Origin of the sequence: Mucilaginibacter aurantiaciroseus, assembly GCF_024055595.1 — a bacterium.
GTDB classification, from domain to species: domain Bacteria; phylum Bacteroidota; class Bacteroidia; order Sphingobacteriales; family Sphingobacteriaceae; genus Mucilaginibacter; species Mucilaginibacter aurantiaciroseus.
The window spans coordinates 57,672-115,342 of record NZ_JAMXOF010000005.1 but is presented as its reverse complement, the minus strand read 5'-3'; the positions used below and the strand labels follow the sequence as shown (position 1 = coordinate 115,342).

At 42.4% G+C, this 57,671-nt stretch carries 54 protein-coding genes (2 of these 54 cut by a window edge); 29 read left to right on the top strand and 25 right to left on the bottom strand.

All coding sequences use genetic code 11. The features are described from left to right. Positions 1 to 1,764 carry the 5' portion of a cellulose biosynthesis cyclic di-GMP-binding regulatory protein BcsB gene (locus tag NAF17_RS17880; protein WP_252759394.1) on the bottom strand. 324 nt of this gene lie to the left of the window's left edge, so the window shows 1,764 of its 2,088 coding nt (coding positions 1-1,764); its start codon is at positions 1,762 to 1,764; its stop codon lies off the left edge, out of view. A 13-nt stretch (positions 1,765 to 1,777) separates the two neighbouring features. After that, entirely contained in the window at positions 1,778 to 3,124 is a 1,347-nt protein-coding gene (locus NAF17_RS17875; RefSeq protein ID WP_252759393.1) for a sensor histidine kinase, read from the bottom strand. Between the two features lie 110 nt (positions 3,125 to 3,234). Here NAF17_RS17875 and NAF17_RS17870 point away from each other — a divergent pair, with 110 nt between their 5' ends. Continuing rightward, complete coding sequence (locus NAF17_RS17870; protein ID WP_252759392.1) at positions 3,235 to 4,323, top strand: glycoside hydrolase family 5 protein; 1,089 nt, start codon at positions 3,235 to 3,237, stop codon at positions 4,321 to 4,323. A 45-nt stretch (positions 4,324 to 4,368) separates the two neighbouring features. After that, the gene (locus tag NAF17_RS17865; protein ID WP_252759391.1) at positions 4,369 to 5,349 is read left to right on the top strand and encodes an acyl-ACP desaturase; all 981 of its coding nucleotides are present in this window, start codon (positions 4,369 to 4,371) and stop codon (positions 5,347 to 5,349) included. A gap of 123 nt (positions 5,350 to 5,472) precedes the next feature. Here the strand turns inward: NAF17_RS17865 and NAF17_RS17860 are convergent, their stop codons facing one another. After that, positions 5,473 to 5,832 (bottom strand): hypothetical protein, encoded by a 360-nt coding sequence (locus NAF17_RS17860; RefSeq protein ID WP_252759390.1) that lies wholly within the window; start codon positions 5,830 to 5,832, stop codon positions 5,473 to 5,475. Between the two features lie 84 nt (positions 5,833 to 5,916). On the opposite strand from NAF17_RS17860, the gene NAF17_RS17855 reads away from it, so the two are divergent. From NAF17_RS17855 to pyrH, 7 genes are all read left to right on the top strand, one after another. Further along, the gene (locus NAF17_RS17855; RefSeq protein WP_252759389.1) at positions 5,917 to 6,936 is read left to right on the top strand and encodes an aldo/keto reductase; all 1,020 of its coding nucleotides are present in this window, start codon (positions 5,917 to 5,919) and stop codon (positions 6,934 to 6,936) included. A gap of 517 nt (positions 6,937 to 7,453) precedes the next feature. Further along, positions 7,454 to 7,891, top strand: a complete 438-nt coding sequence (gene rplM / locus NAF17_RS17850; RefSeq protein ID WP_252759388.1) for a 50S ribosomal protein L13 — start codon at positions 7,454 to 7,456, stop codon at positions 7,889 to 7,891. A gap of 25 nt (positions 7,892 to 7,916) precedes the next feature. After that, on the top strand, positions 7,917 to 8,303 hold the full coding sequence (gene rpsI, locus NAF17_RS17845; protein ID WP_252759387.1) for a 30S ribosomal protein S9: 387 nt from the start codon (positions 7,917 to 7,919) through the stop codon (positions 8,301 to 8,303). Positions 8,304 to 8,322: 19 nt separating this feature from the next. Continuing rightward, complete coding sequence (gene rpsB / locus NAF17_RS17840) at positions 8,323 to 9,177, top strand: 30S ribosomal protein S2 (RefSeq protein WP_252759386.1); 855 nt, start codon at positions 8,323 to 8,325, stop codon at positions 9,175 to 9,177. Between the two features lie 146 nt (positions 9,178 to 9,323). Continuing rightward, entirely contained in the window at positions 9,324 to 10,175 is an 852-nt protein-coding gene (tsf, locus tag NAF17_RS17835) for a translation elongation factor Ts (protein WP_252759385.1), read from the top strand. A gap of 203 nt (positions 10,176 to 10,378) precedes the next feature. Continuing rightward, positions 10,379 to 11,500, top strand: coding sequence for an N-acetylglucosamine-6-phosphate deacetylase (nagA, locus tag NAF17_RS17830; RefSeq protein WP_252759384.1), 1,122 nt, complete (start codon positions 10,379 to 10,381; stop codon positions 11,498 to 11,500). 50 nt (positions 11,501 to 11,550) lie between these two features. Continuing rightward, positions 11,551 to 12,255, top strand: a complete 705-nt coding sequence (gene pyrH, locus NAF17_RS17825; RefSeq protein WP_252759383.1) for a UMP kinase — start codon at positions 11,551 to 11,553, stop codon at positions 12,253 to 12,255. Between the two features lie 226 nt (positions 12,256 to 12,481). Here the strand turns inward: pyrH and NAF17_RS17820 are convergent, their stop codons facing one another. The 4 genes from NAF17_RS17820 to NAF17_RS17805 form a co-directional block, all read right to left on the bottom strand. Beyond that, entirely contained in the window at positions 12,482 to 14,236 is a 1,755-nt protein-coding gene (locus tag NAF17_RS17820) for an ABC transporter ATP-binding protein (RefSeq protein WP_252759382.1), read from the bottom strand. A gap of 210 nt (positions 14,237 to 14,446) precedes the next feature. Beyond that, positions 14,447 to 15,010, bottom strand: a complete 564-nt coding sequence (gene frr, locus NAF17_RS17815) for a ribosome recycling factor (protein WP_252759381.1) — start codon at positions 15,008 to 15,010, stop codon at positions 14,447 to 14,449. Between the two features lie 286 nt (positions 15,011 to 15,296). After that, positions 15,297 to 15,701, bottom strand: coding sequence for an RNA-binding regulator (gene rbp, locus NAF17_RS17810; RefSeq protein WP_252759380.1), 405 nt, complete (start codon positions 15,699 to 15,701; stop codon positions 15,297 to 15,299). 146 nt (positions 15,702 to 15,847) lie between these two features. Beyond that, positions 15,848 to 16,300 (bottom strand): 3-oxoacyl-ACP synthase, encoded by a 453-nt coding sequence (locus NAF17_RS17805; RefSeq protein WP_252759379.1) that lies wholly within the window; start codon positions 16,298 to 16,300, stop codon positions 15,848 to 15,850. Positions 16,301 to 16,595: 295 nt separating this feature from the next. Between NAF17_RS17805 and NAF17_RS17800 the strand changes: the two genes are divergently transcribed. Beyond that, entirely contained in the window at positions 16,596 to 16,781 is a 186-nt protein-coding gene (locus tag NAF17_RS17800; protein WP_252759378.1) for a hypothetical protein, read from the top strand. Here NAF17_RS17800 and NAF17_RS17795 read toward each other — a convergent pair. Together NAF17_RS17795 and NAF17_RS17790 are read right to left on the bottom strand one after the other, a co-directional pair. After that, a complete protein-coding gene (locus NAF17_RS17795) occupies positions 16,778 to 17,905 on the bottom strand; it encodes a CapA family protein (protein WP_252759377.1) in 1,128 nt (375 codons plus the stop codon). The two genes, NAF17_RS17800 and NAF17_RS17795, sit on opposite strands and share 4 nt — an antisense overlap. 61 nt (positions 17,906 to 17,966) lie before the next feature. Beyond that, positions 17,967 to 18,542, bottom strand: coding sequence for a C40 family peptidase (locus NAF17_RS17790; RefSeq protein WP_252759376.1), 576 nt, complete (start codon positions 18,540 to 18,542; stop codon positions 17,967 to 17,969). A 592-nt stretch (positions 18,543 to 19,134) separates the two neighbouring features. Between NAF17_RS17790 and pdhA the strand changes: the two genes are divergently transcribed. From pdhA to NAF17_RS17755, 7 genes are all read left to right on the top strand, one after another. Beyond that, complete coding sequence (pdhA, locus tag NAF17_RS17785; RefSeq protein ID WP_252759375.1) at positions 19,135 to 20,130, top strand: pyruvate dehydrogenase (acetyl-transferring) E1 component subunit alpha; 996 nt, start codon at positions 19,135 to 19,137, stop codon at positions 20,128 to 20,130. A gap of 41 nt (positions 20,131 to 20,171) precedes the next feature. Further along, on the top strand, positions 20,172 to 21,884 hold the full coding sequence (locus tag NAF17_RS17780; RefSeq protein ID WP_252759374.1) for a dihydrolipoamide acetyltransferase family protein: 1,713 nt from the start codon (positions 20,172 to 20,174) through the stop codon (positions 21,882 to 21,884). Between the two features lie 243 nt (positions 21,885 to 22,127). Next, positions 22,128 to 22,907, top strand: a complete 780-nt coding sequence (locus NAF17_RS17775) for a M90 family metallopeptidase (RefSeq protein ID WP_252759373.1) — start codon at positions 22,128 to 22,130, stop codon at positions 22,905 to 22,907. Between the two features lie 86 nt (positions 22,908 to 22,993). Next, a complete protein-coding gene (locus NAF17_RS17770) occupies positions 22,994 to 24,787 on the top strand; it encodes a DUF885 domain-containing protein (RefSeq protein ID WP_252759372.1) in 1,794 nt (597 codons plus the stop codon). Positions 24,788 to 24,802: 15 nt separating this feature from the next. After that, on the top strand, positions 24,803 to 25,498 hold the full coding sequence (locus NAF17_RS17765) for a uracil-DNA glycosylase family protein (RefSeq protein ID WP_252759371.1): 696 nt from the start codon (positions 24,803 to 24,805) through the stop codon (positions 25,496 to 25,498). Between the two features lie 85 nt (positions 25,499 to 25,583). After that, a complete protein-coding gene (locus NAF17_RS17760; RefSeq protein WP_252759370.1) occupies positions 25,584 to 26,156 on the top strand; it encodes an RNA polymerase sigma factor in 573 nt (190 codons plus the stop codon). Next, a complete protein-coding gene (locus NAF17_RS17755; protein WP_252759369.1) occupies positions 26,134 to 27,441 on the top strand; it encodes an energy transducer TonB in 1,308 nt (435 codons plus the stop codon). Before NAF17_RS17760 ends, NAF17_RS17755 begins: the two co-directional genes overlap by 23 nt. A 129-nt stretch (positions 27,442 to 27,570) precedes the next feature. Here NAF17_RS17755 and NAF17_RS17750 read toward each other — a convergent pair whose 3' ends face one another. The 10 genes from NAF17_RS17750 to NAF17_RS17705 all read right to left on the bottom strand — a co-directional run bounded on the left by NAF17_RS17750 (position 27,571) and on the right by NAF17_RS17705 (position 35,940). Beyond that, positions 27,571 to 28,293, bottom strand: coding sequence for a DUF4197 domain-containing protein (locus tag NAF17_RS17750; protein WP_252759368.1), 723 nt, complete (start codon positions 28,291 to 28,293; stop codon positions 27,571 to 27,573). Between the two features lie 39 nt (positions 28,294 to 28,332). Then, positions 28,333 to 29,340, bottom strand: a complete 1,008-nt coding sequence (locus tag NAF17_RS17745; RefSeq protein WP_252759367.1) for an inorganic phosphate transporter — start codon at positions 29,338 to 29,340, stop codon at positions 28,333 to 28,335. 21 nt (positions 29,341 to 29,361) lie between these two features. Beyond that, complete coding sequence (locus tag NAF17_RS17740; RefSeq protein ID WP_067059170.1) at positions 29,362 to 30,012, bottom strand: DUF47 domain-containing protein; 651 nt, start codon at positions 30,010 to 30,012, stop codon at positions 29,362 to 29,364. Between the two features lie 50 nt (positions 30,013 to 30,062). Continuing rightward, positions 30,063 to 31,127: a sensor histidine kinase gene (locus tag NAF17_RS17735; protein WP_252759366.1), complete on the bottom strand. Its 1,065-nt coding sequence runs from the start codon at positions 31,125 to 31,127 to the stop codon at positions 30,063 to 30,065. A 99-nt stretch (positions 31,128 to 31,226) separates the two neighbouring features. Next, positions 31,227 to 31,754, bottom strand: coding sequence for a YceI family protein (locus NAF17_RS17730; RefSeq protein ID WP_252759365.1), 528 nt, complete (start codon positions 31,752 to 31,754; stop codon positions 31,227 to 31,229). Positions 31,755 to 31,819: 65 nt separating this feature from the next. Continuing rightward, positions 31,820 to 33,130, bottom strand: a complete 1,311-nt coding sequence (locus tag NAF17_RS17725) for a carbohydrate porin (protein WP_252759364.1) — start codon at positions 33,128 to 33,130, stop codon at positions 31,820 to 31,822. Between the two features lie 30 nt (positions 33,131 to 33,160). Next, positions 33,161 to 33,805, bottom strand: a complete 645-nt coding sequence (locus NAF17_RS17720) for an HD domain-containing protein (protein WP_252759363.1) — start codon at positions 33,803 to 33,805, stop codon at positions 33,161 to 33,163. A gap of 61 nt (positions 33,806 to 33,866) precedes the next feature. Further along, positions 33,867 to 34,106, bottom strand: a complete 240-nt coding sequence (locus NAF17_RS17715) for a helix-turn-helix domain-containing protein (RefSeq protein WP_252759362.1) — start codon at positions 34,104 to 34,106, stop codon at positions 33,867 to 33,869. 170 nt (positions 34,107 to 34,276) lie between these two features. After that, the gene (locus NAF17_RS17710; protein ID WP_252759361.1) at positions 34,277 to 34,768 is read right to left on the bottom strand and encodes a hypothetical protein; all 492 of its coding nucleotides are present in this window, start codon (positions 34,766 to 34,768) and stop codon (positions 34,277 to 34,279) included. Continuing rightward, on the bottom strand, positions 34,765 to 35,940 hold the full coding sequence (locus NAF17_RS17705; protein ID WP_252759360.1) for a THUMP domain-containing class I SAM-dependent RNA methyltransferase: 1,176 nt from the start codon (positions 35,938 to 35,940) through the stop codon (positions 34,765 to 34,767). The genes NAF17_RS17710 and NAF17_RS17705 overlap by 4 nt, the downstream gene beginning before the upstream one ends. Positions 35,941 to 36,024: 84 nt before the next feature. Here NAF17_RS17705 and NAF17_RS17700 point away from each other — a divergent pair, with 84 nt between their 5' ends. Beyond that, entirely contained in the window at positions 36,025 to 36,387 is a 363-nt protein-coding gene (locus NAF17_RS17700; RefSeq protein WP_252759359.1) for a DUF3127 domain-containing protein, read from the top strand. A 130-nt stretch (positions 36,388 to 36,517) separates the two neighbouring features. On the opposite strand, the gene NAF17_RS17695 is transcribed toward NAF17_RS17700, so the two are convergent. Beyond that, the gene (locus tag NAF17_RS17695) at positions 36,518 to 37,399 is read right to left on the bottom strand and encodes a T9SS type A sorting domain-containing protein (protein ID WP_252759358.1); all 882 of its coding nucleotides are present in this window, start codon (positions 37,397 to 37,399) and stop codon (positions 36,518 to 36,520) included. Positions 37,400 to 37,537: 138 nt separating this feature from the next. On the opposite strand from NAF17_RS17695, the gene NAF17_RS17690 reads away from it, so the two are divergent. Both NAF17_RS17690 and NAF17_RS17685 read left to right on the top strand, forming a co-directional pair. After that, a complete protein-coding gene (locus NAF17_RS17690) occupies positions 37,538 to 39,355 on the top strand; it encodes a sensor histidine kinase (protein ID WP_252759357.1) in 1,818 nt (605 codons plus the stop codon). Between the two features lie 9 nt (positions 39,356 to 39,364). Continuing rightward, positions 39,365 to 40,057 (top strand): response regulator transcription factor, encoded by a 693-nt coding sequence (locus NAF17_RS17685; protein ID WP_252759356.1) that lies wholly within the window; start codon positions 39,365 to 39,367, stop codon positions 40,055 to 40,057. 268 nt (positions 40,058 to 40,325) lie between these two features. On the opposite strand, the gene NAF17_RS18180 is transcribed toward NAF17_RS17685, so the two are convergent. Continuing rightward, the gene (locus tag NAF17_RS18180) at positions 40,326 to 40,448 is read right to left on the bottom strand and encodes a hypothetical protein (RefSeq protein ID WP_256474555.1); all 123 of its coding nucleotides are present in this window, start codon (positions 40,446 to 40,448) and stop codon (positions 40,326 to 40,328) included. Positions 40,449 to 40,560: 112 nt separating this feature from the next. Here NAF17_RS18180 and NAF17_RS17680 point away from each other — a divergent pair, with 112 nt between their 5' ends. Then, entirely contained in the window at positions 40,561 to 42,135 is a 1,575-nt protein-coding gene (locus NAF17_RS17680) for a M28 family metallopeptidase (protein WP_252759355.1), read from the top strand. A gap of 67 nt (positions 42,136 to 42,202) precedes the next feature. Here NAF17_RS17680 and dxs read toward each other — a convergent pair whose 3' ends face one another. Continuing rightward, the gene (gene dxs / locus NAF17_RS17675) at positions 42,203 to 44,134 is read right to left on the bottom strand and encodes a 1-deoxy-D-xylulose-5-phosphate synthase (RefSeq protein WP_252759354.1); all 1,932 of its coding nucleotides are present in this window, start codon (positions 44,132 to 44,134) and stop codon (positions 42,203 to 42,205) included. Positions 44,135 to 44,270: 136 nt separating this feature from the next. Here dxs and NAF17_RS17670 point away from each other — a divergent pair, with 136 nt between their 5' ends. The 3 genes from NAF17_RS17670 to NAF17_RS17660 all read left to right on the top strand — a co-directional run bounded on the left by NAF17_RS17670 (position 44,271) and on the right by NAF17_RS17660 (position 49,579). Beyond that, positions 44,271 to 45,020: a segregation and condensation protein A gene (locus NAF17_RS17670; protein WP_252759353.1), complete on the top strand. Its 750-nt coding sequence runs from the start codon at positions 44,271 to 44,273 to the stop codon at positions 45,018 to 45,020. A 141-nt stretch (positions 45,021 to 45,161) separates the two neighbouring features. Beyond that, the gene (glyA, locus tag NAF17_RS17665; protein WP_252759352.1) at positions 45,162 to 46,436 is read left to right on the top strand and encodes a serine hydroxymethyltransferase; all 1,275 of its coding nucleotides are present in this window, start codon (positions 45,162 to 45,164) and stop codon (positions 46,434 to 46,436) included. 14 nt (positions 46,437 to 46,450) lie between these two features. Next, the gene (locus tag NAF17_RS17660) at positions 46,451 to 49,579 is read left to right on the top strand and encodes a PAS domain S-box protein (RefSeq protein ID WP_252759351.1); all 3,129 of its coding nucleotides are present in this window, start codon (positions 46,451 to 46,453) and stop codon (positions 49,577 to 49,579) included. 141 nt (positions 49,580 to 49,720) lie between these two features. Here the strand turns inward: NAF17_RS17660 and NAF17_RS17655 are convergent, their stop codons facing one another. From NAF17_RS17655 to rlmN, 3 genes are all read right to left on the bottom strand, one after another. After that, positions 49,721 to 50,419 carry a ComF family protein gene (locus tag NAF17_RS17655; RefSeq protein ID WP_252759350.1) on the bottom strand — a complete coding sequence of 233 codons (699 nt, stop codon included), beginning with the start codon at positions 50,417 to 50,419 and terminating at the stop codon, positions 49,721 to 49,723. 148 nt (positions 50,420 to 50,567) lie between these two features. Continuing rightward, positions 50,568 to 50,705 carry a hypothetical protein gene (locus tag NAF17_RS17650; RefSeq protein ID WP_252759349.1) on the bottom strand — a complete coding sequence of 46 codons (138 nt, stop codon included), beginning with the start codon at positions 50,703 to 50,705 and terminating at the stop codon, positions 50,568 to 50,570. Positions 50,706 to 50,857: 152 nt separating this feature from the next. Next, on the bottom strand, positions 50,858 to 51,928 hold the full coding sequence (rlmN, locus tag NAF17_RS17645; protein WP_252759348.1) for a dual-specificity RNA methyltransferase RlmN: 1,071 nt from the start codon (positions 51,926 to 51,928) through the stop codon (positions 50,858 to 50,860). A 140-nt stretch (positions 51,929 to 52,068) separates the two neighbouring features. On the opposite strand from rlmN, the gene NAF17_RS17640 reads away from it, so the two are divergent. The 5 genes from NAF17_RS17640 to lolB1 form a co-directional block, all read left to right on the top strand. Next, entirely contained in the window at positions 52,069 to 53,241 is a 1,173-nt protein-coding gene (locus NAF17_RS17640; protein ID WP_252759347.1) for an amidohydrolase family protein, read from the top strand. A gap of 113 nt (positions 53,242 to 53,354) precedes the next feature. Then, the gene (locus tag NAF17_RS17635) at positions 53,355 to 53,636 is read left to right on the top strand and encodes an acylphosphatase (RefSeq protein WP_252759346.1); all 282 of its coding nucleotides are present in this window, start codon (positions 53,355 to 53,357) and stop codon (positions 53,634 to 53,636) included. Positions 53,637 to 53,655: 19 nt separating this feature from the next. Continuing rightward, positions 53,656 to 55,143 carry an oligosaccharide flippase family protein gene (locus NAF17_RS17630; RefSeq protein ID WP_252759345.1) on the top strand — a complete coding sequence of 496 codons (1,488 nt, stop codon included), beginning with the start codon at positions 53,656 to 53,658 and terminating at the stop codon, positions 55,141 to 55,143. A 20-nt stretch (positions 55,144 to 55,163) separates the two neighbouring features. Beyond that, positions 55,164 to 56,900, top strand: coding sequence for a tetratricopeptide repeat protein (locus NAF17_RS17625; protein WP_252759344.1), 1,737 nt, complete (start codon positions 55,164 to 55,166; stop codon positions 56,898 to 56,900). After that, positions 56,878 to 57,671, top strand: partial view of a lipoprotein insertase outer membrane protein LolB1 gene (gene lolB1, locus NAF17_RS17620; RefSeq protein ID WP_252759343.1) — the 5' portion only. The gene runs 4 nt beyond the window's last position; only the first 794 of its 798 coding nucleotides appear in the window; its start codon is at positions 56,878 to 56,880; the stop codon falls past the right edge of the window. The genes NAF17_RS17625 and lolB1 overlap by 23 nt, the downstream gene beginning before the upstream one ends.

Genomic DNA, 57,671 nt, shown 5'->3' with positions numbered 1-57,671 from the left:
GCCATAGAAGATCTGGGCCAAACCGTTTGATGTTGTATCTGACAGCGAGTACACCACCGTATTATTATCGGTATTGTACAGCCTAAAGTTGCGGTTAAACTTAATAGGGGCATCCGGGAACTCTTCCAGCAACTTATCATCCTTAGATAATAAGGCTATAATGTTATTCTTTTTAAGCTCTGATGGTGTTTTGGCAATATCCTCAGAGTATATAAACTCAGGGAAGTTATTAGCATTAATGTTATTGTTTAGCTCATAAACGATCTCGCCCATGGCGCCTGCAGCATATTTGGCATATGGTTTTGATACCACTATGCGGGTTGTGCCGTTGTTAAACGCTTCAGGATATTGGTAGAAGCTTAGATCGCTGGTGATGAACGGGTTTTTAGATTCCAGGTATGATTTATCAGCGTCTATCTCGGCAAAAAAGTTGGTAAAGCTGTTTTTACAGTTACCATTGTTAGGGTAAAATCTAAACTCGGCCTCAAGTGTGTTGTACTTGTGGTGCTGGTAACGGTTAATGGTAATAGATGAGTTTAACTTACCCGATGCATCTAATTTTTCGCTGCTTAACAATAGGCCGTTAAGGTATATGTTAAAAAAACCACGGTCGCCCGGGTTTAGGGCGCTGTAGTTAGCAACTATGCGGATCTCAACCTCTTTGGGGGTAAAGCTAAAATCGGAGTTTTTAAAGTTGAACGAGCTTTTTAACGAGCCGATACCTGACAAGAAATCGCTATTACCGCCAATTTGCTTTAACGTTAGTTTAGAGCGGTTCTCATCAATAGTTTTAAAGAAGGTATTTTGTGCTTTATTTACCAAAAGGTAATCGCCAAAGGTTGAGTTAAGCACATTCATATTGCCTAAAGCGGTAATGGTTTTTTCGTAACCTGCGTCATCACCACCGGTAACAAACAATATCTCTGTAGGTACAGATTCTAACAATACCGATTTAACAGATGTAAACCTGCCGCCTGCATCAACCATACGGGTTACCGTATCGGTTACCGTAGCTACAGATTTATGCAGGTATAACAAGCCCTGGTTGGCTTGTGGTGTAACTTTTACTAATGCTTGTTTATTTGCCGGTAAAGTTGGCATGGTACCAACCATAATGTAGTTACGTACGCTATCCGGTAATTTATCTAATTCGTAAACACCAATGTTTTTGGTTTGTGTTTTCTTTAATCTCGAATATGCCCAGGCAACCGCCTTAAGATCATGCAGGCTTGGGTTGCTGTTGTAAACTATGGCTGTTTTTGAATCGAAACAATTGCTGATGTTTATATTATTGAAGAAGTTTTTACTGCTTTTTAACAACGACAGATAAGAGTAGTTCTTGATTTTTAACCACATGGCCGGGTTATCCAGGTCGCGACATTGGTCGTCTGTAATGGTTAAAAGTGTTTTAACGGTTACTTTAAGGTAGTTATCTGTTGAGATATCAACCTTAGATAATGGAAAAACAATTTTCTGGATAGAGTCTTTTGTTAAGCGGCCGCTATATACCGGTTTGGTACCAACAAATAAGTTGATGTATGACTTGTCGCGGATCAACGCCTGCGACGGTTCAAAGTATATAACCAGCTTACTACCGTTTATTTCATACTGAGGGATGATCTTGAAATAAAAGGAACTGGCGCCACTCATACCAAATATGGGTTCGTCATCGTTATGGCCCATTGCTTTAAAGGACATAATTTTTTGGGAGTACGAGGCCGTGGTAATTAGTATGAAAGCCAGGAAAGTCAGAAATCTTTTCATCAGATTATAGTCGTTAGTTTATTACGTAAAATTCTACTCTAAAATAGTTGCCGTTATCGTCGCTACGGTAAATAAGCTCACCACCAAGCTCTTTGGTCATTAGTTTGGCAATAGAAAGGCCCAGGCCTAGCCTGCTCTCCATAGGGCCCGATGCATCATTAAGCGTTTTTAGCTTGTTAAACATCATTTCAAGTTCTTCCTGCCCAATGGCAACACCCTCATCAATAATCTCGAACACAAATTTCTGGCGTTGTAAATTGGAAACAACTTTTATATCGTTGTTGGTTTGCGAAAACTTTATAGCATTTGAGAGTAAATTTTGAAAAATCTGGCCCACAAATACTTTGTCAAGTTTTACGTTAAGCGGCAGTTTTAAAATGTTATCCGTCAAATGGATATTTTTCATCTGGGCCGTTTCCTGCAAGCCCTTAAATACATGGTTAACTTCGGCGTTAATATCAAATATCTCCAGGTTAAATTTCATCTCCGGCGACTCGATCTCCTTAACATCCATAAGCTTGTTAAGCATGTACTGCATTTTTTCGGCACTCTCACCAATATAGCTGGTATAGTCTTTTTGGTCGGAACTGAGGCGGTAATCCTCTTCTTTAAGCATGTTGTTGCTCATCATTATAGAACCTATAAGGTTCTTTAGGTCGTGGCCGGCAATATTTATGAAGCTGTTTTTTTGATCGTCAAGCTTGCGTAGTTGCTCGTACTGGCGGTCAATAATATTATTTTTTTCGTTGATGTTTTGGTTTTGTTCTTTAAGCTGTTCGTTGCTTTTTTCGATCAGGAGCTGCGAGCGTACATCGCGCGCAATAACTTTGTAACGCGCGTTGGGTATTAAACAGGAAATGAAGGCAATAATGAAGAAAACTTGCCCGCCGTTGCTAATAACAAGGTCTAATGTGTACTCGCTAAAAAGGTTATAAAATATGGCAAGCAATAATAATGCTGCTAAAGTTTGAATGATAGAGTTTATAGGCTCCCAAAAAACCTGCAGGTTAAAAAACAATATGATGGTTGCGTATATTAGGTAGTAAGTATTCTGCTGTTGAATATTAACTACATTACATAAAATTGCACACGTAATTGATAACAGGAAGAAGGCGATATGCAGCAACGTTCGGTAATTATACCTGCGCGCCTGGAAAAAACTGTACAAGCCGTATATAATAAGTACAGTAATAATACGTACAATTAAAAACTGCACCCAAATGTTGTTTGCGTATATAAAATCGACAATACTGAAGATGGGGTAAAGGAATATAATTGTCCAGATTATATTATTAGTTTGATACCAGGCTTTTTTGGATATCTCTTTTGTATACTCTTCTTTTGAAATTTGAACAAACATTTTGTGTTCTTAAATTATAATAAATAAGTTAACTTTTAATAAGCACTAAAACATTGAAAAATCCAGTTCTCAAAAATACGTTTCCAAAACTGTTTATAAACCTGCCTATTATGATATTAATTATAATAATGCAGTGTAATATTGCAAAAAGTAATCCAATATTTTTAACCGAAAGGCAAATTGCCTTTAATAGAGCTAAAAGTATTGGGCCCGGCGTAAGTGTATCCTGGCTGGAGCAAACCTGGAACAAGGATGTTTTAAGTATAAAGCCCATTAAAAATGCCGATTTTGAGTTAATAAGACAACTTGGGTTTAAAAGTATTAGGCTGCCTGTTGCATTTGCATACTTCCAAAGCCAAAATATTCCGGTTGAGAAAGTATTTACTCATATTGATGAAGTTTTGAAACAATGTAAGGCGCATGGGCTAAAATTTATTATTGATTATCATTATGGTAATTTAAATGATACTAATTATTTAACTGAAACGCCAAAGCTTATTAACCTATGGCTTATATTAACTAATAGATATAGACGGGAAAGCCCGGAAATAGTTTTTTTTGAGTTATATAACGAGCCGCCCCACATGAACCCCAAAGTGTGGAAAGATGCTTCTTACAATATTGTAACCGCCATCCGTAAGGTTGATAAGAAACGCACTTTAATTGTAGGCGCATCAAACTTTAACAGCATTTACGAGTTAAGCCGTATGGAAAGGCTTGCCGATGAGAACATCATTTACACCTTCCATTTTTATGAGCCGTTTTTTTTTACACACCAGGGGGCAGATTGGGTTGGCAACCAAATGGCTACCACGGGGGTGCCGTTTCCATATAATGTAAAAACATACCCGCCGTTAAACCCAAAAGCAGTTGGTACATGGGGCGAGCATAATTATTACCAGTACTGTACCGATGGTAACGAACAATCGGTACACGATAAATTGCTAATTGTAAAAAACTGGGGGGCCAAGTATGGCGTACCTATATTATGCGGCGAGTATGGTGTATATAATAAGTATGCCGATGCAGACAGCCGTTGCAGATATATAAAGGCGGTACGTAAAAATTTAAAGGAAATGGGCATACCGGGGATAATGTGGGATTATAATAACAACTTCTCGATATTTAATGGCCCACCCGCAATTAACAACTTAAGCGACTGTATGAAACAGGCGATTGATTATACCGGGGCGAAATAATATTATAGATTTAAATGATTAACTTTGCCCACCTAAGATAATACTATGAAGTTTTTTGAGGATAAACGTAAAGAAGTAATGGGGCATATAGAGAAGTTCATGCTTGAAAAGATGAGCGAGTATCTTAAGCCTATCGATACCATTTGGCAGCCGTCAGATTTTTTGCCTGACGCGTCGAGGGGTACGTTTTTTAGCGAGATAAAAGAGATGCAGGAAAGCGCAAAGGGCTTATCTTATGACCTTGTTGCCGTGCTGATAGGCGATACCATTACCGAAGAAGCCCTGCCTACCTACGAATCGTGGTTAAGCATGGTTGAAGGTGTATCTGATAACGAAGAAGGTGGCTGGATGAAATGGACTCGCCACTGGACAGCAGAAGAGAATCGCCATGGCGATCTTTTAAACAAATACCTTTACTTAAGCGGCCGTGTTAATATGCGCATGATGGAGGTATCTACCCAATACCTTATTGCCGATGGTTTTGACATAGGTACCGGCCACGACCCATACCGTAACTTTATCTATACATCCTTTCAGGAGCTGGCAACAAATGTATCTCACCGCCGCGTAGCCTCACAGGCTAAAAAGGATGGAGATGCGCTGTTATCAAAAATGTGTGGTGTAATTGCCAGCGACGAAGCCCGCCACGCTAAAGCCTACAAATACTTTATCGAAAAAATATTTGAGGTTGACCCTAACGAGGCTATGCTTGCCTTTGAAGATATGATGCGCAAAAAAATTGTGATGCCTGCCCACTTCCTGCGCGAGATTGGTTTGAAGATCGGCCAAACATTCGGCCACTTTACCGATGCTGCAGAGCGTTTGGGTATTTACACTGCTATCGACTACGTTGATATATTAAAAGAACTGATAGAAGACTGGCATATCGAAAGCGTTACTGACCTGAAAGAGGACGGCGAAAAGGCCCGTGATTACATCATGAACCTGCCAAACCGCCTCATCCGCGTTGCCGAACGTATGAAAAACCCAATGCTGGAATATAAGTTCAGCTGGATCAACGGATAAGCTATAACAGATATTATGAAACCCGCTTTGTTTTTGCAAAGCGGGTTTTTGTTTTTTCACCCTCTTTGTGTAGCAAAAGGGGTAGACCAGCGAAGCGTATTAGGGGCGAGTAAAACTATTACACTACCCCTCCTGCACCAGATCCGTTCCCCGTCCATTCGAGATATCATCAAATAAACTGTTTAGGATAGATTCTACCGTGATGTTGTTTACATCGTCCACATAATGCTCGTTGCGGGTTATCCAAAGCTCATCGTGCTGCACGGCAATGGTGAACAGAACGCCCTCATAAAACTCTGGTTGCGTGATTTCGACGCCTGCCGGGGTATTACTTATGGTAAAACTGATGTCGCTTTGCTTTTGCTTATGGAAAATGGGGTTAAGCCTCTCGTTAATGTGATTGTAAAGCTCGTTAACGTTAACAGGTTTATGCAAGGTGATGATCTTCATGGCGGTAATGTTTGATATATTTACAATTGGCATACACGTATTGTTTACCGGCATTTTTATTTGCGGTTTTAAAAACAGGAGTTTTGCTTACAGCGTTTACATAACAAATACATCACTATGAAATATAAATTACTGGGCCGCTCGGGCCTTAAAGTATCCGAACTTTGTTTAGGCACCATGGGCTTTGGCACCCAAGGCGGATGGGGCGCAGATGCCGCAACCAGTTTCGAGATCATGGACGCATACGCCAACGCCGGCGGCAACTTCCTGGATACGGCCAATATCTATAAACTTGGCACCAGCGAAAAGATCATTGGCGACTATCTGTCGACCCAGGACCGCGATTACTTTGTGCTCGCCACAAAATATACTTTAAAGGATAATATAACCAACCCCAACGCCAGCGGGAATAGTCGCAAGAACATGATGCGTAGCGTGGAGGACAGTCTTAAACGTTTAAAGACGGATTTTATAGATGTGTTATATCTGCACATTTGGGACGATATTACGCCTATAGATGAGGTGCTGCGCGGCCTGGACGACCTGATTAAACAAGGTAAGGTAACCTATGCCGCCATAAGCGACACCCCTGCCTGGGTAGTAGCAAAAGGCAACACCCTTGCCGAGCTGATGGGCTGGAGCCAGTTCATAGCCTTGCAGGTGGAATACAGCCTGCTTGCCCGTACTGCCGAGCGCGAGCTGATCCCGATGGCTAAACATTTCGGGATGACGATTACGCCATGGGCACCATTGGCCGGTGGCGCATTAACCGGTAAATACCTAAAAGGCGACAAAGGCCGCATTAAAGCCGACAGTAAGCGCCTGGATGCCCGCGCCGAAAGTATCACCAAAGTAGTAATGGAAATAGCCGAGGAACTTGGTGTATCTGAAAGCCACGTAGCCCTGCAATGGACCATGAGCAAAGGTTTCAGTTGTATCCCAATTGTTGGCGCTACCAAAATTGACCAATTAAAAGATAATCTGAAAACAGTGGACGTTGTATTAACCCCGGAGCATATTGCCAAACTGGACGATGCCAGCAAAATAGAATTAGGTTTCCCGGGAGATTTCTTCGCGGAAGAGGCTGTGAAGGTAAACAGCTTCGGTGGGTTTTATGATAGGGTAGAGAAGAGGTGATAAAGAGGATAAAACACGCGTCATTGCGAGGAGCGATAGCGACGTGGCAATTTTCGATAAGCGGGTCGCCTACTTTTCTATCGAAGATTGCCATGCTACGCTCGCAATGACGGGTTGGTTTAGAGACGCGGTACTTCGCGTCTTTTTGCATTTAAGACGGCCGCGTTAGGGATAGCAGTGTAAACCCCGGAATGTAAGGCGGCATCTATCGGCAGCCTGAAATGAGGAGTTGCAACGGATAGCCCGGGCCGCAGGCAACGCCCATAAAATAATAATAGTTTAAACCGCCGCTTTTCTACTTAACGATAACTGCTTTTACCTAATTAAATCACTTAACAAACCAAATCCATCAAAAAACCTATCCCGATTTTACGCTAACCCAATAACCTAACCCCATCCCTCTTTACCCGTCCAATAATTCCTCATAAACCATTTGTAAATTAAATAAATAGGCGTATCTTTGCAGTCCCGTAATTACGGGGTAAAGTATACGTTTAATAAATTTAATTAAAAGCAAGTGAATACGTTAAGTTACAAAACTGTCTCAGCCAACAAGAAAACCGTTAATAAAGAATGGGTTGTTGTTGATGCAAACAATGAGATTTTGGGGCGCTTGTGTACTAAGATCGCAATGATGATCAGAGGTAAACACAAGCCAGGGTTCACCCCACACGTAGACTGCGGAGATAATGTGATCGTTATCAATGCAGACAAGGTTAAACTGACCGGAAACAAATTCAGCGAAAAGCAGTATGTTTCTTACACCGGTTACCCGGGTGGTCAGCGTTTCATTTCTCCAAAAGAGTTAATGGTAAAGCATCCTGAGCGTGTGATTGAAAAAGCCGTACGTGGTATGTTACCTAAAAATCGTTTAGGCCGTGCTATTTATGGTAACCTGCATGTTTACGCAGGTGCAGAGCATCCTCATGCCGCTCAAAATCCAACAACCATTTAATTTTTAATCACAAGGAGAAAAGAAAATGCCAACAACTAACACTTCAGGCAGAAGAAAAACCGCTGTGGCCCGTATCTATTTGAACGATGGCACCGGCACCATTATCGTTAACGGTAAAGATTACAAAGAGTACTTCCCTACCTTACCATTACAGTACATCGTTATGCAATCAACAGAAGTTTCTGGCTCTGCCGGTAAATTTGATGTTAAAGTAAACGTTGCAGGTGGTGGTGTTAAAGGCCAGGCAGAAGCCGTTCGTTTAGCTATTGCGAAAGCTATTGTTGAACTGGATCCGGAGAAAAAACCAGCATTACGCGCTAAAGGTTTAATGACACGTGATGACCGTATGGTTGAGCGTAAAAAACCAGGACGCAAGAAAGCACGTAAGAAATTCCAATTCAGTAAACGATAATTTAAGGAGGACACAAACAATGGCAAGAACAACATATCAGGACTTACTGGATGCAGGTGTACACTTTGGTCACCTTACCCGCAAATGGGATCCGAAAATGTCACAGTACATTTTCATGGAGCGTAACGGTATCCACATTATAGATTTAAATAAAACCTTATCAAAGGTTGAAGAGGCTGCTGCAGCAATTAAACAAATTGTAAAATCAGGTCGTAAAATATTATTCGTAGCAACAAAGAAACAAGCGAAAGATATCGTAGCTGAATATGCAAAAGGCGTAAATATGCCTTACATCACCGAGCGTTGGTTGGGTGGTATGTTAACCAACTTTGCTACCGTACGCAAGTCGATCAAAAAGATGTCAAACATCGATAAATTGACTAAAGACGGTACTTATAGCAACCTTTCTAAGAAAGAGCGTTTGATGATACAGCGCGAGCGTATCAAATTAGAAACATTGTTAGGTGGTATTGCGGATCTAAACCGTTTACCTGCTGCGTTGTTCCTGATCGACGTTAAGAAAGAGCACATCGCAGTATCTGAGGCTTTGAAATTAAACATCCCGACTTTCGCGATGGTTGATACAAACTCTGATCCTTCGAACATCGATTTCCCTATCCCGGCGAATGACGATGCTACCAAATCAATTTCATTGATCACCGGTATTATCATCAAAGCAATCGAAGAAGGTTTAGATGAGCGCAAACGCGAAAAAGAAGACGAAACTGAAAAAGAAGCAGCAGCTTCAAAAGCAAAAGCTGATGCTCCTGAAGTAGCTGACCGCTCTGAAGGTGGCAAACGTAAAAGGACTGCAGAAGTAACCGCTGAGGCTACTGAAACTGAGGCTCCTGCTGCTGATTCAACAGAAGAATAATTTTAAGTGAGTGGTGATTAGTGAATAGTGAGTTGTTTAAACTTACCGTTTACTATTCACCACTTACTCATTAATAAAATTTAGTGCTGGGGATGATAAGTAAAACAACTACTCACCACCACTACCCACTATTTAACCAAAACAAAATGTCTACAGTACAAATATCTGCATCAGATGTAAACAAACTGCGCCAGCAAACAGGTGCGGGCATGATGGATTGCAAAAAAGCTTTAACTGAAACCAATGGCGATTTTGAAGCTGCTATTGATTTTTTAAGAAAAAAAGGTGCTAAAGTTGCTGCAAGCCGCCAGGACCGCGAATCTAACGAAGGTGTTGTTATAGCACGTACTTCAGAAGATTTCAAAACAGGTGTTGTTATCGAACTTAACTGCGAAACAGATTTTGTGGCTAAAAACGCTGAGTTTGTTGCTTTCGCTAACGAAATTGCAAACGCGGCTGTTCAAAGCAAACCTGCTTCTATCGAAGCCCTTTACGACCTTAGTATCGACGTTGAAAATACTACTGTAAAAATTGGTGATGCTATCATCGACAAAACAGGTAAGATCGGCGAAAAGATCGGCGTATCTAAATACGAAGTTATCGAAGGTGATAAAGTTGTAGCTTACATCCACGGTAACTACCGTTTAGGTGTATTGGTTGGTTTAAGCAAAGATGTTGCCGGCGCTGATGAAGCAGGTAAAGACGTTGCAATGCAAATTGCTGCCATGAACCCTGTTGCTATCGATAAAGATGGTGTTGATTCAACAACCATCGAACGTGAAACTGAAATTGCAAAAGATCAGATCCGCGCGGAAGGCAAACCGGAAGCAATGGTTGAAAAGATAGCTGCAGGTAAACTGAACAAATTTTACAAAGACTCTACCTTATTAAACCAGGAGTTTGTTAAAGACTCTTCTAAAACTGTAGCACAGTTCTTAGACGCGGTTGATAAAGGCCTAACCGTTACAGCATTTAAGCGAGTAGCTTTAGGAGCTTAATTATATTATCCCCCCTCGTTATTAACGAGGGGGATTTTTTTTGCTTGCCCCATCCAACCTTCCCCGGTAGGGAGGGCTTTGTTGCAAAAGGGGATTAGTTAAAATTAAATATAAAGTCTCTCCGCTAACCAGCGGAGGAGATTATTCACCGGGTATATTCCTTATGGTGTTCATGAGGGCTATATCGTTTAGAGAGGGCTTATATGATAACAGCACTTTACAACCTTAAACTCATCTCCGGCGGTACCATCGCCAAGGGCAAAGCCGTTTTAATTAAAGGCAGCCATATAAACGCTATTATTGACGAAACCAGCATCCCTGCGGATGCTGAAAAGAAAGACCTTAACGGCGCTTACCTTGCACCTGGTTTTATCGACCTGCAGATCTATGGCAGCGGCGGTAAACTGTTTGCCGGCAAACCAGAAGTATCTGCCCTAAAACGTATGGAGGATGACCTGCTAAACCAGGGAACTACAGGCTTCTTTGCAACCATCGGGACAAACACCAATGAGATTGTTGAGGCAGGCATCGCGGCAGCAAAAGAATACCGCGCAAATGCAAGGGGCAACTTTTGGGGCGTACACCTGGAAGGGCCATATTTAAACGTAGCCAAAAAAGGCGCACACCCTGCCGAACTGATCAAGAAAGCAACGCTTGCCGAAGTTAAAAGCTGGGTAGAACAGGCTGATGGTGTTATCACGATGATAACCATTGCGCCGGAGCTACAGGACCAGGACGTGATAGATTACCTGCACGCGCAGGGCATCATCATATCATCCGGCCATAGCAATGCTACTTACGAGCAGGGAAAAGGCTTTTTAAATAAACCGATCCCGGCGGTAACGCATTTGTTTAATGCCATGCCGCAAATGCACCACCGCGAACCGGGATATATTCCAGCCATATTCGAAGAAAAGCCATATTCCAGTATTGTTGCTGATGGTAACCATGTGGATTGGCCGATGATCCGTTTAGCCAAACGCGAGCTGGGCGATAAATTATTTTTGATAACTGATGCCGTTACCGCGGCTACCGAAGGCGCTTATCAGCACCGCTTAGAAGGCAACAAATACGTAATGCCCGATGGTACGCTATCCGGATCAAGTTTAACCATGCTAAAAGCCGTACAAAACTGCGTAGAGCATGTAGGGATTGAACTGGCTGAAGCCGTTAACATGGCAACTCTTTATCCTGCGGAACTTGCCGGAAAAAAAACAAAGGGTAGGATAAAGGCAGGCTTTGATGCCGATCTGATCATCTTTAACGCACAATTCCAAACACTGGCAACGATATTGCAGGGGAATTATTTAACACCTACAACATAAAACTTTAACAATACCATTTATTATCTATTTTTGATAAATCTTCCTTATAAATGAAATACAAAAGAGTCCTACTAAAGCTTAGCGGCGAATCCCTGATGGGCGAACGCCAGTACGGTATTGATAACAACCAGGTTCTGCAATACGCGTACGATATAAAAGCGGTTAAAGACGAGGGTATCGAAATTGCCATAGTTGTTGGTGGTGGTAATATTTTTAGAGGACTTAGTGCCGAAAAAAGCGGCATGGAACGCGCCCAGGCCGATTATATGGGCATGCTTGCAACCGTTATAAACTGTATGGCGCTACAAAATGCCTTGGAAAGCATTGGAGTAGAAACCCGCTTACAGTCGGCAATTAAAATGGAACAGATTTGTGAGCCATACATCCGCCGCCGCGCTATGCACCATTTGGAAGTTGGTAAAATTGTGATATTTGGTGCGGGTACAGGTAACCCATATTTTACTACGGATACAGCAGCATCATTACGTGCCATAGAGATAAAGGCAGACGTTGTACTGAAAGGTACCCGTGTGGATGGTATCTATACTGCTGACCCGGAGAAAGATCCGTTAGCAACCCGCTATGATGAGATCAGCTTCCAGGAAGTATACGACAAAGGCCTAAACGTAATGGACATGACCGCCATTACCCTTTGCCAGGAAAATAAACTTCCTATTATCGTTTTTGATATGAACAAAGAAGGCAACTTCATGAAAATTGCCAAAGGCGAACCAATTGGTACGCTGGTAAAATAAAAGCTTGTTAAGATTAAAGCCCTGCTGATTTTTAAACTGCCCCCAATAAGTATTTAACTTTTGGGGGCAGTTTATTTAGCGGGGCTTTCTTTGTTATAACTAACCGTAATTGCTGAGCGTAGCGTGGCAATCTTAGATAGACATGTCTGCGGCTCTGTAAGTATGGGATTGCTACGCTATCGTTACCGATAACGCTCGGGGGAGGTGCATGGCATACCTGGTTTATTTACGCATCCACTGTATGCTTCTCACCAATCTGTTGCCTCCACATGGCGTAATATAGGCCTTTCTGATCTATCAGATCGTGATGCTTACCGGATTCGATAATGTGCCCTTTCTCCAATACATAGATGCAATCGGCATGCATAATGGTTGACAAGCGGTGGGCTATCAATATAGTAATATGATCGTTCAGTACAGATACATCGCGGATGGTATCGGTTATTTCTTCCTCGGTAATAGAATCCAATGAAGACGTAGCCTCGTCAAATACCAATATATCCGGTTTACGGAGCAGTGCACGGGCAATGGATAAACGTTGTTTCTCTCCACCGGATACCTTTACACCACCTTCACCAATTACGGTATCCAGGCCATTATCGGCACGGGAAAGTAGGGTTTGGCAGGCAGCGCGCTGCAGTACGTTCATACATTCCTCGTCGATAGCGGTTGGGTTCACAAACAGCAAATTCTCGCGGATGGTGCCCGAGAATAATTGTGTGTCCTGGGTTACAAAACCAATTTTTTCGCGCAGCTGGTCAAGGTCAATTTCTTTGCTTAGGATATCGTTATACAAGATATCACCTTCTAACGGCTGGTACAAACCAACCAACAGCTTCACCAACGTAGTTTTACCTGATCCCGATGGCCCAACAAAGGCAATAGTTTCGCCGGTATTGGATTTAAAGCTGATATTGTTAAGCGCGTTGCGGTTTGCGGTTAGATGTTTAAAGCTTACATCGCTAAATGCGAGGCTTCGTACCTTTTCTAATAATACCGGTTTTTCCGGTTTCTTGTCGATAGGGATACTTAGGATTTTTTTAAAGTTAGCTAAAGAAACCTCGGCCTCGCGCCAGCTTAATATAACGTTACCAAGCTCCTGCAATGGGTTAAACAGGAAGAACGAATAGAATAAAAAACTAAAATATTGTCCCGGCGAAATGGTTTGCTTAAATATCAGCATTAGTAAAACTACCACCATAACACTCCGCACAAAGTTTACTGTAGTGCCTTGTACAAAGCTCATGCTCCGCACATATTTCACCTTTTTTAACTCCAGATCGAGGATCTTGTAGGTTGTTGTGTTTAGGCGTTTGATCTCTTGTTTGGCAAGGCCAAGGCTTTTAATGAGTTCAATATTTCTTAACGATTCGGTAGTTGAACCTGCCAATGCGGTGGTTTCGGCAACGATGTTTTTTTGGATCCGTTTTATCTTGCGGCTCATGGCCATGCTCACAAAGGTGATAACCGGGATAGCGGCAAAATAAACCAGCGTTACCTGATAGCTTACCGTGGCCGAGTAAACGATAACGAACACCATACCTATCAAGCTTACAAATAAAATGCTGATGAAAGCTGTGATGAATTTTTCGCAATCTAAACGTACCTTTTGCAGGATGCCCAGGGTTTCGCCGCTGCGCTGGTCCTCAAATACCTGATAGGGAAGTTCAAGGGAATGCTTAAGTCCATCCGCATACATTTCGGCACCCACCTTTTGGGTAATGATGTTTGTGAAATAATCCTGAAAATTTTTAGCTATACGCGATACCATAGCCACGCCAATAGCAAGGCCTACCAGTTTAAGCACGCCGAACATATACTCGTCATGACTAAGTACTTTATATTTCTCAATAAAGTTATCGACTATACGGCCAGTAATATAAGGATCAAGCAGGGAAAAACCGATGTTTGTAGCCGCCAAAAAGAGCGCTAATATCACCACCAAGCGGTGTTTTGAAAGATAAGAAAGTAATATTTTCATGCTTTAATACAAAAATAAAAAAAGGAATGGCTAAGCGGCTCATTCCCTTTAATTTGACAATGGGGTTAATAAGTAGTTTGTCATAATGAACTTGTCGAACCGTTAGCAAAGCGTCTTGGTCTTCGACAAGTTTAGACTGACAGTAGTATCTAACAAAAAAGGGATTAACCTTGCAGCCATCCCCTTTTCAATATTTTCATCAGGTTTAAATTAAACCGTCATGATATCTTTCTCTTTTAATTCTGATAGTTGGTCAACCTTAATAATGTAGGCATCGGTCAGTTTTTGTACTTCTGCTTCGCCAACCTTTATCTCATCTTCAGAAACACCTTCAGTTTTTAATTTTTTAATCTTTTCGTTGGCATCCTTACGAATGTTACGGATAGCAATTTTACCAGTTTCGGCTTCGCCTTTAGCTCTCTTAACCAAATCACGGCGGCGCTCCTCAGTTAGTGGTGGTACGTTTATGCGGATAATAACACCATCGTTTTGCGGGTTAAAACCCAGGTTGGCTTCTTTAATAGCTTTTTCGATAGCCGGTAGTAACGATTTTTCCCAGGGTTGTACCACAATAGTGCGTGCATCGGGTGTATTTACGCTACCTATCTGGCTTAAGGGGGTTGGTGTGCCATAGTAATCAACGCTAATATCGTCTAACATAGATGGGTTTGCTTTGCCTGCACGTATTTTGTTTAATTCGTTATCTGCGTGATCAATCGCTTTATCCATTAAAGCTTTTGCATCATTTACTTGTTTCTTAATGAGTTCGCTCATTGCTTATGATTTTTGACAAAAATAATAAAAAGTATCAAAGCCCCTTAAAATTTGCCGCTTTACCGGTAAAGAATTTATTGGCCTATCAACAAAGTATTAAGCAAGTATTTTAATTAGCTATGGGTGGTGTGTATATCAATACACCGGCGTTGCAAAATAACAACACCAAAACACTCAAAAAAGGTCAACAAAAAGCACGCTAACAAAAAATGAGAGCGTGTTTTAAAAATAATTAAAGCAAAGCACTGTGGAAAAAAAGTGCCTTGCTTTTAATAATTTTTACAGACTACCAACGGCTACCGCCGCCGCCGCCTCTGCTATCTTTAGAGTAGCCGCCACCGCCGCCACTACCACCTCTGTTATTGTCTCTTGAGTAGCCACCGCCACCGCCACCGCGGTTGCCGCCACCAAAACCACCGCCACCACCACCGGTTCTGCGATCGCCTGGTTTTTTGTCTTCTGCCTGGCTAACTGCGATTGAACGACCGCTAATTTCAGAACCGTTTAAGCCTGAAATTGCTTTTTGTGCAGCTTCGTCATCAGACATTTCAACAAATCCGAAACCTTTGCTTCTGCCGGACTCTCTGTCAATAATAACTTTCACGGTGGTTACTTCACCATAAGCTTCGAAAAGCTCTTGTAAATCTGCTTCCTCTAATGAGTACGGAAGACTTCCTACGAATATGTTCATCAAAAAATTAGTTTAGTAATGAACAGTTTTTTACCGTCCATTTATTTGTTTACACCAAATATAGAATAGAAATCAATCAATTGTGCAATTATTTATTAAACTATATTTTTTATTTTCTATTTTAACTGAAATTATAGCCTTAATTTTCACAAAACCTGCTGTATTTGATATGTTTTTTCGTTCAAAATAAATTCTTCTCCCGCTTTTTTATCTTTCATTTTAAAGCCAATAGGCGAGGCGGGGGATACTGCAACGTAAGTTTTCCCATCCAATAACAAAGTACCTGCGCTGATAGCCAGGTAAAAAATGCCGTTATCGGTCATTATCAAGCTGCCTGTTTCCGCTTTTGAGGATGATCCGTTGAACGAGATCTGGTTTAGCGCCACCATTAATTTGTTTGCTTCGTTCAGTTGGGCCAGGTTGCGGTTGGTTTCCTGCTGGGCCATTTCGCGGCCGGTTTCGTATTTATCGCCCGCGCTGCTTTTGGTGTCGTCGTTTTGGGCCTGCTGCGCTTCGGCAATAGCCTGTTCGGCTGCCTGCATTCGGGTTTGTACATAAGCAACGCACAACGTGTGCAGCTTTGCTTTTAAATCACTCATTATATATAGTTAAAAAAACGAAGATGTATAAAAAGGATGGGATTGCTAAGGCTATAAAAAATAAAAGCCCCAGGCACTTGCTGCCCGGAACTTTCAACCTAAACCTTATCACAATGTAAATGCGAGGCACTTACAAGCCTATTAACGTAATTCATATCAAAATGATACATCTATTTATAGTAATTTACAAACAAATGATATTCCGCTTTTTGTATACAACCCGATGGGGGGCGCAAACAAAATGGTAGTAAAGTGGTTAATGAATAGATTATTTAACCCCAGCAAATTATTCATCATGAATTTAAAACGTACTTTCGGAGCAATACTTACTGTATTAGGTATAATTGGCCTTATTTATACAGGCGTACAAATTATTCAACATACAGGCGCGGCTACCACTTTAATTGTAGTAGGCCTTATTGCCATCATCTTCTTTTTTACAGGGATAAGCCTTGTGCGCAATACTAAAGACGAAGCCTAATTCGTAACCGTCGGAATTATCTCTCCTGTTAAAGAAATAGTTAAACCGGGCCGGATAAAATCTGCCTCGGTTAATGCTTTAATCCGTATTGCTGCGCGGTTAAGGCTATCGGGCGTTAAACCCGATAGGTGGTTTTGACGGTATGATGTTATATGGCCCTTCAAAAACTCCCCTTTTAAATTAATGTGGATGTTGAGCAATGGTGCAAGGCCGCATACCCCGCTTACACTTATACCTTTATAGGTTACAAAGTTGCCCAAACTATAAGCTATTAAGCGGTTTTTATATAACTCCATTGCGCGTGCAACGTGCGGGCCGTGGCCTAATACCACATCTGCACCTGCATCAATGGCCGCGTGGGTAAACAGGCGCAGGTTGCCGCGGTTCTCTCCTTTAAATATCTCGGCCGAATCCGGCACATGCTCATAATCCGTACCCTCGCCACCGCCATGGAAGGACACGATCACAATATCGTTATTTGCTTTTAAATCTCTGATGATGGCTTTTGCGTTGGCTATCTGAAGCAACGAAACCGTTTGCCCGTTTGGCGAAAAGGCGCAAAACCCATATTTAATTCCATTTTTGGTAAATGATTTTGACGGATGGCTTTTAAACCCCGCGGTATGGATACCCAAGCTATCTAAAGCCTTGATAGTACTGCGTCGGCCTGCGCGGTCAAAATCGTTTGAGTGGTTATTGCCTACGCTAAGTATATCGAACCCTGCATTTTTAATAATACTTCCAAACTTAATTGGCATCCTAAATAAATACCCTTTGTGCTGAAACTTTAATTTGTAACCAACCGGCGCGCCGGTGTCTAATAACACACCCTCCAGGTTGCCAAAAGTAATATCGGCTTTTTGCAGATCCTTTAAAGCATATTTAAAACTCGTTTTTGCGCTATCGGGCGGGAGGAAGGTACTGTCGGGGTAGGATGACCCCAGCATAATATCGCCAACGGCCGCGATAGTTATAACATTATTTGTGGGTAATGTTACAATAGTATCTGTTGGATTAGCCTGCGTATGTGCCTCTGCTTTATTGAACTCCTTTTTTGCTTTAGGCTGATCACAGGCAGCTGCAAGTATCGCGATAGCTAAAAATAAAATGAACCGGGTCTTCATGATGGGGCAAAAAAAATCCTTTCATGGTTAGTGAAAGGATTAAAGATATTTAAATTTAGGTTTAATTTGCTGGTTTGTCATCGGTAGCCGATGCAGATAATTCACTTTTAAATGATTCTAATAAACGGCCGCCTTTGTAAAAATAACGGCTGTAGTAAGCTTCGTCTAAATTGCTGATGGCTACACCACGTGATGACGCGTGTGCAAACCTGTTGTTACCAAGGTAAATGCCAATGTGCGAAATGCTGCGGCTATGTATTTTAAAAAAAACAAGGTCGCCTTCTTTAAGGTCGTCTTTACCAACCGGGCTAACCATGCTAAAAATATCGCGAGAGCTACGACGGATAGGTAAGTTAAATACGTCGCTGTATAGTTGCTTGGTAAACGCTGAGCAATCAATACCTTTTTTGGATGAACCACCAAAACGGTAAGGAGTGCCAATCCAGTTATATACAAACTTGAAAAGTTTTATGTTTGAAGTTGCAGAAACCGCAACACCCATAATTTGTGAAAGGTAATCTTTAGCTAAACTCTCTTGCTCGGCATTTTCTGCAGCAAGAGCCGGAATGATTTTTGTTTGAGCTTGAGCAGCTAAAACGCTCATAAATAGTGCAATAGCAATTGTAATTTTCTTCATTTAATCTCTTTAATTGCTGAATCAGGGCAGCAAATGTATATTAAATTGGACGTTGTGTCTATTGTTGCATACAAAACTATCCAATATTTTTAAACTACCAAATTAAAAAAGAGATTTTTTTTCATAACGATTTAGGCAATATTTGTAACCATTGTTAATAATAATTTCTATTAAGTAAATTAAATCGCATTAAATTTCACAAGCAGAAACTTAATTTCAGATAAAGCGCTATTTCTTATTTAAATAATTGTTCGGCATATAGCTTTGATTTATCCGGGAGTTGATAACATAAAGCAAGGGTTAAAGCCGACTCTAAATCACCCTTTTTCGACCCGAAACCGACATTCAATAGGCGTTGAAACGAAGATTTTTTATGAAAAGATTATTGCGATAAACACGCTTTTCGCCCTATTATAAAGCGTACATTTTACACCATATCCAAATGTTATTTCGTGTTTTAAAAAAATACTATGCGTGCATTATAATGGATCCGCAAAAATTTAATCAATTGATGCTAACAAATTCATTGCAGTTTCGGTTATTTGCAGGATATAATTAGATTTGCAGTTCTCAAAGAAACTTTATTTAATAAATGAGTTCAATCGAAATAACTAAAGACACCTACCTGATGTGGTATGAGTCTATGCTCCTGATGCGTAAGTTTGAAGAAAAAACCGGTCAGTTATACGGTCAGCAAAAAATACGCGGATTTTGTCACCTGTACATTGGGCAGGAAGCTGTGTTAGCGGGCGCTATGTCTGTTATTCGCCACGAAGACAGTTTAATAACTGCCTACCGCGACCACGCACATGCTTTAGCAAAAGGGACCCATCCAAACGCCATTATGGCCGAAATGTATGGTAAAGCAACCGGATGCTCTAAAGGCAAAGGCGGTTCTATGCACATGTTCGACAAAGAAAATCATTTCTACGGCGGCCATGGCATTGTAGGCGGCCAGATCCCGATGGGTGCGGGTATTGCTTTTGCTGAAAAGTATAAAGGTACCGATAACGTAAACATTGCCTACATGGGCGATGGTGCCGTGCGCCAGGGTGCTATAACAGAAACCTTTAATATGGCTGCGCTATGGAAACTGCCTGTAATTTTTGTTTGTGAGAACAACGGTTATGCTATGGGTACATCTGTAGAGCGTACCACCATCCAAACAGATATTTATAAATTAGGCTTGCCTTACGGTATCCCTTCATCACCGGTTGATGGTATGGACCCTGTTGCGGTACATAATGCAATGGACGAGGCTGTACAACGTGCACGCCGCGGCGAAGGCCCAACCTTTTTAGAAATGCGTACTTATCGTTTCAAAGGCCACTCGATGAGTGATCCGCAGAAATACCGTACTAAAGAGGAATTGGAAAGCTATAAATCAAAAGACCCTATTGAAACAGTAAAATTGGCTATTCAAAAAAATGCCTATGCTGATGATAAATGGTTTGAAGAGATAGACGCGAAGATAAAGGCACAGGTTGATGAGGCGGTTCAGTTCTCTGAAGATTCACCTTACCCGGAAGCATCAGAGCTTTATACTGATGTGTATGTACAACAGGACTATCCGTACATCCGCGACTAATATCTTATATTTATATAAATTAACAATATTCATCACAGTATATGGCTGAAGTAGTTAAAATGCCCAAAATGAGCGATACCATGACCGAAGGGGTATTGGCGAAATGGCATAAAAAGGTTGGCGACAAGGTAAAATCGGGCGATGTTTTGGCCGAGATAGAAACCGATAAGGCCACTATGGATTTTGAATCGTACCAGGACGGCACTTTGCTTTATGTAGGTGTTGAAGAAGGTAACGCTGTACCGGTTGATACTATTATTGCCGTTTTGGGTAAAGAGGGCGAAGACTACAAAGCGCTTTTAGATGGCGGTGCTGTACCAGTAGCAGCAGAAAGTGGAAGTAAAGAAGCTGAAACAACTGCTAAAGATGATAAGAAACCTGCAACTGCAGACTCAAAACCTGTTGCTGCAACTGCCGAAAAATCTGCATCTGCAAAACCAAAGGTTGATACCTCAAGCATCCCGGCTACGGTAATACGTATGCCTTTGCTAAGCGATACCATGACCGAGGGCACCATCGAAAAATGGAACTTTAAGGTTGGTGATAAAGTAAAAGCGGATGATTCATTAGCTGATGTGGCAACCGACAAGGCTACCATGGAAGTTGTGGGTTACGAAGCAGGTACCTTATTATACATTGGTGTTAAAGAAGGCGAAGCCGTACAGGTGAATGGCATTATTGCCATTGTAGGTAAAGAAGGTACAGACATACAACCATTATTAGATAACGCTGATGGTGGTGACGGTACTATTGAAAAAGTAGCAGAAGATAGTGGCAGTGAAAAAACTGCAACTGCTTCGGCAACTACTGAGGTTGCAATTCAAGAATCAACAGGTTCTACCGAGGATGACAGCCGCGTTAAGGCGTCGCCTTTGGCACGTAAAATTGCTAAAGACAAAGGCATTAATTTAAATGATGTAAAAGGCAGCGCAGAAGGCGGCCGGATCATCAAAAAAGATATAGAAAGCTTTATACCATCTGCAAAACCTGCAGAAACCCCCAAACCACAGGAAGGCGCTGCACCAGCTGCTGCCGCAAAAGCACCGGTTGTATTGCCAACTTACACAGGCGAAGAGAAATTTACGGAAAGAAACGTTACGCAAATGCGTAAAGCCATTAGCCGCAGATTATCTGAAAGCTTGTTTACTGCCCCTCATTTTTATGTTACCATGTCGATTGATATGGACCAGGCCATTGCTGCCCGTAACAAGATGAACGAGGTTGCACCGGTGAAGATCTCCTTTAACGATTTTGTAGTAAAAGCTGTTGCTGTTTCGTTGAAACAACACCCGGCTATTAACTCATCGTTCATGGGCGATACCATCCGTACTAACCAGCATGTACACATTGGCGTAGCCGTTGCGGTTGACGAAGGCCTGTTGGTACCGGTTATTAAGTTTGCCGATGGTAAATCGTTAAGCCATATTTCGCAAGAGGTTAAGGAATACGCCGGTAAAGCAAAAGCTAAAAAATTACAACCTGCCGAAATGGAAGGTTCAACGTTCACCATATCAAACCTTGGCATGTTTGGTGTAGATGAGTTTACCGCTATAATTAACACACCAAATGCCTGTATCCTTGCCGTTAGCGGCATCCAGCAGATCCCTGTTGTTAAAAATGGAGCGGTAGTACCAGGCAACGTAATGAAGGTTACGTTAAGCGCTGATCACCGTGTGGTAGATGGCGCATCAGCAGCCGCATTCCTGCAAACACTAAAATCGTTACTGGAAGAACCGGTAAGAATGATGATATAAGCCGGAAGTCCGTAGTACGGAAGTCCGAAAAATTTAAAAGAGCGATGGGTTTACTCATCGCTCTTTTTGTTTTACAAATCACAGGCGCAAGCTTTCAGCTTGTGCCTAAATGATGTCAGCTTTTAGCTGTCGCAAGCTGAAAGCATAGGGCAAATTCGTAGAGACGCGGCGTCTCTTGCCAGGCGACAGGGTTGTTCGTTTTCATTCCCCGCAATGACGACTTTTTATTAACTTGCCTATACCATGATATACTTCTCCATCATCATCGCCGTCATTATCTGTTATTCTTTATTCCAGAGAAGACGAAAAAATGGCTCCCTTACCCAAATCACCCTCACCGATGCGCAAAAGAAACTGCTTAACCAACACATCGACTACTACAACAAACTATCAGACACCGATAAGCTTTACTTTGAAGACAGGATAGAGCAATTTCTTGATGCCGTACGCATCGAAGGCGTTGGTCTCGAAATAACCGATACCGACCGCCTGATGGTGGCTTCCAGCGCTGTGATCCCCATCTTCGCTTTTAGAGATTGGACTTACCGTAACGTTACCAATGTGCTTTTGTACCCGGATACCTTCGACAAGCAATTTCAGTTTGAAGGCAACGAAGGCGAAGGCCGCAACATCATGGGTATGGTGGGCACCGGGTACATGAACGGGCAAATGATACTATCGCGCAAAGCGCTCATCAAAGGCTTTTCTAAAAACAACGGTAAGGAAAATACCGGCATACACGAATTTGTGCACCTGCTGGATAAGGTAGATGGCGCTACCGATGGCATCCCTGAAGGTTTTTTGCCGCATGAGTATATAGAACCATGGGTGCGCATGATGCACCAGGAGATACACAAAATAGAAGCCGGGCACTCTGATATTGATGCTTACGCCACCACCAATGAAGCAGAGTTTTTCGCCGTGGTATCCGAATACTTTTTTGAGAAACCCGAGCAATTCCAGACCAAGCACCCGGAATTATATGAGATGCTGAGCCGGATCTTTGGGCAGAAGCCTGCTTAAGTATTATCGTTCAATAATAGCCATCGGAAATTTCAACCTTAATTATCTTCAAAATAACATAGCTTTAAGCACCAAAATCATAAGAAATGAAAAAAGTAATACTGATACTTTGCGTAGCGGCAGCTTTTACAGCCTGTAAACAAAAAGCAGCCGACGGTACTACCGTTGCTACCGGCGATAATAAGCAATTCGCAAAACTATTCGATAACTATTATGAAGGATATTTAAAACTCGACCCGGTATCAGCTACCTTCATTGGTGATAACCGCTATAATGATCAGTTGCCTAATGATGGCGCTGCCGATTATTTAAAAAGGGCGAAAGATTTTTATCAGTCGTACCTGGATAGCGTGAAAACTTTTAAACGCGAAGACCTGGACGATAACGATAAGCTATCTTACGATATTTTTGTTTACGAAGCACAAACCAATATTGATGGGTATAAATACCACCTGGAGTATATGCCGTTTAACCAGATCCATGCTTTCCCCCTAACCATGGGGCAATTAGGATCGGGTGGGAACGCGCAGCCATTTAAAAGCGTTAAAGACTATAACGACTGGCAAAAACGCCTTACCACGTTTGCGCCATGGGCCGATACAGCCATCGCTAATTTTAATAAAGGCATCAAAACCGGTGTAGTATTGCCAAAAGCATTAGTGGTTAAAATGATTCCGCAAATGCAAAGTTTTGTGGTGACCGATGCTACCAAAAGCATCTTTTACGACCCAATCAAAAATATCCCCGCAAGTTTTTCTGCAGCGGATAAAAAGGCGATAACCGATGCTTACAAAACAACCATCCTAACATCTGTAGTACCGGCCTACAAACGACTGGCAGATTACCTGCAAAATGTTTACCTGCCGAAATCAAGGAGTACATCCGGCTTGTCGTCGGTTACCGACGGAACGGCAAAATACGCTTACCTGGTAAAACAGCAAACCTCAACTAACCGCACACCCGAAGAGATCTACCAGACAGGATTAAGCGAAGTAGCCCGTATTGGTAAACAAATGGACAGCATCAAAACGATGGTTGGCTTTAACGGCGATAGAAAAGCCTTTTTTGAGTACATGCGGACCGACCGCAGTTTTATGCCTTATAAAACACCGGCTGATGTTTTAGCCGCTTTTGAGAATATCCACAAACGTATGGAGCCGAACCTGAAAAAGATGTTTAACAATGTGCCGAAAACACAATTCATTATCAAGCAAACAGAGGCGTTTAGGGCAGAAAGTGCCACTATCGAATATAACCAAGGCTCGGCAGATGGTAAACGGCCGGGCATATTTTACGTACCAATTGTAGATGCTACCAAATTTAACACCACCTCGGGCATGGAATCGACATTTTTACACGAGGCCATCCCGGGGCATCATTACCAGATCTCGTTAACGCAGGAGAATAACACTCTGCCAAAGTTCCGCCGTTTCCTGATAAACGAAAACGGATATGCGGAAGGATGGGCGCTATACTGCGAATCGTTAGGGAAGGAGCTGGGCTTATATACCGATCCATACCAGCATATGGGTGCTTTGGGTGATGAAATGCACCGCGCCATTCGTTTAGTAGTTGATGTGGCCATCCACACCAAAGGGATGACGCGCGAACAAGCGGTTAAATATTCGATGGATAACGAAGCGATTAGCGAACCTGCCGCTATTGCCGAAATTGAACGGTACATGGGCGCACCGGCACAGGCATTAGGCTACAAAACGGGAGCATTAAAGATATTGGAACTGCGCAAACGGTACGAGAAACAATTAGGCGCTAAATTTAACCTGGCCGAGTTTCATAACCAGGTATTAAAAGACGGCGCAATGCCGCTTAGTGTTTTAGAAACCAAAATGGATGCCTGGGCAAAAATGCAGCAGCCATAAAACTTTGATGTGCTCATGAATTTCGCGGATAGGGTAATAAACTTTAATAAACATCTGGAATATGCCGGGCCGGCACTGCCTGCCAATATCCGGGTCATGAACCCGTTTAAAGAGGAAGAGGGGAACGCGTTACAGGTATCTTCAGCGTTTTATAAAAAATATTATAGCGATGATAATAAGCGCCACCTCATCATGGGCATTAATCCCGGCAGATTTGGCAGCGGTTTAACTGGCGTGCCATTTACTGATCCTAAACGCCTAAAGTCGGAATGCGATATTGAATACGAGGGAAAGGTTACCCATGAGCCATCATCTGTTTACGTATACGAAATAATAAACGCTTATGGTGGTGCCGAAGCTTTTTACAATAAGTTTTACATCAGTTCGCTTTGTCCGCTGGGCTTTACTACCATAGATAACAAAGGCAAGGAAAAGAACTATAATTATTACGATTGCAAAGAGTTATGCACAGCAGTAACCCCGTTTATTATCGATAACATAAAAATCCAAATTGCTTTAGGCTGCTATATCGATACGTGCTTTTGTTTCGGTACGGGGCAAAACGAGAAGTTTTTAAAAAAGCTGAACAATGAGCATGGCTTTTTTAAAAAGATAGTAGCGCTGGAGCACCCCCGCTTCATTATGCAGTATAAAGCTAAAACCAAACAGATTTATATCGATAAATACCTCGAAGCTTTAAGCGGGGTTTGATCGCACCTCGAAAAAATCCAAAAAAGGTTGCAAATAGATAATTTCCATAAGCCATTTAAAAAAATTATTTTGCACCCTCTCTTGAATGAAGTTTTTTAACCGACCAGTTAAACCAGAAGATACCGCAGACGATAAGCTATTAGCAAGCTACCGGGAAAGCCGCGACCTGAAAGTTTTGGGCCACCTGTACGAGCGCTATATGCCGCTGGTTTACGGTGTGGGTTTAAAATATTTAAAGGATGAGGAACGGGCGCAGGATGCTGTGATGGCCATATTTGAGGAATTGGCGCAAAAGGTACACCAGCACGAAATAAAGCAGTTTAGGCCATGGCTATATGTGCTTAGCCGCAACCACTGCCTAATGCAACTGCGGAGTGGTAAAAAATTAGAGACCGTAACTTTAGATGAGTTTATGGAATTTACCCCGGTTTTGCATCCTGATACTGAGAATCGCGAAGAAGCCATGCAGGCTTTGGAACGTTGTTTGGAGAAGTTAACGCCGGCACAGCAACAAAGCGTTAAGTTATTTTACCTTGACGAGAAGTGTTATAAAGAAGTAGCCGACGAAACAGGCTTTACCCTAAACGAGGTAAAAAGCTACATACAAAACGGAAAGCGCAACCTTAAAATTTGTCTTGAAAAGAACAGTGGAGAATAAAAAGGCCGATATACAGCAAATACAGAAGTATCTTAACGGGGAGCTTGATGCCCGCGCTATGAATAAATTAGAGCACCGGGCACAGCATGATCCTTTTTTGATGGATGCGCTGGAAGGGTATGGTGTTGTAAAGACAGACCAGCAGAGTAATCTTGCGGCCTTGCAACAGCAATTAGAAGCCCGTACAGCAACTAAAGTGCGCCGCATGGCGCCTTGGGCGCTTACAGCAATTGCGGCAAGCGTAATAGGCTTTGCGGTGGTTTTAGGGTTGTTGTATAAAAATAGCGGCAACGATAAACAACTACCACAAGTCGCCATGATCCAGCCGGTGAAAATAGCACCTGCAGATATAACGCCGGTGGTGATAGGCAAACAGGCGGAGCAGGTTATTACAACACCACAAAAGCAAACTATAGCATTTAAAAGGAAAGCGCCTGCTAAACCATTTGCACCAATCAACATAGATACAAAAGCAAATGCGGCTGTTCAACAGAAGGATATTACCACCGCAAGCCTTGCTGCTGCCAAAAACGAACCGGCTATTAGTGTATTAGAAGAAATGGTTGCTTCGGACATAATAGCAAACAAAAAACAGGATACTGTTTTGGATGGCGAATTTATAGCGATCAACAAAAATGCATCGCAACTTACGGTTATAAAAAGCAAGGCCGCGGGTGCCGGCATCACTACCCGCCCCGGGAAAGCAACTGATAATAACCCTACAGCATTGGCCAATGCCGGGCTGCCACCAAATTTAATGGCAGGTGCAGTTATAGACCGTAAAGACGCCCAGCCCCTGCCCGATGCATCAGGAAGGGTAAATGCAAAAACGGTTACAACCGCCCAGGCAGATGCTTATGGTTATATCAGGCCCGATATTAAGAAAGATGATGGTAATGCAGAGGTTTCGTCTTTCGGTACCAAATCATCTAAAAATAATGATAGTGCCGCGGCAAAGGATAAAACTTCACCGATTTTAAGGCAGTTGGCTATCGCCGATAAAAATATTGCCAAAACCGCGAATGCCCGCCCCTTAGTGGGCTGGGATGATTATAGAAAACACCTGCTGCAGAATGCTGTTAGTCCGGATGGTAAAGCAGGAACGGTTGAATTGAAAGTAACCATTAACCCAAATGGATCAATTGCCGAGGTTGCAATAACCCAAGGTTTAAGTATCGCTGCCGATGTAAAAGCGATCAGCATTATCCAAAATGGCCCGGGTTGGGTTGGTAATAGCTCTGGTAAAGCTGAAGATGTGAAAGTTAAGGTGGAGTTTCATAAGTAGGCGGCAATTTCTCCGTGCGTCATTGCTTCGTATCTTGCAATGACGGTGTTGCTTAGCGCAATTACAAATAACCAAAAAAGGCGATAGGATCTAAAACCTATCGCCTTTTTCATATCAGGTAAAAACGTATTACTTCTTATTCTTATCGTAATAACCAAATACCTTTTGTAATAGCGGTGTGGTACGTGCACCAAAGTTTTGGCGAATGTTTAGTTCTTCCTGGGCAATTTCTACAAACAGCCCCTCGATAGCGCGTTGGGTAACGTAATCGCTTATATCCGGGTTTACTTTGCTTACAAATGGCACTTTGTTATAGGCGTTTGCAGCATCAGTGTAATATTTTGTTGCGCCCACTTTGTTTAAGCTGGTTTCTATAACCGGTTTAAAGCCAGCGGCCAATGCCATAGTGGTGCTGCGTTTGAAGTATTGGGTGGCAGCATCTTTATTTCCTAAAAGGATGTTGGTTACATCCGTTAGGGTCATTTGTTTAATGGCGTTAACAAAAATTGGTTTTGCTTTGCCTGCGGCATCTTCTGCTGCACGGTTAAGGGAAAGGATAACGTTATCTGCTAATTTGCCCAAGCCAATGCTACGCAGTGTTTTCTCAACCTTTAGTGCCTCGGGCGGAAAAAGTATTTTAATAGCGGCATTGCCAAAGAAACCATTTACAGCCGATAGCTGGTCTGAACTTTTGCCGGTACCTATTTCAAGGGCTTGTTTAAGGCCGTTGTTAATTTCGAGGTTAGTGGGGTTACCCAACTGGTTTACCGTGGTTTGAGCAACCTGGCTAAGCGTATCGCAGCTGCAAAATAAAATGAACAGGAACGGGATAAGGATAAGCGATTTTTTCATACTATAAAGTAAGCAAATTTACTGCCAGTAATGCAGGTATTAGATGTGCCTTACCAACATAAACATAAGGCCGGCAATAAGTGCCGAAATAGGGATGGTAATTATCCATGCCCAAACCAGGTTTATGGTAACACCCCAGCGCACTGCCGACACACGTTTTGTTAACCCAACCCCAATGATAGAGCCTGTAATAGTATGCGTAGTTGAAACCGGGATAGCAAAATGCTCGGTAATAAATAAGGTTATCGCACCGGCAGTTTCAGCCGCTACACCCTCTAAAGGGGTTATCTTGGTGATCTTAGAACCCATAGTTTTCACGATCTTCCAACCGCCAGACATGGTACCTAATGATATTGCAGTGTAACAAGACAGTGGGATCCACTCGGGCATCGGCGCGCCGCTGTTCACAACCTTCGCCGCCACTAAACTTACATATAAGATACCCATTACTTTTTGGGCATCATTAGTTCCATGCGCAAAACTTAATGCCGCAGCAGATACCAGCTGTAGCCTCTTAAACCAACGCTCGGCCGTAACCGGCTTGGCCTTTTTACAAACATGCAGGATAAAAATGGTTATAAAGTAAGCAATGAATAAACCAATAAAAGGCGCCAATACGATATAGGCAACGATCTTGATAATATAAACAGAGTTAATGGCAGCCATAGCAGGCTGGCCCATAAATAGTGCATTGGTTATACCCGCGCCTGCAAAACCACCAATAAGAGTGTGCGATGAACTGGAAGGAATCCCAAACCACCAGGTAGTTAAATTCCAGGTGATGGCGGCGATAAGGCCGGCCAGTACAACGTGCAGGGTGATGAATTCTTCGTGAACAGTTTTAGCAACCGTGTTGGCTACTTTATGGTCTTTAATAAAAAAGTAAGCGGCAAAATTAAATACAGCAGCAAGCAATACCGCCTGGAAGGGCGTTAGCACCTTGGTTGATACAATAGTAGCTATAGAGTTGGCCGCATCATGAAAACCATTAGTGTAATCAAAAATAAGCGCCAGGGCAATTACAGCAACAAGTAGGGTAGTAACCATTTAGAAGGATATAAATTATGCTTAGGCGTTTTTTATAAGTATAGATTCCATCACGTTAGCGGCATCTTCACACATGTCTGTAGCGGTTTCAAGCGCGGCTAAAATCTCTTTATATTTGATCAGGCGTATAGCATCTGTTTCGTAAAGAAACAAATCGGCAACGGCGCGGTCAAAAACGTAATCGGCCTGGTTTTCTACACTGTTTATGCGGATGCAAGAATCTGCAATGGCGCGTACGTTACGTAAGTCTTTCAATTCGCGTACTGCTTTTTCAAGATCAGTACCGGCCTGTAGTATCAGTTCAGATAATTTACGGATGTGCTCGTTAAAATCATCTATCCTGTAAAGCAGCATACGGTTAGCCGCGCCATGGATATAATCGGCAATATCATCAATAGCGGTAGCTAAAGCATGGATATCCTCACGATCGAAAGGGGTGATAAAGTTTTTTCCAAGTTCAAGATAAATCTGGTGGGTAAGCTCATCGCCCTTATTCTCTAACTTATCAATCTGCCTGAAAAGTTCTTCGCGGGTGGCAGGGTTAACCGAGTTAACGGCTTCAACCAAAATGGTTGCCATGCTTACAACATTACTTGCTGCCTGCTCAAAAAGCGGGAAGAACGTTTTTTTATCCTTTGGTACAAAATACTGGAATATACTGTTAAGTGACATCTTGGTTCGTAAAATTTCGATAAAGGTACAGTTGCAATGTTAAGTTAATGTTAATTTTTTAACACTGGTATATTTGGGAAGGGTAAAGTTTGTTTGGCAATTTGCAACGTGAAGCCAAAGGTCGATCCCATGCCCTCGGTGCTGCGTACATTAATGGTTTGCTGGTGCGCTTCCACAATATGCTTAACAATAGCCAGCCCCAAACCCGAGCCGCCAATTTGCCTGGAACGGCTGGTGTCTGTACGGTAAAACCTTTCAAATAAGCGCGGCAGGAACTTTTCTTCGATGCCTATACCATCATCGGTAACTTCCACCAATACCTGCTCGTGGAGGGTAAAGGTGCTCACCGAGGTATCGCCACCCTCTTTGCCATATTTAAAGGAATTATCTATCAGGTTCACCAACACCTGGCGTATTTTTTCACGGTCGGCGTTAACAAATATGCCGTCGTCATATTTTTGTTTAAACGTTAATTTAATATTGTGCTGTGTGGATTTTAATTCCAAAGATTCAAAAACCTCTTTGATGAGGTCGTTAATTTTAAACTTGCTGTAATTAATAGGTATCTCACCTGATTCCAGCTTCGAGATCTCATCCAGGTCGTTGATCAGGTAGCTTAAACGGTCAACATTTTTTGATGCTTTTTCGAGGAATTGCAAGGCGAGTTGTTTATCTTCCAATTCATCGTCCTGCAAAGCTTCTATATATCCCTGTATAGCAAAAAGGGGGGTTTTAAACTCGTGTGAGATATTAGAAAGGAAATCCCTGCGGAATTTTTCCTGTTTTTTAAGGTCGTCGATCTCGCTTTTCTTTTGCTTGGCCCACTCTTTTACTTCCTGCTCAACATCGTTTATAGGGTCGGCGCTTACGTGTTCGCCAAGCGCGTCGCGTAGGTCGCGGCCAAGTTTAAGGTTATGGATAAGCTTATAAATAAGCTTAATTTTTGAGTAGATGTATTTCTCTATCAGGTAGTAAAAAACAATATAACTGGTAATGAAGGTAACCAGGAAGGTTATCATTACATCGTACCACTTGTGCTGAAAGTAGTAATTTACTGCCGATAAGGTGATGGCAACGGCGGCAGCGTTAATCAGGATCAATACGCGCAATTTCATAGTATAAAGTTACTATTTGTAAACGGTTATAATTAACACAGAAGCAGACCGCTGTGTTAATTAATTGTTATTATTTGCCGCGCGGATAAAAAGCGGAGATTATTTTGCGGCCTCGGCTTCAAAATTAATGGTGACATCGTCGCTCATGGTCATGCTGTTGCCGCCAATTTTAAAATCTTTACGGTTTATTTTAAAGCTGCCATTAAATAAGTTACCTGTGGCTACTGTAGTGTATGTAAATGGCACTTCAACAGTTTTGGTAATGCCTTTTACGGTCAAATTAAAAACACCGGTAAAGTTATTGCCGCTGTTCTTTTTAAAAGATACCGACGACAGGCTCATTTTCGGATATTTCTGCACATCGAAGTAGTCGTCCCTTTTCAGATGCTCATCGCGCATATCGTTATCGGTGTTGATTGCATTAACATCCGCAGTAGCTTCAATTTTGCTGGTTGCCAGCTTAGCGGGGTCAAAGGCTATATTACCTTGCACGCCACCAATTACGCCGCCGGTTTTAATGCCGAGGTTCTTCAACCCGAACGAGATCTTAGCTTTCGTAATATTGTTTTGTGCGAACGCACTTGTGCCAATGATCAGGAAAGCTATGGTTACTATAATATTTTTCATGTTGCAATATGACGGTTTTATCCCGGCAGGGTTTAATGCTGGTGTAATTTTACTTTGATCCGATATTAAAACTCCACGTGCGCCCTAACCGATAATACATTTACCGGCCCGCGGTCCTTATTATAAGCGGGGTTGGCTATGAACTGATAATCGGGAGAGATCCAAAGTTTATGCTGATACGCGTTTATCTTGTAATATACCTCAGCAATTAACTCGGGCGAGTAGTTCAACTGGCCATCACCAATAATAAAACCGTAACCGCCTGCGGCCAAATAATTCTTATGATCATTTGAGATGCCATTACCTACGAAAGCAAGGCCCAGTTCGTCATCCTTACGGCTCCACCTGTTGCCTTTAAGCACAGCACCAAGGCTTATCGAGCGGTCAATCTCTGTAAAGGCCCAGGTCTCGGTTTTGCCATCGTTGTAGCTTGCTTTGGCAAATACGCCAAAATCATCGCTCAGGTACTGGTCGGCATTAATGCCGAAACCATATTTATGGCGGCCGTAACCCTGTGTAGCATCCACATCCGGCGCGGCAGGGTTTAGGTTAATGGCATCGCGGTAAACGCCCATTATCCCGTTATTACGAAAACCCAGTAACCTCAATGTGCCTTTATGCCCATTTAAAGTATAGCGCCTTTCATACTCTAATGTTTGGGTATTGGCGTGGCTAAGGTGCTCATCCCAGGTAGATCCGTTAGCGGTTGTAGTTGTCATGGTAAATGCAAAGCGCAGGTTCCAGTTGGGTTGTGCAAAGTCGGCCATTGCACCTATTACATAACCACGTGTGTTGGCGGGGTAATCCCATGCGGCGTTATCCATCAAACTCCAGTTCATAAATTGAGAACGTGGGTCATGGCTAAATTCGTTACCGTCAAAAAAATCGGCCATGCCAAACTTACCTGCGGTAATTTTTAGGTAGCGTTTGCTGCGCATGCCTGCCAGTTGGTTTACATCATCTTCAATAAATTCTGTCTCATCGCCAAAATTAAAATACTGGGTAAGGTAAAGGCGTGCTAAATAGATCTTAGGCTCGGCAGCGCCTACGCGAAAAGTTTCGCCATTTGGGAAACCCGCTATACCCAACGTTTTGCTTAAGCCCGATCCTCCGCTTAATTCAGGGTTTAAATAGGCCTCAGCACCTTTCCATAACCTTGCGCCGCCAAATAGTGTACTTGTTAATGATGTTTGGGTTTCGGCATTTGGGATCAAACTATTTTGCCCGGTGTATGGCGCAGAGAACTGCGGCTTGTACTGCATGATAATCGTTTGCTGAAAATGCAGGTTAAAACGCTGGTTTTTTATAGTATCCTGCGCAGCGGCAAGTTTGGCTATGCCTAATAATATGGTTAATGAAAGTAAAGTTTTTTTCATACTGATGAAAAGTTGGGTGAGGTATTTAGTTTATTGTACTTCGGTATAAAATTGCTCCAAAAAGGTTTCCATAAAATTATGGCGTTGCAGGGCCATTTGCTTGCCCGTTTCGGTATTCATTTTATCCTTTAGTAAAAGTAGCTTTTCGTAAAAGTGATTAATGGTAGGGGCTTTGGTGTTTTTATATTCTTCCTTGCTCATGGTAAGGTTGGGTTTAATTTCGGGGTTGTAGATCTCCCTGTCCTTAAAGCCGCCGTAAGTAAATGCGCGGGCTATGCCAATTGCGCCTATGGCATCCAGCCTGTCGGCATCCTGTACTATGGCTAATTCTTTGGAGTGAAAAGTTGTTTTATCAAAGCTTGCCTTAAACGACATATGCCTGATGATCTGCTGAACATGGATCACAACATCTTCATCAACATTAATGCTGTGTAGGAATTTACCTGCAGTGGCAGGGCCAATTTCTTCGTCGCCATTGTGGAATTTGCTATCGGCAATATCATGCAGCAGGGCGGCAAGTTCAACGGTAAGCAGATCGCAATTCTCGGTATTAGCGATGTGTTTGGCATTGGTCCAAACGCGCTGGATATGCCACCAATCGTGCCCGCCTTCGGCATTTTTTAGCGTGTCCTGAACAAAGGTTACTGTTTTTTGGATTATAGCGGGTTTAGTCATATCTGCAAATTACTGTGCAAATATAGCAGGATGGTAATTATAATTACCCTTTTTTAGCCAGTTAAGCGACTTCCGCTTCTGTGGTGTTGATTAGATCAATCAGGTCGGTATCTATTATCTCAGCTATTTGAAACAAACGCTCAACAGTAATTTTTGTATAGCCCAACTCTATTTTACTGTAGGCGTTTTGGGATATATTCAGTTTCGCGGCTAAATACTCTTGTGTATAGTTCAGTTCCTCACGTTTGTTGCGAATGTTGGCAGCGACGGCTTTAACTTTATAATTTAGCATCTTACACATTGTGTTTAATTAAGATATTAACATATAAACGAAATAGGAGTGAGTGCGGATTTTAAAAAATGATTTTTAACGGTTTTTTAGGGAGTGTAAATAACGGAAGTGTAACGGATTTTTAAAACAAGAAAAGCGGCTATTAGCCGCTTTTCTTGTTTTACCCCAAAAGGAATAAATTAATTTATATCATACTTTATCACTACTGTTGGCAGCAATGTAGCCGCGTTAAGCGGGATCTGATCTGTAGCTACGATAGGCCGGCGGTTTTTATAAAAACCGTAAGCCGCTTTTTGTACATCCACTATACCTGTAGCCGGGTTATTGTAGTTGATAGAGAAGGGAATTATAAAATCGTGAAACTTTTCTTTATTAGGTATGATCCATTTTTTGGTCGATTTTTTTAACGCGGCGATAGCTGGCATTGTTAGCAGATAATCGTCGGCATAATAAATAACCAGTTTTTGGATATTGCCGTTAATATCGGCAGTGAATTTTATTACCGCCACACCTGCAGCTTTTTTAGCAATTATTTCGGGAGTAACGGTTAGGCTATCCTTAAAAAATTTGTTCATAATGGGCGCACCACCCTGAAAAGGGAAAGCCAGGTCTTGCTGCGCATGTGCCCAAAATGATGTTAAAACAAGTGCAAATATGATCAGTTTTTTCATTCTGTTTCTTTTGGTTCGCGTTTGCTGCCTTCGTAAAGCTCGTACTCAAACAAACGGCAGTCTAACTTTCCGTTATAAAATTCAATCCTGCGGGCGGCCTTTAAACCTATCTTTTTAGCAAGATCAGGGTTGCCGGTAAAAACGTAACCGCGGTAGCCAAGGGCCTTCTTTTTCAGGAAATCTCCTACACGTTTGTAGGTTATTTCCAGTTTGGTGTGCACGCCTAAACGTTCGCCGTACTCAGGGTTAAACATAATAACACCACCACCTTCGGGTACTTCAGTATCCTCAAAGTCACAAACGTAAAACTCTATTAAATGTTCTACACCTGCTGTATTCGCATTCTTGCGGGCAATATCAATGGCATCGTCAGATATGTCTGTAGCGATGATCTTAAAGTCGACCGCCTTTTTGGCTTTATCCTTTAATTTACGGCGCTCCACAAAAAACGCCTGCTCATCATAACCCATAATGTGCATAAAGCCATAGTTCATACGGAACAGGCCGGGATGCTTATCAGTCGCCAATAAAGCAGCTTCGATAGCTAACGTGCCCGAACCGCACATAGGGTTAATAAATGTACTTGCCCTGTCCCAGTTGGTAGCCATAATGGTTGATGTGGCTAAAGCCTCCAGCATAGGGGCCTTGCCCGGTATTTTGCGGTAGCTGTGTTTTGCCAGTGTTTCGCCCGATGTATCTATGTAGATATCGGCCTTATCGTCCTGCCAATAAAGGCTAACAACGGTTTTGTTATTATCGGCACCGGAGTTTGGGCGGATGCCTTTTTTGTCTTTTATCCTATCTACAATAGCATCTTTTACCTTAACGTTGGCAAACAGCGGCGTAAGGATATGCTCGTTATTGACGTTTGAGGTTACCGAAAAATAGCCCGAAAAATCAATCAGCTCTTCCCATTCTATCTGTACCAGCTCATCGTACAGTTGTTTTGGGTCGGCAGCGGTAAAGCTTTTAAGCAGGTATAAAACCTGGCTTGCGCAACGCAGGTTAAGGTTTAACGCAATGGTATCTGTTACGGTACCAACCAGCTCGATGCCGGTTTGGAATACGCGTGTGGGTTTAAAGCCTAATGCTTCAACCTCTTGCTGCAAATAAGGCGACAGCCTTTTATTGCAGGTGATAATGATCTTACTCTCAGTGTGGAAAACTTGCATAATTATTTTGCGAATTTATGAATTAAATACGCCGCTATTTAATTTCATACTATTAACTTTACATTTTAAATATTTTCTAAAGTTATGGAAGTTAAAGGTAAGGTATATGAAGTGTCGGCAACCCAACAGGTTACCGAGTCATTAAAAAAGAGAGAGCTAATAATTGAGTACGTTGAGAACCCACTGTATCCCGAGTATTTAAAGTTCGAAGCTATACAAGATCGTTGCAATTTATTAGACAGTGTTAAGGTTGGCGACGATGTAGAAGTATTTTTTAACCTGAAAGGCCGCCCATGGACTGATAAGACAGGTAAAAAATCATATTTTAATTCATTACAGCTTTGGAAAGTTAATGCTTTAAGCGCGGCCGGCGCAGCATCAACCCCGGAATATGCAGCCCCTGCTGATATCAGCTCGGCGCCTGATGATGACGATTTGCCGTTTTAATCAACTGGTAGTTTTGAGTTTGCAGTAAAAGGCAGACCATAAAATATAAAAGCCCTTCTAAATATTTTGAAGGGCTTTTTTGTGGGTTTGCTTTTTTAATAAGTGTAACCTGCTTACCAATAACTACAAACTACTCTTTAACTATTTTTTTCACAGCAATGCCTGTACCTAGCTTAACATGTAGGTAGTAAACACCATTCAACGGTAGGCTCATCTTTTTGCTAAAACTGCCTGTAGTTGCTTTATCTGCCCATAATACTTTGCCCTCGGTATCGGTAAATTTTATATCAGCAGTGGTTTTCGATGGCAGGTTGAATGATAAGATGGTTTTACCTGTAGAAAACTCGGGAGTTAGGCTAAGATCATTTAAAACCAGTTCAGCTTTGTCTACACCGGCAATGCGTTTTAATTTATCTTTTGGTGGCTCTGATACGCGAAAGCTGATATTGGTACTAACGCCATCATTATCCGTATTAGAATAATTAAAGGTTTGCGAATTGCGGCTGCTAAATTCAAACCCCTGCTTGCGTTTAGGCATATTAAAACTAAACGTTTTCAGGTCTGCCTGTGGTAATTCGTTATCAAAACGGTAAGTGAACGCCTGTACGCTATCAACACCTCTCAGTCTTTTCAACCGGACCTTTACATCCTTACGGCTGCTATCAAAAACAGCTATCTGTGGCTCATCGCCGGTTGTGCTTCTTTCAATTACAACATCGTTGGTATTACCACCGGTTATTCTTTTTTTAATAACTACTTTAGAATTGGAACGACCGGGACTGCCCGGCGCAATAGGGGTTGGCGATAAGCCGTTCAAGGCCTCAAGGGCATCTTTACGCTCGGCAACAGTTAGTTTTTTTATGTTTTTACCGTTAACGGTGGTGTCGCCATTAACGATCTGGATATCAATATTTTTTTGCGATTGCGCCAATACCAAAGGCGGCAAACCAAGTATGGCTATTAGGGCAACCGAAAATATAAACTCAAAGCCGGGCTTGATAAACTTCTTCATTGTTTGTGTTGATTTATGTATAAGACTTGCAAGTTTAGGAAACTGTTACAAATCAACCGATTAAAACTCGAAAAGGAATGTGTTAAAAATTGTTAAAAGCAATTGTTCTCATTTAATTTAAAATATTTTTGTGATTGCATGAAAAGAAGAAGCATAGGGCTTATTATTGGTTTAATGGGATTTGCGCTTTTGGGCGTGGTGGTAATGCAGTTGTATTTTTTGCGCCAATCGTACCAAATGCAGTCCGAGCTTTTTAACCGGTCGGTTAACGAGGCACTAAACAATGTGGTATCAAAAGTTACCAAGCAGGATGCCCTTAACTTCCTGAATGCTAAAACACAAATAACTACCCTAAAGCGTTCGGAAACAGTCGACAAAAAGAGCGTAATAAGCATCAATGGCAGCAAAAGCATTATTGGCGAAGCCCTGGTGCTTAAGAAAAAGCAAACTAAACGCGAGCGTAAACTGGCCATGCTGCGTGATAGCCTGAAACGGATGATCCTCCATAAAAAAATGGATGACGATGTAGCCGGGCTAATGCAGCAGGGGTCGCTTAACCTACGCATCCGCATAGAACAATATACCGATGAGTCTGGCGAAGTGCATGGCCGCTTTATCCCCGAAATTGTAAAAAGTGTACCAAGGCCGTTTAAACAAAAACCACACAAGTACGATACGCTGCGTTACACTTATATCGACCCGCAATTTGGCCCGCAGATCATATCAGTACCGCACCTTAACCCCGAATGGCTAAAAAAGCAGGAGCGCTTGCAAAAAGACCGGCAGTTTAAGCAGGTGAAACAAATGCTGGAGACAGACTCATTAGAAAACGTTATCCCCAACACCAAAAAGCCCAACATTATTGAGAACCTGGCCGAGGAATACCGCAAAAGCGATGAGCCCCTTGATAAACGGTTAAATAATTTCTGGATAGATTCATTATTACGGTTTGAGCTGCATAACCGTGGCATTTTTTTGCCGTTTAGCTATGAGGTAAGCACCGCCAACAGTGATTCGCTTATTTTTAGCAGTGCTTTTGATACCAAGGGCGCCAAGCCGGAGTTTATCCCGGCCAATACCTTTCAAAAGGCCATTTTTAGTAATGAGTTGATCAACGACCCGGGCAAGATCAAGATCTCGTTCCCGCAAAAAAGCTCTTTTATTTTAGGTAACATGACCGCGACCATGAGTACCACAGGCGGGTTGCTTTTTGTGCTGATATTTTGTTTCGGTTACACCATCTTCTCGATACTGAGGCAAAAGAAGATCTCGGAGATGAAGATAGACTTCATCAACAACATGACGCACGAGTTTAAAACCCCGGTATCAACTATAATGATAGCCAGCGAGGCTTTAAAGGATAAAGAGATAGCTGAGGACCAGGTGCGTGTTGCCCGCCTGGCCAATGTAATTTATGAAGAGAATGTACGTTTAGGTAACCACATAGAACGCGTGCTAAACATTGCCCGGATTGAGCGTAACGACTTTAAGCTGGATAAAAAGCCGCTTGACGTAAACGAAATGATCACGATTGTGCTGGACAGTATGGCGCTTAAAATGCAAAAATGCAATGCTGATGTTACCCTTAATCTTGACGCCGAGCGCCCGGTTATTGTTGCTGATGAATTGCACTTTAGCAACGTAATGTTTAACCTGATAGATAACGCTATTAAGTATAGTATTGATGCACCTGAGATTGCCATTAGTACATTAAATAAGAACGGCCATGTGCTGATTCGCGTTGCAGATAAAGGCATTGGCATGAACCGCGACCAGCAGGCTAAAATATTTGAACAGTTTTACCGCATACCAACCGGTAACCTGCACGATGTTAAGGGCTTTGGCCTTGGTTTAAGCTATGTGAATACCATTGTTAAACGCCTTGATGGAACCATCGGCGTAAAGTCTGAAAAAGAGAAAGGTTCGGAGTTTGAATTGAAGTTCCCTGTTGCGTAACCACCTGTCATGAAAAAAATACTACTTGTTGAAGACGACCCGAACCTTGGCTTGCTATTGCAAGACTATCTTGCATTAAAGGGCAAGTTTGACGTTATATTATGTAAAGATGGTGAGGAAGGCCTGCTTGCTTTCACCAAACAAAACTTCGACCTGCTGATACTGGATGTAATGATGCCTAAAAAGGATGGTTTTACCTTAGGTAAAGAGATCCGTAAAATAAACGCCTATGTGCCCATTATCTTCGCTACGGCGAAAGCCATGATAGAAGATAAAACCATTGCCTTTAACCTTGGTGGCGATGATTACATTACCAAACCCTTCCGCATCGAAGAGCTTTTGCTACGCATAAATGCCCTGTTAAAACGTACCGATATCCACGAGAAAAAAGGTGATGAGAACCCATCTCAATTTAAACTGGGCAGCTACAATTTTGATTATACCTCGCAAATTATAACGCGCGATAACATACTGCAAAAGCTATCTACTAAAGAAGCCGAACTGCTGCGTTTGCTTTGCATCAAAAAAAATGAAGTGCTTACCCGAGAAGAGGCCCTGCTGAACATCTGGCATGATGATAATTACTTTAACGGCCGCAGTATGGATGTTTTTCTGAGCAAGATCCGTAAGTATTTAAAAGATGACCCAACGGTAGAGATCATCAATGTGCACGGTAGGGGATATAAGTTGTTAATCAATTAACTGCCAGGTTAGCCCGGTAAAGCATCCACGCTTGACCGCTACAGTATATTTTAAGCGTCCACGCTTAAAATATACTGTAGCGAGGACGCTTCCAAACTTTATTGCATCAAGCGTTGACGCTCGATGCGGCGGGTATTGAGGGCTATAATAAATTCGTTAAAATCTTCATTAAAAAATATTACCCATTACAATTTCCGGCTCTTATGCCAAAAGCAATGCAATCCATCTTGGCTGGATCGTTTTCAGGATAATTATAAGCGATGCTATTCTAATAGTTAACTATGCTTAATTTTTCTTTAAGTGGTAGTTCCTTATAATATTTATCATGGTCGGCAGCTTCTTTTGCTGTTTGAGTTTTACAAGCAGGTCTTTCTAAAAGATATTCACTCATAGTTCAGATATAACTCAAAACTAATTATCACTTGTAACAACTTTGTTAAATCGATACTTAAGAAATTATAGCACAAATAGATAAGTTTGCTCAAACTTAACTGACGCTCATTATGAAATTAAAATTACTCTACACTTGTATGGCCATTACAGGTATAGCAGGAACTGCGTTCGCGCAGGAAACTGTTGACCAGGCCGCCGTCCAAAAAATTCGTGAAGAAGGGATGAACCATTCAAAAGTAATGGAAACCGCTTTCTATTTAACAGATGTTTCCGGCCCGCGTCTGGCTAATTCACCGGGTTTAAAACGCGCGCAGGATTGGGCTGTTAACCAGCTAAAAACCTGGGGCATGGTAAATTCTAAATTAGAGCCATGGGGCAAATTTGGTAAAGGTTGGGAAGTTCAAAAGAACTATGCCGCTATTACTGTACCTTACTATCATGCTATCATTGCAATTCCCAAAGCATGGACACCAGGCACAAACGGCCCTATAAAAGGTGATGTTGTGTTAGTGAAAGCCGATACTACTACCGATCTTGACAAATACAAAGGCAAACTTGCGGGTAAAATTGTAATTTTTGATAGCCAGGCAAAATTAACGCCGGGTACCAAGGCAGATCTTTCCCGTTACACCGACGAAGAACTTGATAAAATGGCTGCCGCTACTATGGCTCCTGCCGGTGGCGCGCGCCGCCAGTTCGATCCAAACAGCCCCCAAATGGCTGCACGTCGTAAAATGATGGCGATGCGCGGTGCTATCAGCAAGTTTTTAGTGGACGAAAAAGTGGGGTTGATATTAGTACAGGGCCGTGGTAACTATGGTACTACATTTACTACCAATGGTGCATCATATGCAGATACTGCTAAAGCAGTTGCCCCCGAATTAGAAACCAGCGGCGAAGATTACCTGCGTATTTTACGTTTGGTGAAAGCGGGCCAAAAGGTAACTATGGAGGCTGACATTAAAACTGAATTTTTCACTAATGATATGCAGGGCTACAACGTAGTTGCCGAAATACCGGGTACAGATAAAAAATTGAAAGACCAGGTTATCATGATAGGTGGCCACTTAGATTCATGGCATGGTGCAACCGGCGCAACAGATAATGCTGCCGGCAGCGCGGTAATGATGGAGGCTATGCGTATCCTGAAAACTATCGGTTTTAAACCCAAACGTACTATCCGCATTGCCCTTTGGAGCAGCGAGGAGCAAGGTTTGTTTGGCTCACGTGGTTACGTGGCCGCGCACTTTGGCGACCCTAAAACGATGGTGTTAAAACCAGAGCAAGCTAAATTGGACGCTTATTACAACCTGGATAACGGTACCGGTAAGATCCGTGGTATTTACTTACAGGGCGACAGCGCAGCAGGGTCGATATTTAAAGAATGGTTAGCGCCTTTTAAAGATCTTGGTGCTACTACAGTAACCGTAAGCAATACAGGCGGTACAGATCACCAGTCGTTTGATGCGGTTGGCCTTCCGGGCTTCCAGTTTATTCAGGATGGTATGGATTATAACACCCGTACCCACCACAGTAACCAGGACACCTACGATCGCTTAAGCGAAGATGATTTAAAGCAAGCCGCTACCATTGTAGCATCTTTTGTTTACAATACATCAGAACGTAAGGATATGATCCCACGTAAAGCATTGCCAACCCTTCCACCGGCTACAACGGTTAGGTAAGGTTCGTTGAATTATAACAAGAAAGCCGCTTGATCAAGCGGCTTTCTTGTTGGATATCGAATTGTTATTACGACGCTATAATATGCGTGTTATCTCTTTTAATGGCGTTCTTTTTAACCTGCTCTGCAATGCCCGCGGCATCGTACCCGCATTCGGCCCAAAGTTCAGGTTGTTCACCATGTTCAACAACAAGGTCGGGGATACCTAAACGGGTTACCTGTGCCTGGTAATTGTTATCGGCCATAAATTCTAATATGGCGGTGCCCATTCCACCTTCAATGCATCCATCCTCAACCGTTACAATATGATTGAATTTCTTGAAGATGTCATGCAGCAAGGCTTTGTCAAGCGGTTTTACAAAACGCAGGTCGTAGTGTGCCGGATAATAACCTTCGGTATTCAGCGTAACGGTTGCCTTAACGGCTTCGTTACCTATCGCACCAAAGCTTATAATGGCTACTTCTTCACCTTCGCATATCATGCGGCCTTTACCAACCGGGATAGCCTTTAAAGGGCGTTGCCAGTCAACCATCACCCCATTACCACGCGGGTAACGGATCACAAACGGCCCCATATTATCTAACTGGGCGGTGTACATCAGGTTACGCAGCTCTTCCTCATTCATGGGGGCAGATACCGTCATATTTGGGATGCACCGCATGTAGGCGATATCGTATGCGCCATGGTGCGTTCCGCCATCGGCACCGGCAAAACCGGCACGGTCAAGGCAAAATACCACGTTAAGTTTTTGCAGGGCCACATCATGTATCACCTGGTCGTAAGCGCGCTGCATAAAGCTGGAGTAGATGTTACAAAAAGGCACAAGCCCCTGTGTAGCTAAGCCCGCGCTAAAAGTTACGGCATGCTGCTCGGCAATACCTACGTCAAACGCGCGGTTTGGCATAGCCTTCATCATCAGGTTTAATGAACAACCCGATGGCATAGCCGGGGTAATACCCATAATTTTAGGGTTAGCCTCGGCAAGTTCTATAATAGTATGGCCAAACACGTCCTGGTATTTAGGCGGCTGTGGCTTATCGTACTTTGTTTTCTTTATTTCGCCGGTTATCTTGTCGAACAAGCCGGGGGCGTGCCATTTGGTTTGGTCCTTTTCGGCCAGTGCATAGCCTTTGCCTTTAACGGTAACGCAATGCAGTAGCTTAGGGCCGGGGATATCTTTAAGATCTTGCAATAATTTCACTAAATGTTTTACATCGTGGCCGTCAACCGGGCCAAAATAGCGGAATTTAAGTGCCTCAAAAAAGTTGCTGCGTTTAAGCAGGGTGCCTTTTATGCTCTTTTCGATCTTCTTGGCAAACTTAAAGGCATCCGGCCCCATTGATGAGATCTTGGTAAGCACGGTGGCTATATCATCGCGGAAACGGTTATAGGGTTTAGATGTGGTAATATCGGTGAGGTATTCCTTTAGCGCCCCAACATTCGGGTCTATCGACATGTTATTGTCGTTCAGGATCACCAGGATGTTCGAGTTTTCGATACCGGCATGATTAAGCGCTTCAAAGGCAAGCCCGGCAGTCATGGCGCCATCGCCAATAACGGCTACGTGCTGCCTGTCGGTTTCGCCTTTGTATTGTGATGCAACGGCCATACCCAGTGCTGCCGAAATTGAGGTAGACGAGTGGCCCACGCCAAAAGTGTCGAAAATGCTTTCGCTGCGTTTTGGGAAACCGCTAATGCCTTTGTAAACACGGTTGGTGTGGAAATTTTCGCGGCGGCCTGTCAAAATTTTGTGGCCGTATGCCTGGTGCCCAACATCCCATACCAATTGGTCGTACGGGGTGTTTAGTACGTACTGCAGGGCTACGGTAAGCTCTACAGTACCAAGGCTGGCGGCAAAATGGCCACCGTTAACCGATACTACATCAATAATATATTGGCGCAGCTCGTTACACACCTGCTCCAGTTCGTCCTCTTTAAATTCCTTTAAATCAGATGGATAGTTGATGCGTTTTAAAAATTCACCGGCGGGTACCTGCATGTATGATATTCACTCTTTTATAACTCACAAAGTAAGCTATTTAATTACTAATAATTGGAATATATTAAAGGTAATTATTGTTTTGATTTTCATAATTTATAATCTTTTTAAATGTAAATAGCTGTATTTTTGACATATGACCGAAGATGGGTTCTCCATAAAGTTATCGCAGTTTGAAGGGCCTTTTGATCTTTTGCTGTTTTTTATCGAGCGCGATGAGCTTGATATTCACGATATCCCCATCGCTAAAATTACCGACGATTTCCTGCATTACATCCACCAGATGACCGTGCTGAATATGGAATTAGCCAGCGAATTTATATTTGTTGCCGCCACACTGATGCGTATCAAAGCCAAAATGTTGCTGCCGCGATACATTGCCGATGAAGAAGAGAACGAGCTGGATACCAAAGAGGGGCTGATCCGCAAACTGATAGAGTACAAAAAGTTTAAGATGCTTTGCGATGAGATCCGCCCGTTTGAGGACGAGCGCTTTCAGCAGGAAAAACGCGGCAATATTAAGCATGACTTGGAACAGGTAGAAAAAGTTGCCGTGCCCGGCGAGGAGCTATCAGAACTAAACCTTTACAAGCTAATGATGGTTTATAACCGCATGATGCGCCAGTATATGACCCGTACCGAAGAAGTGCACCACACGGTGGTGCAATATCCGTATACCATTGAAAAGCAGAAGGAAGCCATCAACAACCTGCTGCGCATTAACAAAAAAATGGATTTTAAGAATATCGCCGGCAACAGCGATAACAAGGTACACTTTGTATATAATTTTTTAGCAGTGCTGGAGATGCTTCAGCAGGAAATGATAGATATAACTGTTGGGTTAGGATACAATAATTTTTGGATAGTGCCTAAGGGGAAGATTTGAGAATTTAGATGTGAGATATGAGACAAGTTACGTTAATGAAACAATTTGTAAGCTCGAATAATGTATTTTCATCTCAAATCTCATATCTCCCATCTCAAATCTAATCTTAATATCTAAATTAGCAGCGTTTTACATACAACAATGAAAAGAGACAAATTAATATTTAAGTTGTTAGACGAAGAGCAACAACGCCAGGAAGAAGGAATTGAGCTTATTGCATCAGAAAACTTTGTAAGCAGGCAGGTAATGGAAGCAGCAGGTTCTGTGGCTACCAACAAATACGCCGAAGGCTTACCGGGCAAGCGCTATTATGGCGGCTGCGAGGTGGTTGATGAAATTGAGACCATTGCTATTGAGCGCGCCAAACAATTGTTTAATGCCGAGTGGGCAAACGTGCAGCCACACAGCGGCGCGCAGGCAAATGCGGCAGTAATGCTTGCGGTGCTAAATCCCGGCGATAAAATATTAGGTTTCGATCTTTCTCATGGTGGGCATTTAACACATGGTTCACCTGTAAATTTTTCGGGTAAACTATACGAACCGCATTTTTACGGTGTTGTAAAAGAAACCGGCCTTATCGACTACAAGCAGCTTGAAAAAGTTGCTTTGGAGCAAAAACCAAAACTGATCATCTGCGGTGCTTCGGCCTACTCGCGCGATTGGGATTATGCCTTTATCCGTAAAGTTGCTGACAAAGTTGGCGCTTTGGTACTGGCAGATATTAGCCACCCGGCAGGCTTAATTGCCCGTGGTTTGCTAACAGATCCACTTCCGCATGTACATATTGTTACTACCACTACCCACAAAACATTACGCGGCCCGCGTGGCGGGCTTATCCTTTTAGGTAAAGATTTTGCAAACCCATGGGGTTTAAAAACACCAAAAGGCGAGGTTAAAATGATGTCGGCATTGTTAGATATGGCGGTGTTCCCGGGTACACAGGGTGGCCCGTTAGAACATATCATCGCTGCTAAGGCAATTGCTTTTGGCGAGGCATTGTCTGACAGCTATATGAAATACATTACCCAGGTTAAACTAAACGGTGCCGCAATGGCGAAAGCGTTAGTTGCTAAAGGTTATGATATTATCTCAGGCGGTACTGATAATCACCTGATCCTGATAGACCTTCGTAATAAAAACATCACCGGTAAAGCCGCCGAGAACGCCCTTGTAAAGGCAGATATCACCGCAAATAAAAATATGGTACCTTATGATGATAAATCGCCGTTTGTAACATCGGGTGTCCGTGTTGGTACTGCTGCTATAACCACCCGTGGCCTAAAAGAGAAGCATATGGAAACCATTGTTGACCTGATAGATGCGGTATTATTAGATCCTGAAAACGAAACTTCTATTAAGAAAATCCGTAAAAAGGTTCATAAGTTAATGGAAGACTTTCCGTTGTACAAGGATTAACGTTACAGTAATAAATGGGGGAAGCGCCGGAAAACTCTTTGGATATTGAAAGTAAGCGATTACAAGCGCTTAACTCATACGGCGTATTGGATACTTTGCCCGAGAAAGAGTATGATGCTATCACCCGTTTGGCTTCCTATATATGCCAGGCGCCATTGGCTTTTATATCTTTTATAGATGATAAAAGGCAATGGTTTAAATCAAGGGTAGGGTTGGATATCGAGTCTGTCCCTATCTCTGATTCCTTTTGCAGGCACACCATTTTAACAGATCAGCTTGTAGTAGTACCTGATACTACCCAAAACGAATTGTTTTGCGAAGCAGAGATGGTTACCGGCGAATTTGGTATCCGCTTTTACGCGAGCGTACCATTGATAGACCCCGACGGATATCGCATTGGTACTCTTTGCATATTCGACCAAAAAGTAAAACATCTTAGCGACGAACAGCGAGACGCCCTGCGTACCCTGGCCGATGAGGTGATGTCGCACCTTACGTTGCGGAAGCAGAAAAAGGAACTTGAAAAAAGCCTGGAGCTGCATAAAGAGTTTTCAAACCTGTTCAGCAGCTCGTCCGAAATCCATTTTATAGCCGGTGCCGATTCTAATATCGAAACCATAAACGATGCGGTGCTCACTATCCTGGGCTACACTCCGGAACAAGCCATTGGCCGTAGCTTATGGGATTTTGTAGCCGGCAAAAACCGCGATCTTTATGCGCCGCTGATAGAAAATGCCATCCAATCTCAAAAGCCTTTCGACCTGGAAACTAAGACAGTTACCCGCAGCGGTGAAGTTAAGCACATCAGTTGGACAGCCGTTAACAAAGGCGGCAAATGGTTTGCCAGCGGCAGAGATACTACTTTTCAACAAAACTTAATAGACGAAACCAGGCAACTATCATTAGTTGCCAGTAAAATACGCAACGGTGTTGTTATCAGTAACATTAATGACGAAGTTGTTTGGATAAACGATGCCTTTGAAACCATAACTGGCTACAGTCTGCAGGATGTGCAGGGCAAATTTTTTGGGGAAGTTTTAAAAGGGGGGCCAAAAAATGCCGAGGCCGAAGCCATATTGGCCGAAGCCCGTAAAAACAACCAGCCCTACGAGGTTGAGCTATGCATTACAAGCAAGGATGGCCGCGCCGTATGGATATTGGTTACCAATACGGTTATTTATGCGGAGGACGGCACATTAGACAAATACATCCGTATCATTACTAATATTACCGCCCGCAAACAAGCCGAGCATGATGTAGAGATTTTATCCTTCGCTGCGCGTAAATCGCCAAGCGGGATCATGATCCGTGATGCAAAAAGCGAGATTATTTGGATGAACGAAGCAATGGAGCATATCATTGGTTACTCTATTGAAGAGCTAAAAGGGCAAACGGCACGTACTAAACTTATCGGCCCGGACACTAATCTGGAAGTTTATGAGGGTGCAGTACAGGCGGTTAAAGAAAACAGGCCTTACGAGGTCGAAATAAAGATCTATAAAGGAGATGGTTCGACGGCCTGGGTATTGATATCAAATAGTCCGCTGTTTAACGAGACAGGTAACGTTGAGCGCCAGATATGTGTGATGGTAGATATTACCGAACGTAAAAAAGTGGAAGAGGAGTTAACCATGCTTTCGCTTGTGGCCAGCAAAACCACCAGTGGCGTAGTGATAAACGATAGCGCGGGCAAGGTTGAATGGGTAAACAATGCCTTTGAAAAAATTACAGGCTATACACTCGATGATGTTAAGGACAAGCACCTTGGTGATTCGTTGAAAGGTGAACTGACTGATGTGAGCATCATTACCAAAGCACGGGAACTGTCCGAAAAGAAACAATCTTTTGAAGTTGACTTGCTGATATACCGCAGTGATGGGCAGCCGCTGTGGATCTCGGTCATCAACTCGGTTATTATGGGCGAAGATGGGAAGGTGGATAAATACATCGAAACTATTATTGACATCACAGCCAAAAAGAAGGCCGAACTGGAGCTAATATCTGCTAAAGAAGAGGCATTACAATTAAGCCGCGCAAAGGATATGTTCATAGGGGTCATGAGTCACGAGATCCGTACCCCGCTAAATGCGGTTATCGGTATGTCGCACTTGCTGCTGAACGATAACCCTTTGGAATCGCAGAAAGAGAACCTGAGTATACTGAAATTCTCGGCCGAGAACCTAATGACGCTGATAAACGATGTGCTCGATTTTACAAAAATAGAGACCGGCAACATCGAACTGGAGAAAGCCAACCTAAACATGCGCGATATGGTGCAAAGCATAATAGGCTCCATGAAGTATAAGGCCGACGAGAAAAATATATACCTCACTCAAAACATTGACGAAAGTGTACCCGATATAGTTTTGGGCGATAGAGCCCGCCTTATTCAGATATTGTTGAATTTGGTGAGTAATTCTGTTAAATTTACCGCCAAAGGTGGTGTTAATATCGATTTAAAGGTAATTGATCAGACAAAAGAAACCGTACGGATCCGCTTTGGCGTATCTGATACCGGTATTGGCATTGCTAAAAACAAATTAAACACCATATTTGAGTTGTTTAAGCAAGCCGAGGCTGATACTACCCGAAATTACGGTGGTACGGGTTTAGGTTTGGCAATTAGCAAGCGTTTAATAGAACTGCACGACTCACGTATAAACGTAGACAGCGTACTTGGGGAAGGCTCAACTTTTTGGTTTACCATAACTTTTAATAAATTAGTAAACCACCAAACAAATACAAAAAATAACGTGAACACAGGATTAAATATAAATGTATTGGTTGTTGATGATAACCAAATAAACAGGTTGCTAATTAATAAAGTGCTAAAAAAATGGGGCGCAACTGCCGACTTTGCCGAGAACGGGCAGGAAGCAATTGATAAGCTTGAAATGCACAAAAACTTTGATGTTGTACTGATGGATGTTCACATGCCTGTTATGGGCGGCCTGGAAGCAACAGGTGTAATCCGCTCCAAATCGGATGCCTACTTCCAAAAATTACCAATAATCGCCCTTACCGCGTCTATGCTGAGCAACCAAATGGGCCAGATAGAAAACGCCGGGATGAACGATTACATCCTGAAACCTTTCGACCCAACCACACTTTTCGAAAAGCTAAGCAGGTATCAGAAACAATAATTGGTGAGTGGTGAATAGTTGATTAGTGAGTGGTTTCCCCATTTGTGATGCTGAGGGGTAGCGAGGCATCCAATAGCTGATATGTATGCCGTATGCAAACCAAAATCGTTTAATCAGTAAAATATCCGCTTAATTTCAGTACTACTCCGCATATGCTATCGTAGCTATACTAAGCTTTAATCCCGGTACTTTTAATAGTTCTATCCCGCAAGCTTCTAAGGTAGATCCGGTGGTGATAATATCGTCAACCAGCAAAATATGTTTCCCGGCCAACTTATCGGTATCGGCTACTGCAAAAACTTCCTGCATGTTCTGGAACCTGGCAAAGCGTGATCTATGGGTTTGTGTATCCGTAGCAACCGTCCTGATCAAATTATCAATTTCTATAACGGCGTTTAACCTATCGGCCAACCCTTCGGCAAAGCAGGCGCTTTGGTTATAGCCACGCGTTTTCATCCGTTTTTTGTGAAGCGGAACGGGGATAATGTAATCAACAGTAGCAAATACCGGGTTTTGCATCAATTGCTTACCCGCAATGTTACCCAGCTTATTGCCGATACGGTGCATACCATTATACTTAAACTCGTGCACCATGTTTTGCACCTTGCCGCCTTTATTAAAATAGTAGAGGGCATAAGCAGCCTCAATATTAAACTTGCCCCAAAATTGCTGCGCAACAATATTATCCGGCTGTTGATGGAAATTGGTAAAAGGCAGATTATACAGGCAATCGGTACACAAAATATCTTCGTTTGCCATCAAACTGGCGTGGCAGGCCGGGCAAAGCTGCGGGAATATTAGCGACACAAAATCGGCCAGGTAAGTGTGTAGGTCTTGCATTTTAACGCTATTGCAAAAAATGAATATTTAAATTTGTATGCGGTTGTAAAACAGCAAAGTCTTTAACGTTACATCTATAGTGGTCGGTACAATGTTGTTCAGCAATGGCAATATGCAGGCAATCATTAAAGTTTTTAAATGCGGCGACTTAAATACTAAGATATTGCGATTCGTTAATAAGTGCGTGGATATTAAGATCAGGAGATACAATGGAAGCGTTATAGCTGTTATCTTCTTTCATCTGCAGCAACTTTTTTTTGTTTTTTACAATTTTTTTTGCTTTCAACAGATTTAACAGTAATCTCTACCTCTTGAGCTGTAAACATATATTTTAGAGACTCCAGAAACTCTAAACTTAATTCTTTTGCTTATAACCTATAAGTTGTTTGCATAATGTCAAATATAAATAATAAAAGACAAAAGCCCACTTTCTAAAATTTACGCTTTCGCTACTTCCTTTTCGTTCTCGTTAATAGCCAACTGCCCGCATGCGGCGTCAATATCTTTACCACGGCTGCGGCGCAGGTTGGTGTTAATGCCCTGACCGCGCAGGTAATCGGCAAAGGCTTCTACCTTATCTTCTCCTGCATTAACAAATGCAGCCATCGAGATAGGGTTGTATTCGATTATATTAACCTTACAAGGCAGGTGCTTGCAAAAACGGGCAAGTTCCATAGCATCTAGTATATTATCATTTACGCCGTCGAAAATAATGTACTCGTAGGTAACGGCGTTTTTGGTTTTGGCGTAGTAATATTTAAGGGCGTCGGCTAACGCCTTTAACGAGTTTTGCTCGTTTATTGGCATTATGGCGTTGCGTTTCTCGTCATTAGCGGCGTGCAGCGAAAGGGCCAGATTGAACTTGACCTGATCATCGCCAAGTTTGCAGATCATTTTTGCAATGCCTGCGGTTGAAACGGTAATGCGCTTAGGGGACATATTCAAACCATCCTCGGATGTAATGCGCTCTATTGATTTCATCACATTAGCATAATTAAGCAGAGGTTCGCCCATGCCCATGTACACAATGTTTGATAACGGGATGCCGTAATTTTCTCGGGCCTGTTTATCTATCAGCACTACCTGGTCGTAAATTTCGTCGGGATTAAGGTTACGTTTACGCTCCATGTATCCTGTAGCGCAAAATTTACAAGTAAGGCTGCAACCCACTTGTGATGACACACAGGCCGTCATTCTATCGGTTGTTGGAATTAAAACACCTTCAATTAGGTGTGTATCATGTAATATAAAAGAATTTTTTATAGTTTTATCAGCACTAACTTGCGAAGTATGTATTTTAACATCGTTAATTACAAATTTCTCATCAAGTTTTGTACGAAGTTCTTTTGAAATATTGCTCATAGCGTCAAAAGATATGCATGATTTTTCCCAAAGCCATTCATAAACCTGCTTAGCTCTAAAGCCCTTTTCATCCATGCTGATGAATTGCTGCTGTAAGGCTTCGAGGCTTAGGCTGCGGATATCTATTTTATCTTTTTTGTTATTCACAATACAAAAGTACTTAAATTTAAAAATTCTGTTCTTTTTTTAAAGTCATTCTTTTCTAACATTAAAAACAATAATTAAAAGTTAATTGTGATTGCTATGAATTGGGTTTAAAAAAACATGCTGATGCTAAGTTATATTTAATGAAAAGTTTTAAAGCCGATTACGTTTTTCCTGTTTATGCCGATCCGATTAAGAATGGAATTGTTACTGTGGATGATACCGGAAAGGTCATCTCAGTTACCGACGATACAAATCCCCCCACATCAGACACCCCCATTGAACACCTTAGCGGTATAATTGTACCGGGTTTTATCAACACCCATTGCCACACCGAGCTTTCGCACATGAAAGACAAAATAGCGGCAGGCGGCGGATTGATAGATTTTATAAAAGATATTTTATCATTCAGAACAGCCGATCAAGCGGAGGTAATTGCCGCCGCTGAAGCCGCCGACCAACAGATGTATGATAATGGCATTGTGGCAGTTGGCGATATTTCTAACACTATCCTTACCGCGCCCTTAAAAGCAAAAAGCAAGCTTTACTACCACACGTTTATTGAAATCCTGGGTTTTTTGCCCAACAAAGCCGACGAACTTTTTAAAAAAGCGCTTTTAATCGCTGATGAGTTTAAGCCGCAGCCAACCTCAATTACCGCGCATGCGCCTTACTCCGTTTCTAAAGAATTGTTTAAACTGATCAAAAAACACAGTGATGCAGGCCCAAACCTGCTAAGTATCCATAACCAGGAGTGCGAGGACGAGAATAAATTTTACCGCTATAAACTGGGCGGCTTTATCGACCTCTACAAGCACCTGGGGATTGATATAGGCTATTTTAGGCCTCAGGCGCGTAATTCGCTGCAATCTACTATACCGTTGTTAACCAACAGGCAAAAGATATTGCTGGTTCATAATACCTGCACCAATCTTAAAGATATTTACTTCATCAAACGGTTCGACCGGAAGATAAACTGGTGCTTTTGCCCAAATGCAAACCTGTATATCGAAAAACGCCTTCCTAAAATTGACCTTTTTTTAAACCAGGGATTGAACGTCACCCTTGGTACCGATAGCCTTGCATCAAACGATAAGCTTTGTATTTTAAGCGAGATGCGTACGCTGCAGCAAAACTTCCCAAGCTTGAGTATGGATACCCTGCTGGAATGGGGAACCATCAACGGTGCAAAATTTCTGGGTATTGATAATGATAAAGGAACTATCGAAGCCGGTAAAACACCGGGACTTAACTTGCTTACTGGTATGGGCGGCTTTAAACTTACCCCCGATACCAAGATAAAAAAATTGATTTAATTTGATAATGAGGTTATTTGAAGATGGATTTCTTATTTCAGATAATAACTAAGTAATTTGAAAATCATTGGAGAGGCAATTTTCAAATCTTCAAATTAAGTAATTTTCAAATAATGACAAAACATCTGGATATAACGGTTAAGGGTAAAGTGCAGGGCGTATCTTTCAGGGCGGGTGCAAAGGCCGTTGCCGACCAGCTTGGCGTGCGTGGCTTTGTAAGTAACGAGCCTAACGGCGATGTATTTATTGCCGCCGAAGCCGAGAATATGATGATGGAGATGTTCCTGGAGTGGTGCCACGAAGGTGCCGAGTATGCCATTGTAGACAGCGTTGAAGCACATGAGGGCGAATTGAAAAACTATCGTAATTTTGAGATAGTTAAAAAGCGTTTATAAATCTTTTAACCTTTCCTAATTGTCAACAGCTAAAAAATTTGCCGGGCAAACTGCACTGTATGGTGTTACCACTATAGCACAACGTTTGTTAAGCTCGTTATTAACGCCAATATACACTTCGGCATACAAGCCATCGGTTTATGGTATTTTTACTACCATGTTCAGTTACGCAGCTATGCTGAACGCGGTGGTGTCATTTGGTATGGAAACTACCTTTTTTCGTTACCTTAATAAAGAGGGGGCAAATAAAAGGCAGGTTTACAACAATGGCTTTTGGGTTGTTTTTTTGCTCTCGATATTTTTCCTGTTGCTTACGGTTCCATTTACCAACGTTATTGCCGGGTTCATAAAAATTGGTAAGAACACTTCGCAAGCCGAGTTTCAAACATATGTCAAATATTTTATTGCCATTTTGGTATTGGATGCCTGGTGCGCCATTCCCTTTGCCAAGTTGCGTGCCGATGGTAGGCCTGTAAGATACGGTAGCATCAAAATAGTAAATATTGTGGTGATGGTTGGCCTTAACCTGATATTTATATGGGGACTTCCGTTTTGGCTAAAGCATGATTTAGGCGGCAGTGCATGGGTCCGCCAATGGTTTATACCGGGTTGGATAGGCTATGTATTCCTGTCGAACGTAGTTGCAAGCGTAACAACATTAATACTGTTATTGCCGCAATTGTTGCAATTACAGGTTAGGTTTGATAAGGCTATGTTTATACAGATGTTGGCTTATAGCTGGCCAATATTGGTGGCCAACCTTTCATATATCGTAAACGAGAACCTCGATAAGCTTTTGTTGGGGAAACTACTCCCTGCTAATATCAGCGAACATGAGGTTGGGGTTTATTCCGCCTGTGGCAAGATCTCTATATTCCTAAGCATATTTATACAGGCTTTCCGGTTGGGGGCCGAGCCTTTCTTTTTTAGCCATGCTAAAAATAAAAACTCGGGGCAAACTTACGCCCGTATTATGAATTACTTTGTGATAACGGTTTGCTTTATATTTTTGGCTGTGGTAGCCAATATTGGTATTTTGAAATATTATGTACGTAACCCGGATTATTGGGTAGGACTTGATGTTGTACCACCACTATTGTTTGGCTATGTAAGCCTTGGGGTGTATATGAACTTGTCGGTATGGTATAAACTATCCGATCAAACTAAATATGGCCTTTATATATCCGGAATTGGCGCGTTATTAACCATTGTGCTTAATGTGATATTTATTCCTAAGTATAGTTACATGGCCTCTGCATGGGTGTCATTTGCTGCTTACACGGGTATGATGGTCATGTCCTACATTTGGGGTCAAAAAAATTATCCTATCCCATACAACTTAAAAAAGAACCTTGCGTATATCATTATATCGGCAGTGCTCGTTTATCTGTCGTTCTCGGTTTTTAAACGAAATATCTTTATTGGTAACGGGCTTTTAATTTTATTTGGGTTAGGCGCCCTCTATACCGAAAGGAACGAACTAAAAGCTATATTTAACAGGCAATAGCAAACGTATTGCATCGGGGTATGAAAAAAGCGGTAGCATTTATATTATTTACGGCGATAAGCTTAACCGGGTTTGCGCAAAACAAACCGGGCAAGGGTAATACTGCTGTAATAATCGCTGCCCGCCCCATGACCAATGCCGATAGCGGGATGGTTAAGCAACTATTCTTTTCGGCCCTGCGTGAAAAAACGGTGGATAACCCAAAACTGGCTACCGAACTTTTTAACCGCATACTGCAGATAGACCCTACCAATGATGCCACCATGTTTGAACTGGCCAACCTGGAGAAGGCGCAGAACAATATACCCGCGCAACAAAACTTGTTGGAACGCGCCGTTACGGTTAACCCCAACAACGAGTGGTATTGGATAGCCCTTGCCGGCACTTACGAAAAGAGCAACGAGCTTAATAAACTGGAGAACGTTTTTAATGAGCTTATCCGCCTTAATCCCGATAAATCTGATTACTACTACGACAAGGCTAACGCCATGTTCCTGCAAAAACGGTATGATGAGGCTTTAAAACTCTACGACAAAGTTGAACAAATTGACGGCCCGAACGAGGAGTTATTGGTAAACCGACAAAAAATATACATCCGCCAGGGCGATGTTAAAAAAGCGGCTGCTTCTTTAGAAAAGCTGATAGCGGCTAACCCAACGCAGGTGAAATATTACCTGATGCAGGCCGAAGTTTACAACTATAATGGTCTTAACGATAATGCGCTGGCTACCCTGCAAAAAGCAAAAGCCATCGATCCTAAAAATGGCACAATCCATTTGGCGCTTGCAGATATTTACCGCGAACAAAATAAACCCGAAGCCAGCTACGATGAATTGGAGATAGCTTTCGCTATCCCCGACCTGGACATTGACCAAAAGATAAGGATCATATTAGGTTATGTGCCAAAATTCCCCGAGCCAAATGCAAGGGTAAGCGCGCTTGAACTAAGCAGTATTTTAACCATAGCGCATCCAACCAATAGTAAAGCGTATGCCATGTACGGCGATATGCTGCTGCAAAGCGAGAAAATAGTAGAAGCCAAAACCGCTTACAAAAAAGCCGTTAGTTTAGATAACCAAGCCTACAATGTGCAGGAGCAACTGGTAAGGATAGACCTTGGTGAGAACGACTTGGATGCTGCTATAAAAGATGGTGAAAGTTCATTGTCGTTCTTCCCTAACCAATCGTGGATGAATTATATGGTGGGCATTGCCTGGCAGCAAAAGCACGATTATAACAAAGCGATAAGTTATCTTAAAAATACCGTGTCGTTAGAAACGCAGGACAAAGATCTGCTTACCCAAGGTTACTCTGCACTTGGCGATTGTTACCATTCTATTAACGATAATAAAGCATCAGACAGTGCATACGAAAAAGCCATCGCCATAAACCCCGATAATGCTTTCACGCTGAACAATTATGCCTACTATTTGTCGTTAAGGAATGAGCGTTTAGAAAGCGCGGCGCTAATGTCCAAGCATAGTAACGACTTGCAGCCTAACACTGCATCGTTCGAAGATACATATGCTTGGATTTTGTTTAAGCAGAAAAATTATGCCGATGCTAAACTTTGGATAGAAAAATCGCTCATACATGAAAAAGGCGATAGCGCCGTAAAAACAGAACATTATGGCGATATCCTGTTTTTGCTGGGTGATACCAATGCCGCGGTACAAAACTGGACTAAAGCCAAAATGCAGGGCTCAAAATCGCCGGTATTAGATCGTAAGATAAATGAAAAGAAATACATTGAATAAAATAGCCGTTGTTTTTTGCCTTATAGCTCTTGTAGCCTGTAAGTCGAAAAAACTGGTTGTTGTTAACCGCCCCACCACGGTAGATTCTGCCGCTATTAATAAGGAGAACAGTGTAAAAGCAAGGCTGGCGGCTATCCGTTCAAAGCAGGTATCGTTCAACACCTTTTCCGGCAAGGCAAAAACCAAGCTGGATATCAATGGTAACAGTAATGATGTTACGCTTAATATCCGCGTAGCACGGGATCAAAAGATTTGGATCTCTATAACCGCCATCATAGGCATCGAGGTTGCCCGCGCGCAAATAACCCCCGATAGTATTATAGTTATGAACCGCCTGCAAAGTGTATATCTTAAAAAGCCTTTTAGCTATGTATACACTTATGCAAGCAGGCAAATAAACTTTAAAACATTGCAGTCACTGCTGGTTGGTAATGCAATGCCCGAACTGTTAAATAATACAGGCGATTTTCAGGCAGAAGGTAATAATACGGCACTTAGTGGCACCCTGCAAGATTTGTTTTATAAACTATTGCTTGGCCCGGATCTGAAGGTTACGCAAACCAACCTGAACAACAAGTTCGGAGGGCAATCGCTACAGGTGGCAAATAAGGTTTTTATCCAGGCAGACAACCGGGTAATACCTTCGCAGATAGATATTTCGTCGATGGCGGGCGATAAAAAGATCCAGGTAAACCTGCGTTACACGCAGGCCGAGTTTGATAAGCAACTCGAATATCCTTTTAGTGTCCCAAAAAGTTACGAACCTGCTAA

Bases quoted from the DNA above. Each gene is read 5' to 3' on its own strand.
- NAF17_RS17775 (WP_252759373.1), top strand. From the start codon at position 22,128: ATGATATACTTCTCCATCATCATCGCCGTCATTATCTGTTATTCTTTA.
- pdhA (WP_252759375.1), top strand. From the start codon at position 19,135: ATGAGTTCAATCGAAATAACTAAAGACACCTACCTGATGTGGTATGAG.
- NAF17_RS17765 (WP_252759371.1), top strand. From the start codon at position 24,803: ATGAATTTCGCGGATAGGGTAATAAACTTTAATAAACATCTGGAATAT.
- NAF17_RS17715 (WP_252759362.1), bottom strand. From the start codon at position 34,106: ATGTGTAAGATGCTAAATTATAAAGTTAAAGCCGTCGCTGCCAACATT.
- NAF17_RS17865 (WP_252759391.1), top strand. From the start codon at position 4,369: ATGAAGTTTTTTGAGGATAAACGTAAAGAAGTAATGGGGCATATAGAG.
- NAF17_RS17725 (WP_252759364.1), bottom strand. From the start codon at position 33,130: ATGAAAAAAACTTTACTTTCATTAACCATATTATTAGGCATAGCCAAA.
- frr (WP_252759381.1), bottom strand. From the start codon at position 15,010: ATGAGCGAACTCATTAAGAAACAAGTAAATGATGCAAAAGCTTTAATG.
- nagA (WP_252759384.1), top strand. From the start codon at position 10,379: ATGATAACAGCACTTTACAACCTTAAACTCATCTCCGGCGGTACCATC.
- NAF17_RS17680 (WP_252759355.1), top strand. From the start codon at position 40,561: ATGAAATTAAAATTACTCTACACTTGTATGGCCATTACAGGTATAGCA.
- NAF17_RS17670 (WP_252759353.1), top strand. From the start codon at position 44,271: ATGACCGAAGATGGGTTCTCCATAAAGTTATCGCAGTTTGAAGGGCCT.
- NAF17_RS17660 (WP_252759351.1), top strand. From the start codon at position 46,451: ATGGGGGAAGCGCCGGAAAACTCTTTGGATATTGAAAGTAAGCGATTA.
- NAF17_RS17690 (WP_252759357.1), top strand. From the start codon at position 37,538: ATGAAAAGAAGAAGCATAGGGCTTATTATTGGTTTAATGGGATTTGCG.
- NAF17_RS17795 (WP_252759377.1), bottom strand. From the start codon at position 17,905: ATGAAGACCCGGTTCATTTTATTTTTAGCTATCGCGATACTTGCAGCT.
- NAF17_RS17640 (WP_252759347.1), top strand. From the start codon at position 52,069: ATGAAAAGTTTTAAAGCCGATTACGTTTTTCCTGTTTATGCCGATCCG.
- NAF17_RS17710 (WP_252759361.1), bottom strand. From the start codon at position 34,768: ATGAAAAAACTGATCATATTTGCACTTGTTTTAACATCATTTTGGGCA.
- NAF17_RS17740 (WP_067059170.1), bottom strand. From the start codon at position 30,012: ATGTCACTTAACAGTATATTCCAGTATTTTGTACCAAAGGATAAAAAA.
- NAF17_RS17735 (WP_252759366.1), bottom strand. From the start codon at position 31,127: ATGAAATTGCGCGTATTGATCCTGATTAACGCTGCCGCCGTTGCCATC.
- tsf (WP_252759385.1), top strand. From the start codon at position 9,324: ATGTCTACAGTACAAATATCTGCATCAGATGTAAACAAACTGCGCCAG.
- glyA (WP_252759352.1), top strand. From the start codon at position 45,162: ATGAAAAGAGACAAATTAATATTTAAGTTGTTAGACGAAGAGCAACAA.
- NAF17_RS17745 (WP_252759367.1), bottom strand. From the start codon at position 29,340: ATGGTTACTACCCTACTTGTTGCTGTAATTGCCCTGGCGCTTATTTTT.
- NAF17_RS17720 (WP_252759363.1), bottom strand. From the start codon at position 33,805: ATGACTAAACCCGCTATAATCCAAAAAACAGTAACCTTTGTTCAGGAC.
- NAF17_RS17705 (WP_252759360.1), bottom strand. From the start codon at position 35,940: ATGCAAGTTTTCCACACTGAGAGTAAGATCATTATCACCTGCAATAAA.
- NAF17_RS18180 (WP_256474555.1), bottom strand. From the start codon at position 40,448: ATGAGTGAATATCTTTTAGAAAGACCTGCTTGTAAAACTCAAACAGCA.
- NAF17_RS17730 (WP_252759365.1), bottom strand. From the start codon at position 31,754: ATGAAAAATATTATAGTAACCATAGCTTTCCTGATCATTGGCACAAGT.
- NAF17_RS17625 (WP_252759344.1), top strand. From the start codon at position 55,164: ATGAAAAAAGCGGTAGCATTTATATTATTTACGGCGATAAGCTTAACC.
- NAF17_RS17805 (WP_252759379.1), bottom strand. From the start codon at position 16,300: ATGAGTGATTTAAAAGCAAAGCTGCACACGTTGTGCGTTGCTTATGTA.
- pyrH (WP_252759383.1), top strand. From the start codon at position 11,551: ATGAAATACAAAAGAGTCCTACTAAAGCTTAGCGGCGAATCCCTGATG.
- NAF17_RS17655 (WP_252759350.1), bottom strand. From the start codon at position 50,419: ATGCAAGACCTACACACTTACCTGGCCGATTTTGTGTCGCTAATATTC.
- NAF17_RS17760 (WP_252759370.1), top strand. From the start codon at position 25,584: ATGAAGTTTTTTAACCGACCAGTTAAACCAGAAGATACCGCAGACGAT.
- NAF17_RS17685 (WP_252759356.1), top strand. From the start codon at position 39,365: ATGAAAAAAATACTACTTGTTGAAGACGACCCGAACCTTGGCTTGCTA.
- NAF17_RS17860 (WP_252759390.1), bottom strand. From the start codon at position 5,832: ATGCCAATTGTAAATATATCAAACATTACCGCCATGAAGATCATCACC.
- dxs (WP_252759354.1), bottom strand. From the start codon at position 44,134: ATGCAGGTACCCGCCGGTGAATTTTTAAAACGCATCAACTATCCATCT.
- NAF17_RS17790 (WP_252759376.1), bottom strand. From the start codon at position 18,542: ATGAAGAAAATTACAATTGCTATTGCACTATTTATGAGCGTTTTAGCT.
- NAF17_RS17875 (WP_252759393.1), bottom strand. From the start codon at position 3,124: ATGTTTGTTCAAATTTCAAAAGAAGAGTATACAAAAGAGATATCCAAA.
- NAF17_RS17870 (WP_252759392.1), top strand. From the start codon at position 3,235: ATGATATTAATTATAATAATGCAGTGTAATATTGCAAAAAGTAATCCA.
- NAF17_RS17635 (WP_252759346.1), top strand. From the start codon at position 53,355: ATGACAAAACATCTGGATATAACGGTTAAGGGTAAAGTGCAGGGCGTA.
- rpsI (WP_252759387.1), top strand. From the start codon at position 7,917: ATGCCAACAACTAACACTTCAGGCAGAAGAAAAACCGCTGTGGCCCGT.
- rpsB (WP_252759386.1), top strand. From the start codon at position 8,323: ATGGCAAGAACAACATATCAGGACTTACTGGATGCAGGTGTACACTTT.
- NAF17_RS17780 (WP_252759374.1), top strand. From the start codon at position 20,172: ATGGCTGAAGTAGTTAAAATGCCCAAAATGAGCGATACCATGACCGAA.
- NAF17_RS17820 (WP_252759382.1), bottom strand. From the start codon at position 14,236: ATGAAAATATTACTTTCTTATCTTTCAAAACACCGCTTGGTGGTGATA.
- rbp (WP_252759380.1), bottom strand. From the start codon at position 15,701: ATGAACATATTCGTAGGAAGTCTTCCGTACTCATTAGAGGAAGCAGAT.
- NAF17_RS17700 (WP_252759359.1), top strand. From the start codon at position 36,025: ATGGAAGTTAAAGGTAAGGTATATGAAGTGTCGGCAACCCAACAGGTT.
- NAF17_RS17855 (WP_252759389.1), top strand. From the start codon at position 5,917: ATGAAATATAAATTACTGGGCCGCTCGGGCCTTAAAGTATCCGAACTT.
- NAF17_RS17770 (WP_252759372.1), top strand. From the start codon at position 22,994: ATGAAAAAAGTAATACTGATACTTTGCGTAGCGGCAGCTTTTACAGCC.
- NAF17_RS17800 (WP_252759378.1), top strand. From the start codon at position 16,596: ATGAATTTAAAACGTACTTTCGGAGCAATACTTACTGTATTAGGTATA.
- NAF17_RS17750 (WP_252759368.1), bottom strand. From the start codon at position 28,293: ATGAAAAAATCGCTTATCCTTATCCCGTTCCTGTTCATTTTATTTTGC.
- NAF17_RS17695 (WP_252759358.1), bottom strand. From the start codon at position 37,399: ATGAAGAAGTTTATCAAGCCCGGCTTTGAGTTTATATTTTCGGTTGCC.